Raw genomic sequence first — 45,971 nt, forward strand, 5'->3', positions numbered from 1 at the left:
TGCTGTTGTTTCAATGCAAAATTCACCATCAGGATTAAGACCGGCACTTCGATCAGCGGGCCGATCACCGCAGCGAATGCCGCCCCGGAATCAATCCCAAATACCGCGATGGCGACAGCAATCCCCAGCTCAAAGTTGTTACCGGCGGCAGTGAAGGCCAGTGAAGTTGATTTAGCATAATCCGCGCCTGCACGTTTGGACAAATAGAAAGCAGAGAAAAACATGATCGCAAAATAGATCGTCAGCGGCAGCGCAATCCGCAGCACATCAAAGGGGATACTCACGATCAGCTGCCCTTTCAAACTGAACATGACCACAATCGTAAAGAGCAAGGCAATCAAAGTGATCGGGCTGATGGCCGGAAGGAATTTTGTCTCGTACCATTCTTTACTAAAAAGCTTGCTTAATACAATCCTGGAAATGATTCCAGCCAAGAATGGGATACCCAGATAGATGAAAACGCTTTGGGCGACTTGACCAATCGTAATGTTAACCTCGAAACCTTTCAGTCCGAAAAGCGGCGGTAAAACCGTTACGAATACATAGGCATACACCGAATAAAACAAGACTTGAAAAATACTGTTAAATGCAACGAGCCCTGCCGCATACAGGCGGTCACCATTAGCCAAATCATTCCAAACAATGACCATTGCAATGCAGCGGGCAATGCCGATCATGATCAGTCCGGTCATATATTCTGGCTTATCCGGCAAAAAGATTACGGCCAAGCCAAACATCAGCAACGGGCCGATTATCCAGTTTTGAAGTAGCGATAGCCCCAGGATTTTAGTGTTGTTAAACACTTTTGGAAGTTCAGCATAACGTACCTTGGCCAAGGGCGGGTACATCATCAATACCAAGCCAATTGCCAATGGAACGTTAGTTGACCCAGAATTAAACTGATTGATAAAGTCAGGTGTCCCGGGTAAAAAATAGCCGATTGACACACCGATCAGCATGGCCAGAAAGATCCACAAGGTCAGATAGCGGTCTAAAAAAGAAAGACGTGGGTTATTCATGCGGTTTGATGCTTTAAATTCCTTTTCATGACAACAGCTGATGAAGGGCAAAGGCCGCTAAACTGCCTGGTTCGCTGAATTGCTTCCGGAACCTGCTGACGCTCCACAGCCGTGAAGCCGTACCGGTCGAAGTAATGGTCAGCTGTGGTTGTGATCAGATAAACGGCTTGCAAATCCTGCTCGTCAGCACCAACCAGAAGCTGCTCGACCATCCGGCCGGCGATACCTTGGCCTTGATGAGCAGGATTGACAGCGACTGAGCGCAGCAAGCCAACTGACCCGAACAGTTCCAGACCAGCCACACCAACAAGTTCATTGCCCTCTTTGGCTAAAAGGAAATTAGGCAGGCCTTCTGGTAAATCTTCGGTAAGAAGGTCAACTTCGTTGAGTAAGCTGATCACCAACTCCTTTTCTTCCGGCCTAGCATTTTCAATTTGTAGTGTCATCATGTTTCTTGTTTGATTAGCAGCATCCAGAACCAGGCTGGCAGCTGGCTCCATCCGAGGTAACTAATTCCAGTTCTTGCTTAACAGGGGCAGGCGCGCAGCATGAGGCTTCTGCTGACGATGTACCACAGCTTTGGTTACGTGTGAGCGCCTTGCATTGGGTGAAGTCCGGAACCAGGTTAACCGTGAATGCTTCACCATCGACAATAAACTCACCAGGATACATTTGGCGCGTATCAAACTTCGAATTGCCAAATTCAATCTTCACCGTTGCATTCGGGTTCAAAGGCAGGGTTTTTTCCACCAGGTTCACGATTTTTAGCGCCTTATCTACCTTCATGGAGCGATCTACTTCTTTCACCGAAGGCTCCCAGAGTTGGACAATTACTTCTGTCCAGCTGTTCATTTGCCCGCCGCAGTCCACAGATACAATCGGCGCTTGCTTGATTTCGGTGATGTGGTAAGAGCTATCGACAAACTTGCCTTCTTCGTATTGAAATTGGAGGTATAAATCTGGATTTTGTTCGAGAGTGTTTTTGAAATCACCCCAGGTCATCGGGCCGCGGGCGGCTGGATTCGATTGGCTCATGGTTTCTATTGGTTAAATGTATTATTACGATCAATTTTCTTAAAAAAATACCCTGCTTAGTTACAGCAGGATGTGGTGAGTGCAAATGTATCCAGTAATGCCCCAAATGTTTCTTGTGCTTCTGACCAGACGATTGGATTAATGCAATAGCAAACCCGCGGTGGATTGATTTCACCGTGAATGATGCCGATCCTTTTCAGCTCTTTCAAGTGTTGAGAAACTGTGGCTTGGGCAAGTTCGAGCTCATCGACCAGGTCTCCACATACACAAGATTTTCTAGCGATTAGCAGTTGCAAAATCGCAACCCTGGCCGGGTGTGAGAATGCTTTGGCCAGATCCGCAATACGGTTTTGCTGCTCAGTAAATATTTCGGTTTTAGTAACTCCCATACTGCAAATATAACGGGCAATTTATTAATTGCAATATTACGATGGAAATTTTTTTGTCTGATAAAATGAATCGTATCTTTACGATCAATCTTTAAATTTTAACTGACTTTAATAAAATATGAACCTGATCAAATTGATAATTATGACCTTTATAACTACTGCTGCAATTGTGCCTACTAACAAGCACGATGATAAGAAAGCGCTTAATCCAGAGCTGACTTCTTACATCAACACGATTAAAGAAGACTTCTCAAAAATACCCCAGGACCGGGTGGAAGAGCTTGACAAGATTGCTGCATTTATTCAAAAGCAAGTTAAAGCTGGGCAGCGTGCAGAGCTCACCTACATCTGTACCCACAATTCCAGGCGCAGTCACTTCGGGCAAATCTGGGGAGCAACTGCTGCTGCTTACTATAACATCCCTAATGTAAAAACATACTCTGGCGGTACTGAGTCCAGCGCGTTCAATGAAAGAGCTGTCGCTGCTTGCAAGAGGGCCGGCTTCGATATCACAAAAACATCAGAAGGCAAAAACCCGGTCTATCAAGTAAGCTACGGAGCCGGTAGCGAACCTTTGAAGGCATTCTCAAAGAAATATGATGATGCCAGCAATCCCCAAAGCAATTTCTGCGCAATTATGACCTGTTCCCAGGCTGATGAAGCTTGTCCTGTTGTTAAGGGCGCGGCAGCAAGGGTTGCTGTTCCGTATGATGACCCGAAAGCGTTTGATGGTACCGCGCAGGAGACACCGAAATATGACGAGCGTTGCAAACAAATTGCAACCGAAACGCTGTATGTTTTTTCGAAAGTGACAGTAAAGGTTCAATAATGTATATGATTATCATGTAGTATTTCGGACAACCAAAGATTATATCAACTGTGTCTTTGATTTGTCATGGGCAAGCCCCGCTCAGAATTGAATGTACTATACTGCGGTGCGATAAAAACCGTACGCGAAAGTCGTGACGGTTTTTATCCTTTTCTTTAGTTTACCCCAAGATTAAGGGGTATTGTATAATTCCAGTTCATGCAAACCAGCAACCATAGGATATCAAATTCATTATAAACATTGAATAACATCACAAAACAGATGTTGCCCAAGTAAAACAAGGGAATATGAGGCTTGATGAACGGCTTCGAGGGATTGCTAAGTACATTTATTTATTCTCAACTAACGGAGAAGTTTAGGCTGATTCTGATGATATCACAGTACTGTCAGCAAGTGAGTTATTCAATTGTTGTCTGCACGCATAGAAATATTACCGTCCAGAATTAGTTATTGACTTGGTTTTTGACTTAATACTTGTCGTGGAACACCTGTTTACTAAGACTCAAAATGACTGACATAAAGGCACGCTAAAATAAAAAACAATATAACTAAAAACTTAGTTCTCACCTCCCTTTTTTTTTAGGAGATTATTATTTCAAGTCATTTCGCAATTTTTGTTTTCCCTAAAAAAACAAAAGGACTGTAACCAATACAACACCCCAAAAGACCTTTTTAGCGTGCGCGTAGCGACGCAGGCCGCATTTGCGTGTTTGCTAATAAAATATGTGATGAGTGACGTAGGAACGAATACCGATTTCTAAATTTTCCCATTTATAAGTTTTTATAATAAACCTATATATATGGTGGCAAAGTTCGACAGCAATCAACATTTGATGATTATAGACGCTGTTTTTACCGTGGCGAAGCTCGACAGTGAGGAGACATACGTGGCAATATCCGACAGCAATGAGGCAAAGAACGACAGCAATGCTTATTTGTGAGGCAATACTCGACAGCGATGCGGCGATACTCGACAGCAATGTAACAACACTCGACAGATTTGTGGCAATACTCGACAGATTTGTGGCAATACTCGACAGCGATGTGACTTGTCAAGGCGTCATATCTACTTCATCCAAGCTCCTGAGCCAATACTCGACAGCATTAACGATATTCAACCATTTTTTAGCTCTCAACCCCCATTGTATATAATTTAAGGACTACAAGGATCAAACTAAAACAGCTTATAGGATGATATGAGGCAATACTCGACAGAAAGCTTTATTGAATTTTGGAACAATAGTGATATCAATCCACTTGAATGAGGCAATACTCGACAGCACTACCTACTAAGAAAACCATCCCTTATATATTGTTTAGCCTGTACTTTGGTAAGTTGCTGATTATAAGCTTTATAATATGCAGAGATCAGTACGTCTATTTTAATGTCTGTATCCGCATCAGCGTTAGTTAACCAGCGCTGAAAGACATCCGTTTCATCCTTTATTGCTACTTTTGAATGCTTAGAATTGAAAATATTCCTTAGTTCTATGATCAAGGAATTGAAGAATAGATGATCCCCTCGCCGTTCAGTCAAAGATGGAATGTTTACTGAACTTGAAAAGTCTAGTTCAACCCAGTATTCTTCTTGGTAAGGTTTAGATGGATCACCTTTTACGAACCTGTAGGAAAAAGGGAAGTCTCCCTTTTCTTGAAAGAAATCTAGTATTCTCTTTAATGACTTTTTCCTAAATCTGTTTTGCTCTACCTCTAACTCTGCCAAATCAGCCAGATAATCCACTGAAAATCGAGCTGTGGTCTCTTTTTGGCTTAGTAGTTGATGCCTAGTCCTTTGAAGGATTAGATACAAGCTTTTCCGGCCATCTCCTCCCCTACCCTTACCAATTTTGGGATAACCATTTGTTTCAATGGTATAGTATCGGCTAATAAAGCCATCTAGCCATTCATCAGAGATTCTGATCTCATAAATTTTTATGGTATTTGATTGCCGGTTCAGATTCAGCTTGATATCCTTAAGGATTGGAAAATTCTTAAGCTGGATTACCTCATTTTTTGTATTGACCGCGTATGACTTCGCAAAAATTATATTCTTTTGAAGCATGTTAAAAAGCGCATAGTCAAAGACAGAAACAAATTCATGCCCAAAGTACTCTGGAATAACTGCCTTGGGATTGGCAATAAAGTACGGATGTTTCCTAGCTAAGTCCTGTCTGTTTCGGCCAGACTCTTTACAAAAATCTTTCAGCGTAAATTTAGTATACCCAAAAAGATCCTTCTTCAAGTTTTTGCTAATGAATACAATAAAATCCTTTACTATTCCAGCGTCCTCACCAAACGATTTCCTTATGTCATGAAGATTATCAGCAACACTTCTGTCGATTCGACTTAGAAAGAAGTCGTTTTTTGAACTAATATCACTGCTGACATTAGCTTGGGTTTCTTTTTCCTCCATATACAAATTTTAAGGCACTACTTACAGCACTATTTAAAATACTAAAAATAGCACTGTTTCTAGTGCTATTTTTCACTATTCAGCTTTTCTAAAACGGCCTCAACAATCCAATCGTGGATACTGATCCCTGGCTTAGGCGACCCAGGCCTTCGGGGACGCTTCAATCGGCGACTATCTATCTCACTAATGATTTGGCCAGTAAGGCGCACATTGATGTGCTTTGCCTTTTCTGGATCAGCAGGAGCAGTTTCTTTAATAGTACTTCCTCCTTTGTTAATAACTGCCTCAATGTCGGCTTCGGTCACTTTTGGTTTACGCGGTGGCGGTAACGTGGTTGCCATTTAATACACGGTTAAATAAGTCCTCTATTTCTTTGGTTGCTTTGGGGTCGATGTTTTCACCCTCAAACGGTGTAAGCCCCAATCCAGCAGCGTTGCTGATAGCTTTACGGTTGCTGATCGGATAAGGCAAATAAGTGAGCTGAGAAATCTGAGAGAGCGCTTCTGCAACATCTCGGTTATCAGCACTACGAATATCAGCACGGCTCAGGAACGTGTAAGCGATCAATGGCTCAGCCCGAATCGATTGAATTTCGTCTATAAGATCCGTTACCTTAGTAATTGTCCATAGATCAAAACTGCGCGGCACAAACGGTATCATTGATACGTCAGCCACAGATAGCGCTGCCCTTTGACTAGTGGTGTCTCTTCCACCCGTGTCAATTATGATATGATCATATTTTGGCTTCATGGCTTCAACTTGTTTCCGGAGATTTGCACCAGTCATATTGACAAGCGTGTATCCCGTATTGCCAAGTGTCTGCTCCCGCCATGCAGTAAAATCTGAAGACGTTTCCTGATCGTCACCATCTACAAGCAGCACATCCTTTCCTTGGCTAGCCAGCCATCCAGCCATCGTCGTAGCCAGGGTACTCTTGCCTACCCCACCCTTAATTGAGTTGAATGATATTACCACTAGTTCATGTGTTAAAAATGATGCTGCAATTAATACAAACTCTTACACAAAAACAAATACTATATTCAGTGTTATTTTTAGTGCTGTTTCCAACACTGAAAATTTGCCAATAGCTTTCATGCTATGAGACTTTGTTGATAGTATCTGAACGAGCTGAATCACATTATTATGTTATTTCAAGTTCCTATCACAGCCTGGTCCTAAGCAATGATATTGATCACCTAATCTTTGGTTAGATTTTGTTGGCAAGAATATCCCACTTTTCTAATTGAAAGATATCGCAGAGTGGAAAAAGAGGAGCAACAGCTGCGAGTAGGCCATAATTATCAAAGAGTCACAACTCATGAATGGGCATATTTTGAGCATCAAGGATTAACACTTGAATTACCACGCTTGGAAATAGTACAATATGCAGCACTGTTACTAATGCCTTTTTGGTGCTGTTTTAAGCACTGAAAATAGCACTTATTGCACATATTTTTATCTTAACTTCGGAGAAGATAGGGGAGGGGAGCAGGTACTTCTGAATCTCCTACCACAGCCTGGTCCTAAGCAATGATATTGATCGCCTAATCTTTGATTAGATTTTGTTGGCAAGAATATCCCAGTTTTCTAATTGAAAGATATTGCGGAGTAGAAAGAGAGGAGCAATACCTGTCAGTAGGTGATAGTTATCAAAGAGGGCCACAACTCATGACAATTTTTAAGCATCAAGGATAACACTTGTATTTACAACACTCAGAAAAAAGTACAACATCTAGCACTATTACTAATGCCTTTTCCAGTGCTGTTTTAAACACTTAACATAGCACTTTAATACATATTATTTAGATTAATTTCTGACAAAATAGGGGACGGGACAGGTACTTTTTTGATCTATAAATCCTTTTGAAAGCTGCCAAAATATCTTACCTGAATTGATTGGCTTTTGTTAAATTTAGACTTAAGTGAATCGCCTCCACGGTAGCCTTCCTTTCATTATCCCAGCAACACGATGCTTATAACTTACTAATAACATGGCAAAATCACTTTATCCTTCCGTTCCAAAGGTGATACTTGGAATGGATATCTCCAAATCAACCGTTGATATCGCTGTGCTCAAACCTGGTATCCAAGTAGTTTCACATCAGATTACTCACAATGCAGATGCACTTAGGCTTTTTCTTCGTCAGCTCACAACAGACCTGGGATGCCGTGCTAAGAATATGCTTATTTGTGCAGAAGATATGGGGGTATTTGCCAATTTGTTATTGCCGAAGCATTGCGAAAAAAAATTCCGCTATGTTTGGAATCACCTCTCAGGATTAAAAGGTCGCTCGGAATTGCCAGGGGCAAGAATGACCGGATAGATGCCATACGCATTGCCGAGTATGCACACAAAAATATTTCCGTATTAAAAATGTACGAGGCCCCACGAGATTGCATCCACTATTTACAAAAATTGACCGCCATTCGAAACCGGCTAATTAAGACCCGGACAATTCTTACAAATGAGGTTAAAGTAAATAATTACTTTCTAAGCAAGCAACAATGTTGGGACATAGGACTTACTTTCAGTCGAAGTGTTTCCGCAATAAAAGAAGATATCATAAGCGTTGATTTACAGATTGATACCTTAATTTCATCAGACACCACTTTGAAAAGAATGTTTGAACTGATCACATCTGTGCCTTGTATTGGAAAGGTGATTGCAGTACAAATTATTATCCACACCAATGAGTTTAAAAAGATAACAACAGCTAGACAATTTGCCTGCTATTGCGGTGTGGCCCCCTTTGAAAAGTCCTCCGGAGGGGTGACATTTGGGAGATCAAGAATATCATTTCTTGCCAATAAGGAATTAAAAGCGAACCTGCATTTAGCTGCAATGGGCTGGCTTCGCCGTCCCAAAAGTTTCCTTAGAGAATATTATTTAAAAAAGCAATCAGAGGGCAAAAACAACATGGTGATCCTGAACGCTGTTCGAAATAAGCTTATTCATCGAATATACTCGTGTGTTAACCATGATGTCTTGTACTCTGAAAATCTGTGAGTGGTCATACCGGGGTAATTACTAGGCCATGTACCAGGGAAAACCTAAGCGGTTTTAAAGTTTACTAGGTTGGCGGCGTTGACGTATTTTACTATTATCATAAATAGGTAAAACCTACAGATATTAACAGTAATACCGAGTCGCTGCCACTCACATAAGGCCACCTAGGTCCCGTGAAGTGGAAATCAAGTCTTGAAATTAAAATTGTCTCCAATCGGATAAATCTTCCGGTCTCTCAACTTCTGTATCACTATCCCAGTCGAAACAACCTGTTACCCCAACATATACATCATCGGCCGCAGCCTGTGGAGAGTGGTATGAGCCCAATGAATCATTATCTAATGCCAAAATCCAGCGGCTATCATGCGCCTGGTGAATTGTGAATGTACCGTGTTCCGATTTATATTTCCATCTACCCACTGCCAACAATGTATAGTTTGATTCTTAGGCCTAAAGTAATAAAAAGAGTGAGCGAAACCACGAGACCAAAGAGCAGAGCAAAACTTTTGAGCAGAACAAAAGGGAAAAGAAGGAGCTGGCGCAGCAGCCCAAAATTATACCCAAGCAGAGCAACAGAAAAAAGAAGCCTTAGATTTGGGATGTGAATTATTGAGCTAACAACGAGCACTAAAAATCAAAGAATGGGATTTTTTGATAAAGTTTTCAATAAAGGAAGTTCCAATGTTAAGTGGGAAGAGATTAAAAAGACAAAGGAGGTTTAAACCAAGAACTGGCTCTTTGAGTTTGTATAACCCTTTTTTATGTTAAACAACAAAACACAGAACAAGAGGGGAAAGGCCGATTGGTGAAGGTTCTTGGTTTTGTACAAGCACAGCTCACTTCTCCCAGCTTGTTCCGGATCCGCAGCTGCTACATAAACAGACCGTTGTTAACAAGAAGGAATGATTTTTTTGCAAGGTCCGCATTCAAAAATTAAGGGCTCACAATACATTGTTATGAAGGAAAGTATACGAACAGACTCTATAAAATTCCTTAATCCAAAATTGCAAAATTTTCAGCAACTAGTTGAATACGAGCAGAAAGTTGTTCGAAGAAGGCATAAATGGGAGCAGGAGCTTAATAGTTTAATCAAGCAACTTTATCGCTTAAAAATGATGGGGCTATTAGATTAGTGTACTTTGTTGGCTGTATCTCCTTGATAGTGGCTATATAACTGCTTGACCAGCTCAACATATTCATTAAAATGGGTTGGTTTAGTAATAAACTTTGTAGCGCCTTTTTCCCGAGCGGCAAGCGCCAAATCCTCGCTGCTTGAACTGGAAACCAGATAAATAGGCAGGGAAGACCAGTGAGAAGATTTCCTTAGGGCTTCTAGCGTTTCCAGGCCATTCATTACAGGCATATTAACGTCCAGCACTAAAATGGCGTCGGCGACTTCGTCTTGCAGTATCTTAAACAATTCCCGGCCATTATCTGCTTCGATTACGTATATGGGTACGCCGACTTCACTTATCGCTTCCTTTACTAGGAAACGCCAGTCTTCGTCATCATCAACAATGTAGATCGTTTTGATAGCCGCCATCAAGCAGAAAGTCTGGCTGCCGAATCTAGATTTCTCTTGGATGCTCGCATAAGCAGCGATTTTGTATAGTCCAGCCGGACCATTCCCTTCATTTGTTCAATTTCTGATATCTGGTTTAGGAATTGAAGCTTGTCTTGGGCTGACAAAAGCAAATATGCCTCTAAGGCCCTTAAAGTGTTATTTGTCATGTTTGTTAAAGGTTAGTGATAACGCTGGATGGCATTTCAAGCTTTCAATCCGATCCGTGATGCAGCTGTTTCCAAATCGCAAAACAGCCAACTTTTCGAGAAGCTGTTTGTTTCTAAGTGCTAATGCAACCAGCCGATTCTGGATCGAAAGACAATCTTTAAAGAATTGCTCACGGACTTCGATGTTGTTAAATGTCAAAAGTGATAGCTTCATTAGGCTGCTGGATTAGAGCGGCTTGACCAGCAGTAAAATAGGGCGGAGAAGAGACTCCGATTAAACTGGTTAGATGTAAGGTAAAGATTGTTCCGGTCTGAAACAATCTTTAAGAACCTTTCAGCGGCATGATTCCGTCGAGCAGGCATTGTTTAGCAACATGGAAGAACTATCTCCCAAAACGTCCATAGCTGTTGCACAACTCGGGGTAAGTTTAGTGTTGAACTGATTATGGTCAACTCAAGAATTGAATAAAGGGAACCCTTGGAACTAGGGGTGTCTTTTCTCGTCCGAAATTTGATTCATTGCAAGCGCCGACACGGGCAAAGCACTCACCGCATCAAGAATAGAGGATTTTCTGAGATTTAAAACTCAAACAACTATTCATTGCCAGACAAAACATAAGAAAACTAGTATTTTTCAATACGATTACAACTTTTTTTAACGAATGTTAGTCCTGAAATAAACAAACTACTTGGCAATGAGGCATCTAAATTTACCTTTTTACTGCAGTGTTCTTCTTTTGAGTATTATTGGCTGCTCGGATGGCAAAGAGGACATACCACCTGAGAATGCCGAAAGTCAAACCTGTTTTAGTGGTAAAAGTCTTAAAAAGGTTAAAAGCCAAAAAGGGACTATTTACTATGACGCATATGAAAAGCGCTTTGCAGTATACGTTACAATTCCTGGAACATTTGATTCACAAGATGTAGGGTTTCTCTGCGACAACTTAGATATACTGAAAAAGGACAATTTATCAATCACCTTCACAGGCAAATACCATTCATATTTAGAAGGCCGCAAGCCTCCGGTAGGAGGACAGAAATATTATTTTCTAGATATACAGAAATTCAAAATTCTTACCGGCCAATAATAACTCGTTCCCCTTCCAATGCAGTAGCATGCGCAAATAACGTCCGATCGCAGCGACAGATCTAAACCATAATGGGGTAGGGGAGACTTATCTTGTAAGATCATTTTTCGCTCTGAAAATTTAAAACTTCTCAAATTGTCATCTCACAAATCAACGTATGCTTGTGGACAAATCTGCGAGAGAGGTACAGGTTTAGCGCCCTGCATCATTGTTTGCCTGAAAATTATTAGATTGAGAATATGCTGTACTATGATTAGTTCATAGTTACATCGAATAACTACGCAATAGTTATAGATTAAAATCTATATAAGACACAACACACATAAATGTTATATATGCACATAAAGAATAGGGCATTAATGTATACAAGAAAAACTATGTAATAAATATTATATAAGAAATGAAACAAGGATACATTTACGTAAGGTATTATATATGATATCTATGATGAAAGATTGATAAATGAATGAGTCAATATAAGAGTTAAAAAATATTTTGCAAAAAACTTGCAAAATATTTATATTTTTCGTAAATTTGAATAAATTGAAAATACTATGAAGCTTAAAATTCTTGATATAGATTCAAACGCCGCAAAACCAAAGGCAACCATACATATAACCGGGAAGTTAGGTTTTAATATGGAAGCCTCTAAGATGATGGATTTGAGTGACGAAACGTATTATCAAGTAGCGATTGATGAAGAGACAGAAGCGGCTGATACAATTTATTTTATACCAGCAACAGCGGACATTAAAGGATCTGTTAAAGTCGCAAAAGCGGGTAGTTACTTTTATATGAACTTAGGCGCGACATTTAATAAGCTAGAACTGAATTACGAAAAACACATTATCTCATTCGATATAAGTAAAACTAAATATGAAGGGGAGGATTTGTTTGTACTGAAGAAGAGAAAAAGACAAAAGCTCCGTGATGGGGCAAATGATAAGGATGATGATTAACATCAAAAATATAAAAATTGATCCATGCTTAAAACGCAAAAAGCTTCATAGGTTAGCATCCTATGAAGCCTTTACGCTTTAAAACTGGTTGGTATCAGGATGGAATTGAGCCTCCAACTGACACTCTGATGAATGCGATTGCAATAAACAAAGGTAAGAACAGGATTTTCTACTGCAAATTTCAAACCATTGTTTTTCAACTTCGTCACTGCCTAAATCAATTTACGCTGAGCAGAGCACTGGTTTTAACTATATAACAAAAACGCATTTCGAGGCTTTTTAATTCATTGTTACACATATCAGTTACGCACTGATCCAACTAGTCAGATCAATCATACTCGATCGATCCTGACCGTGAATTAAATTTTGTTTTATTTTTAAACACCAAGTCATGCGACTACAACAATCGCGTATACACGACGTGAATATCTTTCTTCACGCGCTTCCTGATGGAAGTAAATTCCAGATTTCTCTGACCAACATAGAACTCCACCACAAGGTGCTTTCAGCAATTGGGTTCAGTTCACAGTTAAATCCGGGCGAAAGATTGCTACCCAGACCCAGAGGTCCCGTTTCATTTTTTAACTCCGAGGGCCGACAAGATCCTCAAAAGGATCAAAATATGATACGATGTTACAGAGATGGTATGATTAAGGATTGGCATGGGCGTTGGCATCATGTTGAAATCCCATACAAACGCTATCCTCGTATTACGGTTCCTGCTCCTGGCGAAGAATTGACCATAGATGTTAAGGATGGCAAGAAAGTCGTCATTTCGCGAACACTGGAATATCATCCAAATGATGCCAGGCAAAATGCATCAATCAAGCATACGATCAACTTGTTTTTAGAACTGTTTGGAGAGTGTGATATTCTTTCAGACGAGTTACTACAAATTCACAAGTTAAAGATTGAGCGCAGGAACTGGCGTGTATTGCCTACCGGTGAATATCCATGGGAGAGAGCGAAAGATATTCTTAGGGATATCACCAAATCGCTATCAAATGCACAACGTAGGCTGGTTGATTATCGCTTAAAACACATTTCGAGTTTTAATCCGAGTAAGCTTATCATCGGCGAAGCAGGTTTCGATGGATACGTCATATTCTGCTTTGAGGATATCAACCTGTATTTATTAGAGTGCCGATTTACAGACAACGCAACATATGTATTCGGTGAAGATTGGGAGTCTTTATGCCTCCTAACAAAGGCCGAAATCTTAGATGAAAATCTTCATAAGCACCGACTGGTACATAGGGGCGGCTGGCCGCAAAAGGTTGCTCGACTGGTAAATCGTCATCAGGAAGCAGCATAAATTTAAGCCGTTACGGCTTAAAATCGTAACGGCTTAAAAATCAATTAATTTAAAATCTTACAATTATGACAAAGAAAACAATATACCGGAGATCGGACAACGGGCAGTTAACTACAAAGGACTATGCAGAAAAGCACCCGAAGACCACAGAAAAGGAACGTGTAAACGTGCCCAATAAGAACAATAAGTAGATTAAATTGATACAAGCATGGTGAGCGGTGGAATACTTAATCGCTTACCATGCTTGTCCTTTATATTAGGTGTCCGATTTCCTACGATTGCAATCACGGCAAAGCATTCGACCATTATCTATTCTGTCTTCCCAATTTTGTGATCATGGCGTAAGGTCGTATGTATGTGAACACTATGAATACAAAAATGCGACTCTTGACTCGTAAAAAATAATAGAATTACACGGGTGCTGGCTTAAGTAGGGGAGGGAGTTCATCATAAACCACATTAATGTGAGCCCAGCGAAGGAGCTAATAGAAAATTTTCTACCAATATGTATATTTAATAGAAAAATTTCCTACAAACACTTTACATTGCGCGACTTAATGGAAAGAATTCCAATGATAAGATTACAAGAAGTGCTTTTTGGGTCTTCAAACAAGACAGAATCTGCCAAAATTAGTTCTTTGGAGAAAAAAGGGATCATCCGAAAGATAGCCCCTCGCATTTATACATCAAACCTAGAAGAACGTCCCGAAGTTGTTATAAAGAGAAATTGGTTCAGAATACTATCCAATCAATTTCCGGGTGTAATTCTAAGTCATCGTAGCGCACTGGAATTTGTTCCGGCTGACGGTGAGCATATATTTGTTACATACACCTACACACGTAAGAACCGATTACCTGGTCTTACAATTCATTTTCAGCAAGGCCCTCCCCGGCAAGAAAACGACAACGTATTTTTTGAAAATTTATATGCTTCCCAGGAAGCAAGGGCATTTTTAGAAAATATGCAGGAAACCCGTACTAGAAATGATCTTTCAAAAACCCTTTCAATTTCGGAAATTGAAGAAAGACTTGATCTGATTATTAGATCTAGGGGGGAAGATGCTATCAATGTTATTCGAGATAAGGCTAGGAGCTTGGCCTCAGCCTTGGGGATGGAAAAAGAATTTAATAAACTTAACAATCTAATAGGGACGCTCTTGACAACGGGTGATTCTAAAAGTCTTCATTCTCCTGTCGCCATAGCACGGTCGTTAGGAGATCCTTTTGACCCTGCAAGAATTACATTATTCGAAATACTGTACGCAGCTTTGAGTGGCCGGACCTTCCCGGCTTATTCCGATAAAAACGTTTCATTAAAAGCTTATGGAAATTTTGGATTTTTTGAAAGCTATTTCTCAAACTATATCGAAGGGACAGAATTTGCTGTTAATGAAGCTCAACAGATTATCCAGACTGAAACACCATTGCCTGAACGCGATGAAGACTCTCATGATATCCTGGGTACTTATCAAATTGTTTCAGATCGGCACGAAATGGCGATAACTCCCAGTTCACCCAGTGAACTTTTGCAACTGTTGCGAAGCAGGCACGCCACATTGTTACGAGCGCGCCTTTCTAAAAAGCCCGGACAGTTTAAGGACAAAAATAATCGGGCTGGTAATACGGAGTTCGTAGACTGGCAATTGGTGGCCGGTACTTTAAAAAAAGGGTTCGATTGGTATTCGCTACTGGACGAGCCTTTTGCCAAAGCAGCTTACATGATGTTTATGATTAGCGAAGTTCATCCATTTCTTGACGGAAATGGCAGAATTGCTAGGGTAATGATGAATGCTGAACTTTCTTCGAAAGGGCTTTCGAAGATAATTATTCCTACCGTCTATCGTGAAGACTATATGGGCGCGCTGCGAAAACTTACCAGACAACACGATCCGACTGCCTATATTCGCATGCTTTTGAGAACCTTCGAATTCAGCTCAAACATCTATGGTGAAGACCAAACAATCATAGAAAATCATTTGATCAGATCTAATGCTTTTGAGGAACCAGAAGTCGCAAAATTAATAATCATACCACGCTAAGACTTTAATTTCTAGGAAAACATTTTACAGTTTAACGTGCTATGTCATAATATTCTGTAACTAGTTTTCATGAACCGCTAATCTGTAATCTGAAAAGCCCGAATTAGCGAAAAATAACCTACAAGGGAATGAAAACCGGACTAGCAGAAAAACCCACCGGTTTATTTTGGAGAATAATCTCATAGATAATATCAATGACGGATATTCGGATAAATAAAATGTACTGGATGTCGGACTATACTGATTAGTCTGTGAAACTTCAAACCAAATGGGACAGACGAGTGGCTGCCTCACCTTGAAGGATGTTGCTCTGCTCGCCGAAAATTGCATGCGTCATCTGTCAAAGGCCGGAAGGAATCTCTGCTAACTCGCTCGCTGATTTTGCCCCTTGCCTGTGTAACCACTCAACGAGGTCGTCTGCTCCTTCCCGATGTGCAGCATCCAAGGGTGATAGATTTTCCCAGTCCGGAATCCAGTTTATATTGGCTCCCTGTTCAAGTAAGAAAGCAGCTGCCACTTTTTGTCCGCCATGGCAACAGCCCCAAAAAGCGCGGTCAATCTCTCTCTTCTCAGGTCTTGAATTTTCAGTGAAATAACCCTCTAATCTCTCCATCAGGCCAAGCGTAGCAGCATCCGTTAAATTGGTCCGTGCGCCGAGCTGCACAAGCCTATGTGCAGCTTTCCATTGTCCAAAAGCTCTTGCATCAGTAAGCGGGGTTCCCCCGGCAATGACTGCGCCTTCGGCTTCTATATTTGCGCCTGCATCAATTAAAGCATCAAGCGCTTCGATGTCATTACTACTTGCAGCCCAATGCAAGGAGTTTCAAAATGTGGACCGGTGAATTGTACATTCACGTCGCTTCCGGCTTCAACAAGCGTTTTGATTGTCTGAGCTACATTTGGGAAGTGGCCAGGCCAGTCTGTGGCAACATGTAGTAACGTACGCGACATGCCACAAGGGTCATTATCACCAAGCCTCGCTTTTGATAACCCAGGATTATCGGCCAGTAATTGTGTAAGCGCCTGGATATCCCCTGTTTGAATAGCCTTGACAACTGCAACCGCAAGGGGGGCGTCTGTATCAATATAGTTCATTAATATGGGCTTAATGACAACAGCTTCTTTGCTCCTGGATAGGCGGGCACTTCTGAGATCCATATGAACAGAAAACACAGCAATCGCCGGTCAAAGGCTTCAACACGAGCTTACAAGAGCTGCACTCATAAAAATACATGCATGCGTCTGTTGGCATAATTTCTGTTTGCAGATGCCCACAATTCGGGCATGTAATAACAGATTCAAGTATTGCGACCATTTTAAAGTGTTTTTGTGGCTGTTACTTTGTACCCAGTCGCATCGACCGCTTTTTTAATATCAGCAATTGAGGTTTTCTTACTATCAAATTTGACGGTGGCCGCCCCTTTCTGGTAAGAAACGTCAACTGTCGATACACCCTTTAATTTAGCAACCTCCTTTTTGATATGATGCTCGCAGCTTTCGCAAGACATCCCTTTGATAGTTACATAGGCAACCTTTTGCGTCCCCTGTTGTGCAGGTTGTAAAACTTGCAGGCCATTCTCTTGGTATAGCAGTTTTGAATAAGATGGGAAGGTTAACAATAGTAACGCCATTCCTGTTACTATTCCTAAAAACCCTTTTGTTTGCCAAAAGAAGGTTCTGTTTGTGTCGCAAGCGCAGTCTTTCATTTTATTGGATTTAAATTGTTCATACCAGGCCCAACCTAATGCCCCAATCGTCAGAGCAATGCTATAAGGACGAAAGGATTCAAGCCACGCGAATCCACTCGCCGAGCCAGAAGTACCTAGAATTACAGCTAACAGCGGAATTGTGCAGCAGAGCGAAGAAGCAAATGCGGTGAAAAGCCCAATCAATCCTGTCGTTTTCATAGTTTAATTTTTAATTCAGGCTAACCGCTAGCTCTGACGACTTTTGTAAAGTGGTGAGATGTGCTAAAATCGAATTCAAAATATCCAAGGATTCTTCCCGAAGGGAATAAAACACGGTTTGCCCGACCTTTCTGGCCTGAATCAGTTGTGCATCTTTAAGCTTACGTAAGTGCTGGGAAACGGCCGGAATACTCATGCCTAAAATATCGGATAGATCACAGACACATAGATTGTTCTCTTCCCGCAAGAGATAAATGATCTTCAAACGGTTTTCATTTCCTGCCAAGTCCATCACCTGGGCCAATCGCGAAAAGAATGGCTGAAATTCATTTATGGTTTCTGTGTACTGCTGGATTTTTTCTTGATCTTCAAAAATCCGGACACAACTTTGCTGATTGCTCATTTACATCATTTAGACTGCTAAGATACGGAGTAATTAAGTATTTAAGCAAATAATTAAATACGGTTTTAATTCTTAACCTTCCTTGTATGATGCAACTGCTATAAAGCCTTGTCACCGCTTTTCTAAATCATAGGCAACTGTTTTAACCCTATCGGGTTTTACTTTTCACACTGTATAACATTATAATATGTAACCTATTTCCGTGAACCACATTATTATGCAACAACTATGAAATACGGGCAATACGTAAAAATGCTCCGCTGTATAACCATAATCAGGTGTACAACGGAGCATTCATTTATCGAAATGAACAGGCATTTACCTGGTTCCTGATTTTTTTGACTTGTGTTTTTTCATGTCCATATCCATCTTACCCATTTTTCCATCCATATCGACCATTTCTCCTTCTTTAAGCGGCTTATTGGTACCGTCCTTCATCATTACGGTGCCATCTTTCATAATCATTGTTCCGTTTTTCAACGTCATATCCTCGGTCATTGCAGTCATCTCACCGCCTTTCATAACCATCATCTTTCCATCGTGCATCATTACACAATCTTTCATAGATGCATGCATCTTGTTCATTTTCTTTTCTTTATCCTGTGCATATACACTAAAAGAAAAAAGAATTGCTACCATTAAGGCAAGTAATTTTTTCATTGTTCTCGGTGGTTAAATTTATAATGGAATGGTGCTCAATAAGTATGCCAATGTATTCTCTTCAATCAGAATTTACAATACAATGGGTTTTACCAAAATCTGTCCATCACGTTCAAAAACACAAAGTGAGGTTTTTTTATCAGCCATCATGGCAAGTTTGGGATATTGACCTTTGCCTATCGAAACGGTTTTTTGCCCATTGGTGGAGCGAAATTGAATAGCCCCATCCTGTTGCCAGGCAATCGCAGGCCCTTTGCCAGTTTGCAAAATTACAGGGGTACGGCCAACTCCCAGTTTTACTTCTGGCTTTTCAGGCTCGGCTACATAGACTTCCAGTTGGCGCCTCCAGACCGTGGTAACTCTCCCATTCTCATCAGCAGCCAAGTCGCCGCCATCCATAGGACAGCCATCAATCATAAAGTCCCCTGTTCCAAGTTTTTGGGCTTTGCCAAAATGCTTGCCGTTGTCCTTAGAGCTGATCAGGTACATGTTTCGGGCCCCATCAAGCTTATTTCGGAACATAACGTACATACTGCCGTTTTGATCAAAAGAAACGGATGGCTTACAGCAGTCACAAATGCCTTTCTGCTCTCCCCGATAGATTAATTGATTTTTCTCCCAGGTTAATCCGCCATCTTTGGAAAGTGACCCATATAGATTATTGTTGCCTAGCCGCGTATCCAGCCAAACAGTATATACATCGTTGCCCTTACCAGCACTTAGCCCAGAAAGAGCTTCTTTGGCGGTTGTATCCGCATCATTGATTTTCACCGGGGCAGACCATTGATTATCTGAATTGGAAAGTCGCATTGCAAATAAATCACCATGATGGTCACCAACTGTAACAACTGTATAGTCATTTGTTGTTGTAATCTGTGGTCCCCTGCCCATCCCAAGGCCCATTTTGGAAAAGCAACCTAACTTGGTAGGCTTGGAAAAGGATTTTCCCCCATCATTTGATGATACAAAATACAGGTCCCGCTGATCCCCATTTTTGACTCCATATACAATCCGGACCGTTCCATTTTGATCAATAGCTATTTCGGGCTGACTTCCTGTCCCAAGATTATACTCCTTTCCAACTTCCGCAGCCCGGGTAACAGCCTTTTGAAAGAACAGAAACATCTGAAGAGCGATCAAGAGCCCTAATTTGCCTAAAAACACGTTCATCGTACCTAATTTTTAATATTTTGATAATCAGCCTTGCGAAAAAGCTCGTTTGAGTTTTGTTTTACTAACTTAGTTAAGATTTAAGGTAAAAGTTGTAAAAGACGGGATATCCAAAAATTATGTAAGGCAAACCAATAATTGTGTAATAAAATACAATATTGTTTTTGGATTTTTGTACTTTATGCCATACATGAAAAAGCTTATTATACTTTTCCTGGCCTTTCTTTACCTTGGTACTGCAACGGGTGTCACACTGACGCTGCATTACTGTATGGGCGAAGTAGTCAATTGGAAGACTACAAAAGCAGACGCAGATCATTGTGAAAATTGTGGCATGGACAAGGGCCAATCCACAAAGAAGGGGTGCTGTAAAGATGAGTTTAAGAAGATAAAGACAGATGATTCGGGGAAACTGGTAGAAGCAGCTTTTAGCACTACTATCGTTTCTGCAGCATTACCGGTCTCGGGCTTTTCCTATCAATTTACAGCAGGCTCATACCCTTCTATTTCAGAAAAACATCCAAGAAGTAATGCCCCTCCCCGAAGTAAACCAGTCCCGGTTTATGTTCTAAACTGCACTTACCTGATTTAAGATTTCCTTTCCCTTCCGTGCCAGGCAACCATACTTGCCCGGTTTTTTGTGCTGTACTCCTGTCAGCGCCTGCTCAATCTTTGTTTCAATTCTTTAAAACACAAATTATGCTACGCATAACCAATGGAGCAATGCTACTGCTTGCTATCACCTCATTTTCTGCCTGCCGTAAACATGTAATGGACGATATGACGATGGAAAAAAACATCGATTACCCTGCTGCCTATGTAGTAAATGGGGAAGATGCTACCGTATCGGTGATCCGTCTATCGGATAACAATGTATCTGAGACGCTTGAACTGATGGACGCATCAGGAAATATGGTAATGTGGCCGCACCATGTTTACCATCTTCAAAGTTTAGGTGAGCACCGACTAACTATTGCTGTACCTGGAATGGATTTGAGCGGTGGGCACGCAGGTGGAATGGCCGGCATGAAAGGGAAAGTAATTGTGATGGATGCAGTAAAGGGAACTGTTGTTAAAAATCTGGAAGTGCCCGTTATGAACCACAATGCGGTATATTCTGCTGATGGAAAAGAAATCTGGACTTCCCAAATGGACATGGAGGGAAAAGTGCTTGTCTACGACGCAGCTACCTACACCTTGAAAAATACAATATCAGTGGGTATGGAGCCAGCAGAAGTGACATTTTCTCCAGACGGTTCCAAGGTCTACGTAGCTAATAGCGGTGATGATAATGTATCGGTTATCAATCCTTCCAGCAAAGCAATAATAGCAACGATCGCGGTTGGCGACAATCCGGTCGCCGCATGGATCGGTTACGACGGAAAAATGTATGTGGACAATGAAGAAGGCCAGAGCATCAGTGTCATTGATGTTGCAACAGATAAGGTTATTCAGACGATCACGCTTGGTTTTATGCCAGGCAGTGCCGCACATCTCGCTAAAAAAGAAGAGCTATGGGTCACCGATCCTGACAATGGAAAGGTGCATTACTGGAAATGGGACGGCGCTATGAAAGAATGGATGCATGGCGGGGTCTTTGGTACCGCGGCTGGCGCACATGCTGTTGGCTTCACTGCTGATGGCAATACGGCTTACGTAACCAATCAAATGGCGCAAAGTGTTTCAGTTATCAATACGCTCAGCCATACTAAGATTAAGGATATCGCTGTCGGCAAAAAACCGAACGGAATCGTATTGAAGCAATAATCAAATATATTTTAACCATAACTAAATAAAACAATGAAACCATTTAAGAAAATACCCGCACTGCTCTTTGTAGCAATCTTTACCTTCCCAGTTATGCTGTTTGCCCAATCCAATTATAAGCAGCCGATGAGCATTGCCAAAGACGGTATGATCACTGATGCAAGCGGGACTACTATCGGCTCGGTTACAAAAGGCAAGATTGTAAAGGACCATCAGGGCCATAAATTAGCATTCGTGGATGGAGAAGGTAATTTGGTTGATGCCCATACGAATAAAAAAATGGGGCGTATGGGTAAAGATGGGAAAACCTATTACAATGCAAACGGTGAGATATACCTAACCGTAAAAGACAAGGATGAAACCTGTGATATTTTTGATGCATCCGGCAAAAAAATCGGAAATGTCCATTCCAGTTATAAAGGTATGGCCTGTGTTTTACATTGCTTTGAGAATGGGCTGGATGCCAGTCATAAAAAGCCAGCTGCTCCATCTACCGTATACGCCTGCCCGATGCACCCGGAAATTACTGGTAAAGAAGGTGATACTTGTTCAAAATGCCATATGAAGCTGGTTAAAAAGTAAGATCTGCGGGACATTCATTTTAACAGATTATTTCTTATGAAGTCAATTACAAAAGTAGCCCTTCTGTTGACATGCTTGTTGCTGGTGAGTGGTACATTATTATTTGCCCACAATGGGAAAAAGCACGGTAAAGCTAAGGTGGACCCAGTTCAGACGGCTACGCCTGCATTGCAACATGAGCATGGTGAACATGATAGCACAGCCATGCAAACGGCTATGAGCACGGCTGATCATCAGCACGGGCTCGGCGAGTTTCCAACATTGCACCCTTTGGTCGTACACTTTCCAATCGTTCTTTTGATTGTTGCAGCACTGTTACAATGGGTAGGCTTGTTTTTTTATAAAAAGGAGATTACAACAGTGGCCTGGGCACTTTTACTGTTTGGCTTTATTGGCGCTTACGCGTCATCGACTTGGTTTCATGCGCATACCGCGCAGCTGGCACCAGCTATTCAAGCTATACTCGAAGAGCATGAGAAGTATGCATCTTACACACAGTGGCTGTCAGGGATAGCCCTGCTGGTACAGTCTGTCAACATATTTTTCCTGAAAAGAAATCTGTGGGTTAACGTTTCCATGGCCATCGTCATGAGTGCAGCCGCATTCTTTGTGGCCTATACCGGTCATCATGGTGCGGAACTGGTCCATAAGCACGGTATTGGGGCAAAAGGCTATTTACTCGAACAACATAATCATTAAATCAGGGCCTGTTAAGGGTAAAATACAGAAATTGTATGGTACATCGCATTATAGAATGGTCGCTACATAACCGGTTCATTGTACTGGTCTTATCGGCAGCACTGCTCATATGGGGCGCGTTTGCCGTTAAGAAGAACCCGATTGATGCCATTCCCGATTTATCGGAGAACCAGGTAATTGTTTTTACCGAGTGGATGGGGCGGGGGCCGCAATTAATTGAAGATCAAATTACGTACCCATTAGTTACCAATCTTCAAGGGCTTCCCAAGATTAAATATGTACGCGGGACTTCCATGTTTGGGATGAGTTTTATCTATGTCATCTTCAATGATGATGTAGACGTATACTGGGGACGTGAGCGCGTTCTGGAGCGGCTGAGTACGGTATCCAGATCGCTGCCAACGGGTGTCAGCCCACAGCTTGGTCCTGATGGAACAGGCGTAGGGCATATCCTTTGGTACACGCTGGATGCCCCTGAAATGGATTTAGGCGAACAGAGGGCTTTGCAGGACTGGTATATCAAATTCGCTTTGCAAAATGTGGAAGGGGTAAGCGAAATTGCTTCCTTTGGTGGTTTCCAGAAACAATACCAAATCACGATAGATCCTAATAAGCTCCTTTACTACCGCTTATCTATACTACAGGTAATGGGCGCGGTCCGCTCGAATAACAATGAATCCGGAGGAAGGAAATTTGAGTTAAGTGATATCGGCTATATCATCAAGACGTCTGGGTACCTCCAATCCATCGAGGAAATTGAGAATATACCAATCAAAAACCAAGGCAGTATACCCATCAGGGTTTCTGATATAGCTTCTGTGCAGATGACGGGTGAAACCCGGCTGGGTATTTTTGACCAGGATGGGGAAGGCGAACGGGTAGGCGGCATTGTAGTGATGCGTTACGGTGAAAATGCAGCAGCTGTCATTGAGAAAGTGAAAGCAAAAATGAGCGAAGCTGCCAAAGGGTTTCCGAAAGGTGTAAAATTTGATATTGTTTATGACCGTGGAGAGCTGATCCAGGAATCGGTTGATTCTATCAAGCACACCTTAATAGAGGAAATGATCGTAGTATCACTGGTGGTAATTATTTTTCTTTTTCACTGGCGCAGTGCACTGAGCATCATCATCCAGATTCCCATTACCCTTGCTGCCAGTTTCATTTTACTGAATGCCTTTGGGATCTCATCCAACATCATGTCCTTAACAGGAATTGCCCTGGCCATCGGCGTGATCGTCGACAACGGCATCATTATGAGCGAAAATGCCTATAAGCATCTTTCTCAGCGGTATGAGCAGTGGCAGCAGGAGCAGAAAACGACATCATTATGAAATGGTTTAAGAAAAGAAAAGATAAACAGCCTCAGTGGATCTCTGAACAGGAGCGTCTGGCCATTATTGAAAAATCAAGTAAGCAGGTATCCCGGGGGGTGTTCTTTGCAACGGTCATTATTATTACCTCGTTTCTTCCCGTATTTATGCTGACAGGGCAGGAAGGTAAGCTATTTCACCCCTTAGCTTATACGAAAACGTTTATTTTGATCGTGGACGCTCTGCTGGTCATTACGCTGGCGCCGGTGTTGATATCTTTTATCATGAAAGGCAAGTTCCGGCCCGATCACGCCAATCCCGTCAACAGGATCCTTGAACGTGTTTATGAGCCAGTAATAAGGGGTGTATTGAAATGGCGTAAAACAACCCTGGCTATCAACATCATGGCACTTTTAATTACCATACCGCTGCTGGCCAGTCTGGGGTCGGAGTTTATGCCGCCGCTGGATGAACAAAGTATCCTTTTTATGCCTATAACGCTACCAGATATATCAAATTCGGAAGCGAAGCGAATCCTGCAAGTTCAGGATAAAATCATTAAATCAGTTCCTGAGGTTGATAAGGTATTGGGTAAGGCGGGAAGGGCAAGTACTGCCACTGACAATTCCCCGATCAGCATGATTGAGACGATCATCAAATTAAAACCAAAGCCACAGTGGCGCGCCGGGATCACAAAAAAAGATATTATCACCGAGCTTGATGCCAAGCTTCAGATACCGGGTGTGATCAATGGCTGGACACAGCCTATTGTCAACCGGATCAATATGCTTTCGACTGGTATCCGTACGGACGTAGGAATAAAAGTCTATGGCCAGAATCTGGACACCATCGCTAATGTATCTGAAAGGGTCAAAAGAACGCTGGAAGGCACAGCAGGTATCAGTGATCTTTACGTAGAGCCGGTAACAGGCGGTAAATATTTGGCTATCAACCCAAGAAGAGAAGATTTAAGCCGCTACGGGCTCAGCGTCGATGATGTAAACCAGGCTGTTGAATTCGCATTAGGAGGCTCTCCGATCGGAAACACGATCGAGGGTAGAAAGCGGTTTTCTATCAGCGTCAGGCTCGCCCAGAATTACCGTAACAGTGTAGAAACCATCAAAAGGCTTCCGTTGATGTCTGCATCCATGGGCGAAGTACCCTTGTCAGCCGTAGCTGATGTCGTCTTCGAGAACGGCCCTCCAATGATCGCTTCGGAGAACGCGATGCTTCGTGGCGCGGTATTGTTCAATGTTCGCGGCCGTGACCTTGGGGGGACTGTCCAGGAAGCTATAGAAAAGATCAGTAAAACAAATGGTGTACTTCCACCGGGTTACTATTTAGAATGGAGCGGGCAGTATGAAAACCTGATCCGTGGACAGCAGACGCTTCTATGGATTGCACCAATCGTGCTGATGATCATTTTCTTTTCCCTGTATTTTGCTTTTCATTCCCTGCGGGAAGCATTTTTAAGCCTGATCACAGTTCCTTTTGCTTTGATTGGCGGGGCTTATATGATTTATTTCTGGGGAGTTAACCTATCGGTAGCAGTAGCAGTGGGCTTCATTGCCCTGTTTGGCATCGCCGTAGAAACCGGTATTGTTATGGTCATCTATCTGAATGATGCCATGCAACAGCTGGTCGCTAAAAAAGGGAATTCTGCTGAATCAATTACCAAAGAGGACCTGCGGGAGTACGTAATCCATGGGGCCGTAAAACGTCTGCGCCCCAAGCTGATGACCGTGTGTGTATCGCTTTTTGGATTGGTGCCCGTACTTTGGGCGAATGGAGTTGGAACGGATGTGATGCAGCCTATTGTGCTGCCGATGATCGGAGGAGTGCTCACATCATCTACGCACATCCTACTGGTAACACCACTGATATTTTTAATGACAAAGGAGTATGAGCTACGTAAATACGGAAAACTGCAAATCCATGATACACAGCACTAGTTACGTAAAATGGTTAATCGTGTTTCTGCTGCCGCTAACTACCTGGGCACAGCAGCTACCGGTACTTAGGCTGGATACGATTTTACAACGCATTGATAACAACAACCTGATGCTTCAGTCTTATGGACTCAAAGCGGACAGTTACAAATATAGCGGTGATGCAGCTACGGCTTGGATGCCACCCATGATAGGATTGGGAACTTTCATGACCCCCTATCCGGGCCAAATGATCATGGAATCCCGAGATAGAGGCAACCTGATGCTGCAGATCGAGCAGGACATCCCTAACCTGGCCAAGCTGAATGCAAAGAGAAGATATATCGCTTCCCAGGGCAATGTGGAAAGGGCCAACCGTGGTATTACCCTTAATAATTATAAAGCCCAGGCAAAACGCCTTTATTTCAACTGGCTTATTGCCCGGCAGCGTGTAGGTGTACTTGAAGAGAATGAGAAAATCATGGTCATGATGAAGAAGATTGAAGAAGTCAGGTATCCCTATAACCAGTCACAACTCGGAGGGGTTTACCGGGCAGAATCGAAAATCCTGGAAAACCAAAATATGATCCGTATGCAGGAAGGTACTATTGGGAAGGCAAAAGGATGGCTGAATAGCCTGATGAATGTAGCTGGCAACCAAGACTTTGAGATTGACACTACGTACACCCCCTCCTTTCGGGCAGCCATGCACTACGATACCACCTCACTTGCTGACGTGCGGATGGATGTCTTTAAAATGAATGAAAGTATACGTTCCATGCAGTTGAATATTGAAAGCATGAAACAACAGAAAAAGCCGGACTTTAAAATCCGCTTTGACCATATGTACCCGCTCGACGCAATGATGCCTAATGCTTACAGCGTGATGGGAATGCTTAGTATCCCTATTGCCCCCTGGTCATCTAAAATGTACAAATCCGATATCAAAGGCATGCAGCTCAGCATCCAAGGAATGCAAAAGGAGCGTTCAGCGATGCTGGTGGAAACCCAGGGCATGCTTTATGGCATGCAATCAGAGATCGAGTCTATGCAGACCAGGGTCAGCACGATGCAAGAAAAAATAATCCCGGCCCTTCAAAAGGCGATGGACGCGTACTTTGCCAATTATCAGGAAAATAAAGCGCAGCTGCCTGTTGTGATAGACGCCTGGGAAGCCTTGACAATGATGCAAATGAATGTGCTTGACGAGAAATTGAAATTGTACGAAATGATCGTGGACTATGAGAAAGAACTATATCGGTAGCCTTTTAACAGTACTGTTATTAGCCAGTGTGCTTTTGATGGGCTGTGAAAATAAATCCGAAAAAAGTGGGCATGTGGCCCACGGGGATACAGAGCTGTATACCTGCCCGATGCACCCACAGGTAATCCAGGAAAAACCAGGGAAGTGCCCGATTTGTGGCATGGACCTGGTGGTAAAAGAAGCAAATAATGAGTTGGTTGTTGACAGTAGCTTCAATGCTTTGTTAAAGCCAGTAAACGCGCAGGTGATTGCCAGCATCCCTGTAATTAATGCGGAAAATGGCATGCGTATTTTTTCTGTACAGGCGCAAGGAGTGGTAACTTATGATAGCCGCAGCCAGGTTTCGCTATCATCACGGGTGGGTGGCCGCATTGAAAGGTTACTGATTAAATATAACTATCAGCCTGTCAGGAAAGGGCAATTGGTAATGGAGGTCTATTCTCCGGACCTGGCATCTGCCCAAAGAGAGCTTTTGATGCTCAGTAGTGACGGGGGCAGCCCGGATTTACTAGAAAAAGCCAAACAGCGCCTGATGCTGCTGGGAATAAGCCTTAGGCAAATCGAAGATATTATCAGGTCAGGAAATGTGTTATATAAGGTACCAGTTTACAGCCCGGCCAACGGATATATCCTGGAACAATCAGCCAGTTTGACACAAGCTAGCGCACCTATGGCTGCACCTTCTGGCAATGGTAGTGCAGCAATGGATGAAATGGGTGGCAGCACAGCTGCTTCATTGACCCCTACTTCACCATCAGCAGTGTCTTCACCAGTGCTACTGCGCCCTGGGCAATATATTACTGCCGGGCAGTCCTTATTTACGATTTATACATCCCAAGGGCTGATTGCAGAATTCGCACTACCGCCAGCAATTTCTTCCCGCATCAAACCAGGGCAAAAGTTGCTCTTTTATACTGGCAATGAGAAGGAAAATATGGTCAGTGGCAAGATTGGGTTGATCCAGCCGGTGCTTCGAAGTGGTGAGAATTTCACCCTGGCTAGGGTCTATCTCACAGGCAAAGACCTGACTCCCGGGCAACTTCTGACCGCAAGTATTCCTATCGTTTTTCAAAATGGGTTATGGCTCGACAAAAAAGCGGTCTGGCAAACCGGTAACAAGGCTATTGTATTCAGGCAACAAGGTAAAGTGCTGCTACCCATGCACGTTAAATCCGGCGCAGTTATAGATGGTATGGTACAGATTCTCTCTGATATCCAGGATTGGAAAGTCGCTTCAAACGTATCCTATCTGATCGACAGTGAGAGCTTTATTAAGGATAACAGTATTGTTGAAAATTAAGGATATGAAAAGAAAAGAATTTTTGAGGCTTGCTACTGTCGCCTCTTTTGCTCCGGGGATGTTTTTGACTGCATGCCAAGATGATAAAAAGAAGCAAGCCGCCACAGCTGGGCAGAAGACTTATACCTGTCCTATGCATCCGCAAATAATCCAGGACAAACCGGGCAGCTGCCCCATATGTGGCATGGACCTGGTCATTTTTGATAAAAGCATTAAGGATGCCGCTATTATATTGGGTGAGAGCCAAATAGCATTGGCCAATATAACGACGATGACAGTTGGCAGCGGCCTTTTGTCGAATTCCAAAAGACTTAATGGCCGCCTTGCTGTGAACCCTGATCAAACCGCTGTTGTATCCAGCCGTGCAGCTGGCCGTATCCAGGTGTTGTATGTCAAAGAAACCGGTGTAGCTGTATTGAAAGGACAGCCGCTTTACAAAATATACTCCGAGCAACTTTCTGCACTTCAGCAGGAATATCTGTTGGCACATGCCCAAGTGCAGCAGTTTCCTGCTGATGCTCGCTTCATAGCTATTGAAAAAGCGGCCCGGCAGAAGCTCCGGTTGTATGACCAAAGTGAAGAAGATATCCAGGGCCTAGCGGCAATGCAGAAGCAAGACCCTTTTATCACCTACAGGGCACCGATGAATGGCACGGTTTCAGAGTTATCAGTAACGGAAGGGCAATATGTGTCTGAGGGCAGCGCGGTGCTGCGCCTTGAAGACTACTCTTCTTTATGGGTCGAAGCCGATATCTATCCAGCAGAAGCGGCAGGCATCCGTACAGGTCAAAAGGTTCAGGTACAGGTTGCAGGCTGGGAAGACAAACCCCAGCAAATAAGGATCGATTTCATCACACCTGCCATTCAGAGTGGAAGCCAGCTGATGCAGGTCCGGGGAACTATTGCTAACCCGGGGAACCGGTGGCAGCCAGGACTGCAAGCTAACATAATCCTGCCAACCAGTGATACAATCAATACAATGACCTTGCCTGTCGATGCGGTGATCCGTGATGCAAAAGGAACGCATGTATGGATCGAAACAAAGCCTGGTACTTTCCAGGCACGCGTGGTTTTAATCGGCATGCAGAATGCCGACCTAGTTGAAATCAAGGAAGGCATTGCTAAAAATGAAAAGGTGGTTGTTACAGGTGCTTATCTTTTATACAGTGAATATGTATTAAAAAAAGGCTCTGACCCAATGGCCCTGCATCAACATGAGTAACCAATTTTTATTAACCATAAATTCTATTTGAGATGAAAAACGTAACCAAATGGGCATTGCCGGTAGTCATAGTAATTATCCTCTCAGCATGCGGCAGTAAAAATGAAGGAAGTAATACCGGTTCCCATCAGGATTCAACGGCCCATGCGCATCATGAAGGCATGGATATGGGTGGACAGCAGCCAGATAAAGTAGTGTTGAAAGATGATAAGCTCAATGCCGTCTACCAGCATTATATACACCTGACAACGGCCCTAATCAATTCAGATACAGCAGAAGCAAAAATTGCTTCAAGTGCCATCGAAGCGGGTATGAACCAGGTCTCACAAGGATCTGCTACCGCTAAAACAGCTTCCCAAATTACAGAAGCCAAAGATATCGACGCCCAAAGGGTTTTGTATTCCACCCTGAGTGACGAATTTATTCCCTTAGTTAAAAAATCTGGATTGAGCAGTGGAGAGCTGTATGTTGATTTTTGCCCGATGGCTAACAAGGATAAGGGCGCTTATTGGCTTTCTGCTCAGAAAGAAATTAAAAATCCATACATGGGAGATAAGATGATTTCTTGTGGAGAAGTAAAAGAGACGGTGAATTAGCCGGGAGATCTAAAGCTGCCATACCAGGTTCAGGGCAATGCCCTGAACCAATTTTAACGAACCTAACAACACTTGCGATGAAACTAATCACTATACTACTATCAATAATGCCCTTGGTGGGTGTTTTCGCACAACACCAGCATGGTGGTGCTGAATCATCCAGGCCAGCGTTGGCTAAAAAACCCTTTTTGGCAAGCTCAAAAGGGGGAAGGATCGAATACCATTTATATGTAAATGACACAACTGCCAATATTAGCGGCAAACGCAAGGTTTCTGCGCTCGCTATGAATGGGCAGATCCCTGCACCAACCTTAAATTTCACCGAAGGGGACACCGCCGTAATCCATGTTCATAATCTGATGCGCCATGAAACATCGATCCATTGGCATGGGCTGCTATTGCCCAATAAGGAGGATGGTGTTCCCTATCTGACAACCGCCCCGATCGAGCCGGGCGGGGAGTACACTTTTACCTTCCCGCTTATCCAAAGTGGCACATTCTGGTACCATTCCCATACTATGTTACAGGAGCAGAGTGGCTTGTATGGTTCAATCGTGATTCAACCTAAAAAGAAGGTTTATGAAGTAGACAAAGAATTTGTGCTTTTGTTGTCGGACTGGACAGACGAGAATCCCATGCGTGTACTGAATGCGTTGAAAAGGAATGACCCTGCAAGCGAATGGTATTCTATTAAAAAAGGGTATGCCCAGAGCCTTGATAAATTAATACAGCACAAAGGACTGGGAAATAGGCTCAAAAATGGTTGGAAACGTATGCCCCCAATGGATCTTTCTGATGTTTATTATGCTGCATTTCTGGCAAATGGAAAACGTAAGGAAAGTATTCCGAATTTAAAGCCGGGAGATAAAGTCCGGTTGCGGGTCATAAACGGTTCAGCTTCGACCTATTTTTATCTGCATGGCGGGGCAGGAAAACTCGAACTGATCTCCGCGGACGGCATTGACATAAAGCCGATTAAAGTTGACCGGCTGCTAATGGGGATTGCAGAGACCTACGATTTTCTGCTGACTGTACCAAAAGATAAAACGATGGAGTTCAGGGCAACTGCGCAAGATGTCTCTGGATTTGCTTCCTTGTATTTAGGGAAAGGTGACACCCTGTCTGCGGCACCGATCCCCAGGCCAAACGTTTGGAATATGGATGAAATGATGATGAGCATGGCTGTTAATTTTCCTAATAGAATGAACCATTCAGCAATGGGTGAAACGGATCACAGCAAGATGAACATGGAGCCTTCAAAAAAGAAGGAACCTACTGGGAAACCAGAAAAAGGGCATGAAGGCATGGACATGAATAAAATGGACCATAGCAAAATGAACATGGAGCCTTCCCAAAAGAAGGAACCTGCTACCAAACCAGAGAAAGGTCATGAAGGTATGGACATGAGCAAAATGGACCATAGCAAAATGAACATGGAGCCTTCCCAAAAGAAGGAGCCTGCGGCAAAACCAGAAAAAAAGGATGAAGGCATGGACATGAACAAAATGGACCACAGCAAAATGAACATGCAGCCTTCCCAGAAGAAGGAGCCTGCGGCAAAACCAGAAAAAGGGCAGGAGGGCATGGACATGAGCAAAATGGATCACAGCAACATGAAAGGCATGGACATGGGTAAAGCCGACTCGCTGACCATATTCAATTATGATTTATTGAGCGCCCAACATAAAACAACCTTTGACAGCTCCAAGCCTGTTAGGACTGTCCATTTAAAACTGACTGGCAGTATGTACCGTTATGTGTGGTCTATAAATAACAAGGTACTCTCCCAGGCAGATAAGATTGGTATCAAAAAGGGCGAAGTTGTCAGGTTTGAGCTCGAAAATACCACAATGATGAACCACCCTATGCACTTGCATGGCCATTATTTCAGGGTGCTTAATAAAAACGGCGATTTTTCTCCTTTAAAACATACACTGGATGTTCCTCCAATGACAAGCATTACGATAGAGTTCGATGCAACTGAAGAGAAGGATTGGTTTTTTCACTGCCACATACTTTATCACATGATGAGTGGCATGGCGCGTATCGTAGAATATCAGGGAAGTACCCGTGATACTTCACTGGCCAGATACCCTCTCAACAAATTACTGAAAGAGGACAAGATGTGGTTTTTTTACGGAAGCATTGCCGCCAAATCACACATGGCCGAAGCCCGTGCCAATTTTATTAATAAAAGCAATGCCATCCGCTTTGAAGGAAATTATAACTACGGGTCGCAATATGAGGCCAATATCAGTTATGAACGGTACATTGGAGACTGGCTGCGGCCTTATATTGGCTTTGGTGCTGTAAAACAGCGGTATTACAATATATTCAACGGGGAGCAAACATTTGCGCAGGATTTTGACTTGCCTGTGATTGGAGTCCGGTATACCCTGCCATTTTTCATCGATGCTGATCTGCGTGTAAATTCAAAAGGACGTGTAAGGTTTGCACTTGAAGGGGAAGAATGGCTGCTGCCCAAACTTTTTTTTAACTGGCGTATCAATACAGATAGAGAATACCATTTGGATCTGGAATATATGCTTGGTAAATACATTTCCCTATCCGGAGGCTATGATTCCAGGTACAAACTGGGTGGGGGCTTGCTACTAAGGTTCTAATCAAATGGAATACGTAATATTTCATTGTGTCATGGTTTTTTTCAAAATCTACACTACGATGCCAAGATTTTAAGGAGCTGACCATAAGATGTTTGCTGTTGGCTCAAAGTGCGTTTTTATGCCAGTTTTAAAACAAAATTAAACCGATGGAAAATCACCATAACCACGAGCATCATCCGAAGAAGCCGGCGGAAAGCATGCATTCTATACCGGAATCTGCTGATCAGCAGCATGCCCCTACACCGCAAAATGATGAGCATGCAGGCCATGACAAACATGCAGGGCATCACACAGAAGATTTTTTAAAACGCTTCTGGATCTGTATGGCCATCACTGTGCCTATTTTGTTGTTATCGCATATGATCCAGCAGATGGCCGGAATCGACTGGACCTTTCCCGGTGACCAGTATGTGCTTTTGGCACTTAGCACTGTCATCTACTTTTATGGAGGTTGGCCGTTTCTGACAGGCCTTATCAGGGAGCTTAAAAGTAAAAATTTGGGCATGATGACCCTGGTTGCAGTAGCTATAACAACTGCTTATGTGTACAGTGTGGCCGTGGTTTTCGGACTGGAAGGGATGGACTTCTTTTGGGAGCTTGCCACCCTGATTGATATCATGCTGATTGGTCATTGGCTGGAAATGAAATCCCAGATGGCTGCTTCGCAAGCCCTGGAATCGCTGGTCGCTTTGCTGCCTTCAATGGTGCATCTCGAAAAAGACAACCAGGTAACAGACATCCCTTTAAAAGACCTTCGCAGTGGTGATGTATTGCTTGTTAAACCCGGAGAAAAGATACCAGCCGATGGTGTGATTTTGGAAGGCAGTTCCTATGTGAATGAGAGTATGCTGACCGGGGAAAGCGTTCCGGTGCAGAAAAAGAAAGATGATAAAGCAATTGGAGGCGCGATTAATAGCGATGGAGTCCTAAAAATCCATGTTACCGGTGCAGGGGATGACACCTACCTGCAAAAGGTAATCAGCATGGTCAAGACGGCGCAAAGTACCAAATCCAATACGCAGAACCTGGCTGATAAGGTTGCCAAATGGTTAACGTTGGTTTCCATTACTGTTGGGGTGGTCACTTTTATTGTCTGGTATACAAACGGCCAGGATCTGGCATTTGCTTTGGAACGAATGGTTACGGTTATGGTGACTTCCTGCCCGCATGCACTAGGGGTTGCGATCCCATTGGTTATTGCTATTTCAACAACGCTTTCAGCAACGCATGGCCTTTTAATCCGGAACCGTACCGCTTTTGAGAATGCCCGCAAGCTTACAACTATTATTTTTGATAAAACCGGCACACTTACCAAAGGCTCCCATGAAATTCAGCAGATCATACCCATTGGAGATCAGTTTTCATCCGATCAGATATTGCAATATGCGGCGGCAATTCAGCAAAACTCCGAACACCATATTGCACATGGGGTCATGCGCAAGCTAAAAGAGAAAGGATTAGAGCTGTGGGCTTCTACCGATTTCAACTACATGCAGGGTATTGGCGTAACAGGTACAGTAAACGGAAAAAAAGTAGTGGCTGCCGGCCCCAATTATTTTGAACAGGAAAACAACCCTGTGCCTGCTATTCCGGATCAGGTAGACCAGGCGACCGACACAGTAAACTTTATTCTTATCGACGGTAAACCGGTAGGCCTGATCACATTTGCGGATAGTATCAGGGAAAGCGCAGCACAGGCCGTTGCTGAGTTGAAAAAGATGAATATTAAAACCTTTCTTTTGACCGGTGATAATGAGAAAATAGCGGAAGCGGTCAGTAGAAAGCTGAACATGGATGGGTATCTGGCTAATGTGTTGCCCCATCAAAAGCAGGATAAGGTTAAGGAATTTCAAGATAAGGGAGAGATTGTTGCCATGACTGGTGATGGTGTAAATGATGCGCCCGCACTCGCACAGGCCGATGTTGGCATTGCCGTTGGTTCGGGGACCGATGTGGCAGCTGAAACCGCCGATATTATCCTGGTAAACAGCGACCCTATGGATGTAGTACAAATGATCACCTTCGGTAGGGCTACTTACAGAAAAATGGTACAAAACCTGGCTTGGGCAATCGGTTATAACGTCATAGCAATCCCGTTGGCTGCCGGTGTGCTATATCCCTCTTTTATGTTAAGCCCTGCGATGGGAGCAGTCCTGATGAGTGCATCCACGATCGTGGTTGCCATTAATGCAAAGCTACTTAGGGTAAATTAAATGCTATGGTTATGACAAATCAACAATTTGATGAGTTTGTTAAGAACAGGCTGGAATCTTTCCGGCCTGTTTACCTGTGTAGGGACTGGCTTGATTTAAATGAGCGGCTGGAAAGAAGGAACAAAATACCAAAGTCTTTTTATACAGCCGGTCGAAATAAACGCAATCGGTCAAGATAAGATCAGCCACCACTTTCTCAGTAAGTTGGCTGCACTAAACGTCTTCTGATGAAGTTGAATTCACAAAACTATGCACACCTAATAGCTAATTGTGTAATAAAATCTTATGTGCTTCAGCTTAGTTTTGTATAAATAAATCAAGACAATGGAAGCACTTATTTCAGATAATTCAAGCATTAAAAAAGCTTCGGATAAATATATAAAGAAAACCTTTCCGGTCCTTGGAATGACCTGCGCGGCCTGCGCGGTAAGTGTGGAAAGCATGCTTAAATCCGCCAAGGGAGTCCACGATGCTGGCGTTAATTATGCCAATCAGACAGCTTGGGCTGAATATGACCAGACCGTTAAGCCTGTTGACTTACAGAATCTAATCCGCTCTGTTGGTTACGATCTGATTGTTGATTCGCAAGACCCACAGCAAGAGCAGCAAGATGCTCAGCTCAGTCACTATAAGCAGTTAAAAAGACGTACGCTCTGGGCTGCCCTTCTTTCTTTTCCGATTGTCGTAATTGGGATGTTCTTTATGGACGCGCTGCCTTACGGCAACTGGATTATGATGGCCCTTTCAGCGCCAGTGGTATTTTATCTTGGACGAAGCTTTTTTATGAATGCCTTTAAGCAGGCCACGCATGGAAAAGCCAATATGGATACCCTGGTGGCGCTAAGTACTGGGATTGCTTTTGTGTTTAGTGCCTTTAACACCATCTATCCTGAATTCTGGCATAACAGGGGCTTGCATGCTCACGTATATTATGAAGCAGCAGCTGTTGTCATTGCATTTATTTCCCTTGGAAAACTATTGGAAGAAAAGGCAAAGTCCAATACTTCGTCTGCGATAAAGAAATTGATAGGCTTGCAACCTAAAACGGTCAGGGCTATTGTCAATGGTGTAGAGCAGGAAATATCAATCGCGGCAGTAAAGGTTGGTGATATCCTGCTGGTCAGGCCTGGCGAAAAAATCCCGGTTGATGGAGTTGTGACAGATGGAAGCTCATTTGTGGATGAAAGCATGATCAGCGGGGAGCCCGTGGCAGTGGAAAAAAGCCAGGGAGAACAAGTATTTGCAGGGACAATTAATCAGAAGGGTAGCTTTCAATTTAAAGCCCAGAAAGTAGGGGGTGATACAATCCTTGCCCAGATTATCAGGATGGTCCAGGACGCTCAGGGAAGTAAAGCTCCGGTTCAAAAGCTTGTGGACAAGATAGCCGGTATATTCGTGCCAGTCGTGATCGGTGTTGCTGCGCTGACTTTTCTGACCTGGATGCTGGTTGGATCAGAAAACGCTTTTACACATGCATTACTTACTTCTGTGACAGTGCTGGTAATTGCGTGCCCGTGCGCACTTGGGCTTGCAACACCTACCGCAATCATGGTAGGTATTGGAAAAGGCGCAGAAAATAACATCCTAATTAAAGATGCCGAAAGTCTTGAGCTAGGCCATAAGGTAAATGCGGTTATTCTGGATAAAACAGGCACAATTACTGAGGGCAAGCCCATTGTCACAGACATTTCCTGGAATGTAATAAACGGTGATCAAAGGTTATACAAACAAATCTTGCATGCTATGGAGGCTCAATCTGAGCATCCATTAGCAGAAGCGGTAGTTGTTAGCCTCAAAGAAGATAGTTTCGAAGCCCTGCGTTTGGAGAAATTTGAAAGTATAACCGGTTTGGGAGTAAGCTCATTTTATCAGGGGACCCGGTATTTTATCGGCAATCGCAAACTAATGGAGCTAAATACAATCAGCATAAACAATCAACTTTCCCTTGAAGCAGAACAATGGCAGCACCAGGCCAAAACGGTAATTTTCTTTGCAGACTCCAAGCAGGTACTAGCCATCATAGCCATTGCCGATAAAATCAAACTTACTTCACGTCAGGCCATTGAAACGCTGCAAAACCGCGGCATTCAGGTTTATATGCTTACTGGTGACAATAAACAAACGGCAGCTGCGGTAGCAGAGCAGGTAGGTTTGAAACACTACAGAGCAGACGTAATGCCTTCACAAAAAGCAGAGTTCGTAAAACAGCTGCAAGCAGAAGGAAAAATTGTAGCCATGGTTGGCGACGGGATCAATGACAGTCATGCCCTGGCGCAGGCAGATGTTAGCATTGCCATGGGCAAAGGATCAGACATTGCTATGGACGTAGCAAAGATGACACTAATTACATCTGATTTGAACATGGTGCCCAAAGCATTACGGCTTTCAGCTAAAACAGTTAAAACTATAAAACAGAATCTTTTCTGGGCCTTTATCTACAACCTGATCGGTATACCTCTTGCAGCAGGTCTGTTGTATCCTGTCAACGGCTTCTTACTGGATCCAATGATTGCAGGAGCAGCAATGGCGCTTAGTTCAGTTTCTGTTGTAAGCAATAGTTTGAGATTGAAAGCAGCAAAACTTTAGTATTTATAAGCAAGTTTAGTAGTGTGATTATATAATTCAAATAACAACCAATGGAATCTTTAAAATTTAAAACTAATATCAAATGTGGTGGATGTGTAGCAAAAGTCACACCAGGCTTAAATGAAACCGCCGGGGTCGATCAATGGGAAGTGGATATCAACAATCCGGAAAAAATCCTGACTGTAAATAGTGACGGTAACGGAGATCAAATCATCTCAGCTGTGAAGGATGCGGGTTTTGTGATTGAGAAGATCGACTAACCCTATTATCAATATCCAGGCGCTGTTGGCATAGTTGTTTTAAAGTTATGGGGCTGATCGGAAACTATATTAACTCTTAATTTAAAATGACAAACCCATGAAACCAGCGTACAAAATTCTAGGGCTTGCGGCCATGATGGCCTTTTCAACTGCATGCTCCGATGACGATGATGACAACAAAATTGCCATCCAGGCTCATGACGATAATCAAATGATGACCGTTATGCACGACATGATGGATGAGATGCAAACCATGAAGCCCACCCAGGATCCTGATATTGATTTTGCTGCCATGATGAAAATGCATCATATGGGTGCCATTGATATGGCCAAACTGGAATTAGCATCTGGAAGCAACAGCGAAATGAAAGCCAAAGCACAAGCGATCATCGATGCACAACAAAAAGAAATAGCTCAGCTAGATTCGTTTTTGACCAAGGCTACACCTACAACCATGAACATGGACTTCCATATGAAAATGATGGAGGGAATGGACCGGATGGGAAAACAATCTGATCTGCAAATCATCAACGGCAACATAGATCAGGACTTTGCCACATTGATGATAGAACATCACAAAAGCGCCACTGAGATGGCACAGATGCACTTATCGATGGGCAAGAACGCAGATCTTAAAGAAATGTCTTCTATGATCATCCAGGAGCAGAACAAAGAAATAGCCGATTTCCAGACCTGGCTATTGGCTAACAGAAATAACTAATCACCAATCTAACCTTAAATTTTATGGCACATCAACAATTTAAAGAATGTATCGATGTCTGCGTGGCATGCGCCATTGCTTGCAGCCACTGCGCGACTGAATGTTTAAAAGAAGAGCAGGTAGAACATATGGCAAGGTGCATCCAGCTTGATTTAGAGTGCGCTGCTATCTGCCGAAGTGCAGCTGAAGTGATGAGCCTTGGTAGCAGTTTTAGTGCGCATCTATGCCGGGTTTGTGCAGACGCTTGTAATGCGTGTGCCGATGAATGTGAAAAACACGCAGAGATGGGTATGGATCATTGCCGTGAGTGTGCAGAAGCTTGCCGGAACTGCGCCCAGGCTTGTGAAAAAATGGCTACGTCAGTTTAAAGTACTGGAAAATAGTAAATACAGCGACTATGTAATTTGACTAAATTGACCAGAGTACACAGTTGCTGTAATTATTGGGCTGGCGTTATTTTCATACCAATAAATGACAAAACGAAAGCATAATGCTGTCATAAAATCTTAGTTAACTGCTACCAACAATGCAAGGTGCAGTTTACAATCTTTGACCAGATCAAAAAACTTGCAACAAGTTTATCGAAATACAGAATGAGGTAAAAAAAATGAGAGTGTCTACAAGACACACCCCCATTTTTCTGAAATTAAAAAATCATGAAATTGGATCACTATGACCTTGCTCATGACTTTGAATATGATGTTCGGCTGCAGCGTTTGCATGGTGGTCTGCCAAAGTATGGTGACCAAAAGCCAAATAAGCTTCATGTGCTTCTTGCTCGTGCTCCCCCGATTCATGCAGCTGTTGAGCCTTTTGATGGTGCTTGGCAGCCTCACCAAAATGGTAAGCTGCTTCTTTATGATGATTATGTTCCATGAGATATAAGTTTTAAGGCTGTAGCTAAAAAACTATGCCCAAACAAAGAATCTCTATTGCCGTAACTTAGCTTGAAGTGGTAGCAAAATAACATTTGGCAGTAAACGCAATTTCACGGGTATGACTGTTCAAAAGTTTAAAAATAATATTCGGTGGAAGCTGCCTCCAAGGAACTTTGGTAGTGAGAGAAACCCGCAATAAAAACTATTGGGTGAGTGAGCAAACAGAACTCCTGCCATCAGGGTGAACTCTTCACAGATGATAGCTCAGTATGGCCTGACTCTCGTCAAGATTAATAATTTGGGAAGAGCAGCAATAGCCGGAAAACAGGATGATCAATATAAATTCAACCTTCGCAACCTTGGCTTAACAGTCCATATATGCATGATGGGCATACGCTGCATTTTAAGAAATACACAGACAGGGTTCGAAATCTAAAAAATCAGCCCCTAAAACTGATCACAAAATGGCAAAAAAGCATTTCCATATTAAAAGAACAAAGGCTTTAAGCGGACTCCGGTTTTATCCATTTGAAGAGATGGGGAAGGAATTTTAACCGAATTGGCCATAAAACAAAGTGTCCTTAAAATTTTGCTGCGTGTTTTAATTTTGGTCAGGTCAATATCCATAGATACATAGTATTGCCGATAGGGATCAAAGCCCAGCTGCTGACTACGGTTTTTTTGCGCAGATACCATATTATTAATACCATAACCGACTGAAAAACAAAGCCAGGCAGGCCATGATGTATTTGCTCCAAAAGATCGGGGGCTAAATGAAAGCCAGTATGTTTGACCATTATAATCCTTAAGCCATCGTTGGGAGTAAGTAGAACCTAAAAGTTCCGGTCGCATGGCTGCCAGTGAAGTATATTGAAATGAGAATTTGGGTTGAATACGGATTTCATCCCACAGCGCTATCTGGCCCAGATATACAACTGAGCCAAAAACATTGGCAACCATATCCCCGGGCGAAAAGCCGTATTCGGGCGAAAATCCGTCCAGGATTTCTATTGGTGTCTGAAAAAGCACCCCGGATATTGCCCCATAAATCAAAATCTGCTTTTTACTCAATCCAGCCTTTTGGTAAAGTGCAGCTGTGTGGCGTGCAATCTGATAGGACGTATAAAAGTGACCAACTTTGTCAATCTGCAGCCAGTCACGGCTATCATCCTGGATTCTAAATTTGGTAAGCGGGTCTTTATACCATGATTTACTAAGTCCATAAATACTGCCGGCATAGACAGCCGATTGACCTGCAAATATTGCACGCAATAAAACATAATTTGGCCTTTTTGTGCTATCACCTTCATCATGAACCTTTTCGGCCTGGGCATTCACGATTGGTAAGACCAGGATAAAAAGCATCACAGACATCACCAAGCCACAACGTATAATTTTTGAACAGTTAGTAAAACTCATTTTTCAACTATATCCAATAAAATTCTTAAAATTTCAGGTGAACCTTTTAATCTTCACCGTTTTCGTGCTTGACACTTACAGGCTTATCCCCGAAGGATCTCGCCTGTAATTTTATTACTTTATACGCAACTCTTTACCATAAATACTCGTAGAAAGCTAAAATGAATGGTATGCGCGAGTTTAATCTGCCGACTCTGCGGTTGCCCGCAGGGCCCAAAGAGGCCGTAAGATTTAAAATCTGTTGTTCAAACAGTTTGTAACTAATCTATGGACATATGCCTTTGGTGTGAAACCACACATCAGGCAAGGTTAAGAGCTATCTATCTCTGATTTAAACAACCCAAAGTCGAACAGTCTTTATCAATCGATAACAGGTACAGGTCAAAATACGGGTGAGCTTGATAAATTCAATATTAACTGATAAGTGATTGATGGGTGTTTGCACACTGAGCTTGCTGAAAAACCGGCATCATGACAGGCTCCGGAACAGTGGTTGGATCAAGCAAGAAAAACTCTGAGGACCTTTCGAAAATATCCACACAATATGACAGAGTTACCAGATGACGAATTGGATAAGCTCTTCAGGAAGTCAATGAACGAGCTAAATCCTAATTTTGAGCAAGACAACTGGAACGCTTTAAGCAAGCGCTTGGATGATGCAAACCGAAAAACCGATCTCCATCGCATTTTTAAATGGCCGCTGCTTAGAATTTTTACAGTGCTGGTTATTATAGGGGCACTGTATTACTCGTATAGCGATGAAAAACGTGACCCTCAGAAGCCCGCCAAAGTTTCTGCAAATAGCTTAGCGTCATCCAAAGCAGATAAAAAAGATCCAAAAACCAATAAGGGTTTTCAGAAGTCTAATAATGCCATAAGTCGCAACTCAAAGTTGGTAACAAAAGACACGTTAGTATCCAGATCAGTAAGAAGAAGTGATATTGATGCGGCAGATATATTAGCCGCTGAATCCAAAGTTATTGACTCAAACGTCCCTGGTGAAAATTTTACAGTACCAATCCCCAGTGTTGCCAAAAAAAGATTATTGCATAATTTACAACCAAAACCGCCAATCAAGCTGGCATACAACCAAAAGCATATTGTCCAGCAAGTGGAAGCGGTTACTATTTATACGGCCAACCAAGACTTGCCTAAAACTGATCAACCAAAGATGGGCATCAGCGTAAATGATACCGTATTCACTATACAAAATCAAGAAAGGCCCAAACCTTCAATACCTATAAGTATCATAGATAACCACCTCTCTATTAGCAATGTTAGATTAAATTTTCCATCAATAGAACATCCAAAAAGCGAGGAATTCGAGCAGGAAGCTGGCCCGGCACCAACTAGCCAATTCGTAAATAGGCTGGCTTTTTATTTTGGCTACTCTCCGGATCTTAGTGCGGTGAAGATCAAAAACCTTGCAAAGCCTGGCTTCGCCGTTTTTTTGATGGCCGAGTATTCTATCTCAAATCGAATGTATTTTCAGCTAGGATTGGCAAGAAGTAAAAAAATATACAATGCCCAGGCTGGTGAATATACCTGGCCTTCCAATTGGAAGCAAAAAATCTTGCCTACCAGTGTAGATGGAACATGCAAAATGCTGGAAATCCCTTTTAACCTGAGATTTGACATTACCCAAAAAAAACTTTCACGATGGTTTGTTACAGCGGGCGTTTCATCTTATTATATGGCTAACGAAAAATATGTATACAACTACCCTCCTTACAGTACAAATATTAAATGGTATGATTATCAAGTAAAGACCGGATGGTATTTGCTGAGCCATGCTAATGTATCAGTCGGTTATCAATATAGGCTTTCCAAAAAACTTTTCTTAATTGCAGAACCTTATGCGAGAATCCCTGTAAAAAAAGTTGGTTACGGAAAAATCAATTTAACGACAACCGGGGTTTGGCTATCGGTGAGATACATTCCGGTATTCAACTAGCTCGGTATACAGACTTTTTTGTTAACCTTTAAATCAGGTACAAAAACGGCTTGGCAGCGTCCGCACCATAGGTATAAACCATAAAAACGACGATTGTTCTAAAAATGCTTCTAAATAAAAAAATATCGGTTTTCTCCTTTATTAAACAAATTAGCTTTGATATTTCCGTAATACTTTTCTATGCTATACTGGTTGCAACTGCTGACCAATACGGAGTACTTGCCCAAATATCTGTACCCTTGGGAGTTTCAGCCATCATTGGTACAGCACTATCGCTGCTGCTTGCATTCAGAACAGCCCAGGCATATGAAAGATGGTGGGAGGCCAGAATAGTCTGGGGAGCAATTGTAAATGATTCAAGAACATTGATCAGACAAGTAAAGCAGTTTGTTACAGATAACCCGGATGGGAAAAAGTCTGTGGAATCATTTGCGTACCGCCAGATCATTTGGTGTTATGCGCTAGGTGAGTCGCTACGCCGATTGCCTTTCTCCCAAAAGGTGCAGCAATACTTAACCGAGCAGAACATTGTAGAAATTAATATCCCAAATGGTATTCTAAACCAGCACAGTATCGAACTTTCACAGCTACAGATCGGGGAGTACAAACAAGTACAACTTGATTCGACTTTAAGCCGCCTGTGCGATGCCATGGGAAAATGTGAGCGAATTAAAAATACAATATTTCCGAAATCATATAGTTTGCTGGTCCATTTTTTAATCTATGTTTTTGCAACACTATTACCATTTGGCCTGGATGACAAATATTATCTTGTTGAGATTTTTGTAACTGCATTGATTCCCATCATATTTATAGCAATTGAGCGTACAGCTATTATACTCCAGGACCCTTTTGAAAATGTACCAACCGACACGCCGGTAACAACTATTGCCACAACCATTGAAATCAATATCAAAGAGCTGATAGGCGATAAAAACTTACCGACCCAAGAGGCTCCTACATCTTTTTTTGTCATGTAAAGCACTAACTATCTGCATAAAATTACAGATCAAGTTATAACCCAGGCCAGATGATCATTTAGGGTATAAGGCCGTTTGGGTTGTCTGATCTTCCCTTTTATAATTCAAAACAGTGATGAAGGCATTTCAGATAATAATAATATGATCATGCAATTCAAATTAACCATAGCACAAAACTATTTCCTATTTTTGTCAGACATTAAAGCAGGTCAATTATAAACCTTAAAATTTTAAGTCCTTTGACCGGCTTATCTGCTTTTTTTGACAGCAGGTAAGCTGGCAAAGGCGCCAATGCCCCATTGACCCATTTAGCTCACTATCGTAGTAAGTCTATCAATGGTAGTTTTTTTACTGTTCAGACACTAAATCGATAGTTGAAATGGACCTAATTATAAGCTGATAATTAAATTATTTGCTAAACTAGCTATAATCAATATTTTCACTTAACTATTCTCAACGTTTCAAGTACTTACCCTGTCTGGTCCTAAATAGGTTGACAGTTTTAAGTTAATTCTTGATGGCCTCGGAGATTGTCTTTGAGGCCTTTTTTGTGTATTATCTCGGGCGTCGTCATATTCAGGTTTAAATGTGGTAGATTAATGTTGTAGATATCAATCGACTCTTTGATTAATACCTCTATTCTGCTTTGAATCACATTTATACATAAGGAACTCTTGTGTATCGTCTGGCAAATACCAGACAATACCTAAACAAAAGATTACATATAGGGGAAAACTGGCAGGTGCGGGCTTATGCCCTGCAATGATTTAATAAACTTGCTTGGTTTTCAACTGATCGTTTTTTAAGCTTTTATTATTGCGCCAGAACGGCACCAATATTAACAGTAAAGCGAGCAGGATCTGGGCAGACATGGTTTCAAGGGTAGGATAAATGCCCAACAAATCTAACCGTATGTTAAAAGGAGCAGCATTTACAGAGATAAATCCAGCCTCTTGCAATGAATGAACCCCTTTGCCGATCAGCACAACTGAAAGCAGAGCTACGATCCAGGCTGAAAAATTGAAAAGCTGCGGAATGGGAAGGCGCTTTGAAAACCTTAAAATGAATATGACAGTAATGGCAATGGCAAAACCGGAAGTCAGTGTACCCCATCCAATAGCATTTTGTGCATCAGGGACAGTTTGAAGTTTAATCGCCTGAAGGAATAAAATGGACTCAAATGCTTCCCGGAAAACAACCATAAATACAAATATGCTCAATCCCCACATGCTTTCACTGCTCACCAGCTTTTTCAAGCGGACTTCAACAAACTCTTTCCATTTCTGTGCATTGGAATGAGAATGGAGCCATAAACCTACATAGGCAAGAATAACGACGGCCAGTAATGAAACAAAGCCTTCCATAACTTCCCGGCTCGCACCACTGATTTTTAGGATCCAATCTGAAACCAGCCAGCCAGCCAAGCCAGTTGCCACTGCTGCAAGCCATCCGCCATGTATCCAGGCTTGGGCTTTAAATGAGCTGGTTTTGCCAACAATAGCCAATAGTAAAGCAACAATCAGGAACGCTTCAATACCTTCCCGTAAAAGGATCGACATGGTAAGGAAAAATGAAACCCAAAATTGAGGTTTTCATTACAAATGGACGGAAAATAGCGGTTTGCTAATTAACGCTTATCGACAGGCGGCCGCAAAGCTCGTAGCCCGTTCTCTTGTAACCTGATTTCATCGTTGAAATCATATT

45 protein-coding genes and 1 pseudogene are annotated in these 45,971 nt (G+C 42.5%); 27 read left to right on the top strand and 19 right to left on the bottom strand.

Going from position 1 to position 45,971, the window contains the following annotated elements; translation table 11 throughout:
* The 4 genes from arsB to FBF61_RS33340 all read right to left on the bottom strand — a co-directional run.
* A partial coding sequence (gene arsB, locus FBF61_RS33325; RefSeq protein WP_138485324.1) for an ACR3 family arsenite efflux transporter occupies positions 1-1,019 on the bottom strand: 1,019 nt, incomplete at its 3' end.
* Entirely contained in the window at positions 1,016-1,468 is a 453-nt protein-coding gene (gene arsN2, locus FBF61_RS33330) for an arsenic resistance N-acetyltransferase ArsN2 (protein WP_229215343.1), read from the bottom strand. The genes arsB and arsN2, both read right to left, overlap by 4 nt.
* A 13-nt stretch (positions 1,469-1,481) precedes the next feature.
* Positions 1,482-2,054, bottom strand: a complete 573-nt coding sequence (locus tag FBF61_RS33335) for a DUF6428 family protein (protein WP_229215344.1) — start codon at positions 2,052-2,054, stop codon at positions 1,482-1,484.
* A gap of 56 nt (positions 2,055-2,110) precedes the next feature.
* Positions 2,111-2,443, bottom strand: coding sequence for an ArsR/SmtB family transcription factor (locus tag FBF61_RS33340; protein ID WP_138485325.1), 333 nt, complete (start codon positions 2,441-2,443; stop codon positions 2,111-2,113).
* Positions 2,444-2,561: 118 nt separating this feature from the next.
* Here FBF61_RS33340 and FBF61_RS33345 point away from each other — a divergent pair, with 118 nt between their 5' ends.
* A complete protein-coding gene (locus FBF61_RS33345) occupies positions 2,562-3,272 on the top strand; it encodes a low molecular weight phosphatase family protein (RefSeq protein WP_138485326.1) in 711 nt (236 codons plus the stop codon).
* Between the two features lie 800 nt (positions 3,273-4,072).
* Positions 4,073-4,213 (top strand): hypothetical protein, encoded by a 141-nt coding sequence (locus FBF61_RS34840; protein WP_166444691.1) that lies wholly within the window; start codon positions 4,073-4,075, stop codon positions 4,211-4,213.
* 341 nt (positions 4,214-4,554) lie between these two features.
* Here the strand turns inward: FBF61_RS34840 and FBF61_RS33350 are convergent, their stop codons facing one another.
* The 3 genes from FBF61_RS33350 to FBF61_RS33360 all read right to left on the bottom strand — a co-directional run bounded on the left by FBF61_RS33350 (position 4,555) and on the right by FBF61_RS33360 (position 6,660).
* On the bottom strand, positions 4,555-5,685 hold the full coding sequence (locus FBF61_RS33350) for a hypothetical protein (protein WP_138485327.1): 1,131 nt from the start codon (positions 5,683-5,685) through the stop codon (positions 4,555-4,557).
* A gap of 65 nt (positions 5,686-5,750) precedes the next feature.
* Positions 5,751-6,026 (bottom strand): hypothetical protein, encoded by a 276-nt coding sequence (locus FBF61_RS33355; protein WP_138485328.1) that lies wholly within the window; start codon positions 6,024-6,026, stop codon positions 5,751-5,753.
* Positions 5,998-6,660, bottom strand: coding sequence for an AAA family ATPase (locus FBF61_RS33360; RefSeq protein ID WP_131962144.1), 663 nt, complete (start codon positions 6,658-6,660; stop codon positions 5,998-6,000). The genes FBF61_RS33355 and FBF61_RS33360 overlap by 29 nt, the downstream gene beginning before the upstream one ends.
* A 1,016-nt stretch (positions 6,661-7,676) precedes the next feature.
* Here FBF61_RS33360 and FBF61_RS34845 point away from each other — a divergent pair.
* Together FBF61_RS34845 and FBF61_RS33365 are read left to right on the top strand one after the other, a co-directional pair.
* On the top strand, positions 7,677-8,009 hold the full coding sequence (locus tag FBF61_RS34845; RefSeq protein ID WP_166444692.1) for an IS110 family transposase: 333 nt from the start codon (positions 7,677-7,679) through the stop codon (positions 8,007-8,009).
* Positions 7,946-8,692 carry a transposase gene (locus FBF61_RS33365; RefSeq protein ID WP_166444693.1) on the top strand — a complete coding sequence of 249 codons (747 nt, stop codon included), beginning with the start codon at positions 7,946-7,948 and terminating at the stop codon, positions 8,690-8,692. The genes FBF61_RS34845 and FBF61_RS33365 overlap by 64 nt, the downstream gene beginning before the upstream one ends.
* Positions 8,693-9,821: 1,129 nt before the next feature.
* Here the strand turns inward: FBF61_RS33365 and FBF61_RS33375 are convergent.
* Entirely contained in the window at positions 9,822-10,235 is a 414-nt protein-coding gene (locus tag FBF61_RS33375) for a response regulator (protein ID WP_138485330.1), read from the bottom strand.
* A gap of 883 nt (positions 10,236-11,118) precedes the next feature.
* On the opposite strand from FBF61_RS33375, the gene FBF61_RS33380 reads away from it, so the two are divergent.
* The 4 genes from FBF61_RS33380 to FBF61_RS35360 all read left to right on the top strand — a co-directional run bounded on the left by FBF61_RS33380 (position 11,119) and on the right by FBF61_RS35360 (position 13,976).
* Positions 11,119-11,511, top strand: coding sequence for a hypothetical protein (locus FBF61_RS33380; RefSeq protein WP_138485331.1), 393 nt, complete (start codon positions 11,119-11,121; stop codon positions 11,509-11,511).
* A 554-nt stretch (positions 11,512-12,065) separates the two neighbouring features.
* Positions 12,066-12,470 (top strand): hypothetical protein, encoded by a 405-nt coding sequence (locus FBF61_RS33385; protein WP_138485332.1) that lies wholly within the window; start codon positions 12,066-12,068, stop codon positions 12,468-12,470.
* Positions 12,471-12,861: 391 nt separating this feature from the next.
* Positions 12,862-13,785 (top strand): hypothetical protein, encoded by a 924-nt coding sequence (locus FBF61_RS33390; protein WP_138485333.1) that lies wholly within the window; start codon positions 12,862-12,864, stop codon positions 13,783-13,785.
* 65 nt (positions 13,786-13,850) lie between these two features.
* Positions 13,851-13,976 carry a multidrug transporter gene (locus FBF61_RS35360; RefSeq protein WP_138485334.1) on the top strand — a complete coding sequence of 42 codons (126 nt, stop codon included), beginning with the start codon at positions 13,851-13,853 and terminating at the stop codon, positions 13,974-13,976.
* Positions 13,977-14,041: 65 nt separating this feature from the next.
* Here the strand turns inward: FBF61_RS35360 and FBF61_RS35720 are convergent.
* Positions 14,042-14,110: pseudogene (locus tag FBF61_RS35720) on the bottom strand (HNH endonuclease); the annotation flags it as partial.
* Between the two features lie 232 nt (positions 14,111-14,342).
* On the opposite strand from FBF61_RS35720, the gene FBF61_RS33405 reads away from it, so the two are divergent.
* The gene (locus FBF61_RS33405) at positions 14,343-15,824 is read left to right on the top strand and encodes a Fic family protein (protein ID WP_138485335.1); all 1,482 of its coding nucleotides are present in this window, start codon (positions 14,343-14,345) and stop codon (positions 15,822-15,824) included.
* 340 nt (positions 15,825-16,164) lie between these two features.
* On the opposite strand, the gene FBF61_RS34945 is transcribed toward FBF61_RS33405, so the two are convergent.
* From FBF61_RS34945 to FBF61_RS33435, 7 genes are all read right to left on the bottom strand, one after another.
* A complete protein-coding gene (locus FBF61_RS34945; RefSeq protein WP_205748354.1) occupies positions 16,165-16,641 on the bottom strand; it encodes an ankyrin repeat domain-containing protein in 477 nt (158 codons plus the stop codon).
* Complete coding sequence (locus FBF61_RS34950; RefSeq protein WP_205748355.1) at positions 16,593-16,919, bottom strand: hypothetical protein; 327 nt, start codon at positions 16,917-16,919, stop codon at positions 16,593-16,595. Before FBF61_RS34950 ends, FBF61_RS34945 begins: the two co-directional genes overlap by 49 nt.
* A 10-nt stretch (positions 16,920-16,929) precedes the next feature.
* The gene (locus FBF61_RS35225) at positions 16,930-17,139 is read right to left on the bottom strand and encodes a GDCCVxC domain-containing (seleno)protein (RefSeq protein WP_138485336.1); all 210 of its coding nucleotides are present in this window, start codon (positions 17,137-17,139) and stop codon (positions 16,930-16,932) included.
* 1 nt (position 17,140) lies between these two features.
* Positions 17,141-17,731 carry a mercuric transport protein MerTP gene (gene merTP, locus FBF61_RS33420; protein ID WP_138485337.1) on the bottom strand — a complete coding sequence of 197 codons (591 nt, stop codon included), beginning with the start codon at positions 17,729-17,731 and terminating at the stop codon, positions 17,141-17,143.
* 10 nt (positions 17,732-17,741) lie between these two features.
* Positions 17,742-18,134, bottom strand: coding sequence for an ArsR/SmtB family transcription factor (locus tag FBF61_RS33425; RefSeq protein WP_138485338.1), 393 nt, complete (start codon positions 18,132-18,134; stop codon positions 17,742-17,744).
* A gap of 318 nt (positions 18,135-18,452) precedes the next feature.
* Entirely contained in the window at positions 18,453-18,794 is a 342-nt protein-coding gene (locus FBF61_RS33430) for a DUF6799 domain-containing protein (protein ID WP_138485339.1), read from the bottom strand.
* Positions 18,795-18,866: 72 nt separating this feature from the next.
* Positions 18,867-19,685 (bottom strand): sialidase family protein, encoded by an 819-nt coding sequence (locus tag FBF61_RS33435; protein WP_166444694.1) that lies wholly within the window; start codon positions 19,683-19,685, stop codon positions 18,867-18,869.
* Positions 19,686-20,154: 469 nt separating this feature from the next.
* Here FBF61_RS33435 and FBF61_RS33440 point away from each other — a divergent pair, with 469 nt between their 5' ends.
* From FBF61_RS33440 to FBF61_RS35820, 16 genes are all read left to right on the top strand, one after another.
* On the top strand, positions 20,155-20,556 hold the full coding sequence (locus FBF61_RS33440; RefSeq protein ID WP_138485341.1) for an HYC_CC_PP family protein: 402 nt from the start codon (positions 20,155-20,157) through the stop codon (positions 20,554-20,556).
* Between the two features lie 107 nt (positions 20,557-20,663).
* A complete protein-coding gene (locus FBF61_RS33445) occupies positions 20,664-21,731 on the top strand; it encodes a YncE family protein (RefSeq protein ID WP_138485342.1) in 1,068 nt (355 codons plus the stop codon).
* A 33-nt stretch (positions 21,732-21,764) separates the two neighbouring features.
* A complete protein-coding gene (locus FBF61_RS33450) occupies positions 21,765-22,313 on the top strand; it encodes a heavy metal-binding domain-containing protein (RefSeq protein ID WP_138485343.1) in 549 nt (182 codons plus the stop codon).
* 36 nt (positions 22,314-22,349) lie between these two features.
* Positions 22,350-23,012 (top strand): DUF2231 domain-containing protein, encoded by a 663-nt coding sequence (locus tag FBF61_RS33455; RefSeq protein WP_138485344.1) that lies wholly within the window; start codon positions 22,350-22,352, stop codon positions 23,010-23,012.
* Between the two features lie 35 nt (positions 23,013-23,047).
* On the top strand, positions 23,048-24,343 hold the full coding sequence (locus FBF61_RS35370; RefSeq protein ID WP_138485345.1) for an efflux RND transporter permease subunit: 1,296 nt from the start codon (positions 23,048-23,050) through the stop codon (positions 24,341-24,343).
* Positions 24,340-26,274 (top strand): efflux RND transporter permease subunit, encoded by a 1,935-nt coding sequence (locus FBF61_RS35375; protein WP_138485346.1) that lies wholly within the window; start codon positions 24,340-24,342, stop codon positions 26,272-26,274. The genes FBF61_RS35370 and FBF61_RS35375 overlap by 4 nt, the downstream gene beginning before the upstream one ends.
* Positions 26,258-27,514, top strand: coding sequence for a TolC family protein (locus FBF61_RS33470; RefSeq protein ID WP_205748356.1), 1,257 nt, complete (start codon positions 26,258-26,260; stop codon positions 27,512-27,514). Before FBF61_RS35375 ends, FBF61_RS33470 begins: the two co-directional genes overlap by 17 nt.
* Positions 27,492-28,814 (top strand): heavy metal-binding domain-containing protein, encoded by a 1,323-nt coding sequence (locus FBF61_RS33475; RefSeq protein WP_138485348.1) that lies wholly within the window; start codon positions 27,492-27,494, stop codon positions 28,812-28,814. The genes FBF61_RS33470 and FBF61_RS33475 overlap by 23 nt, the downstream gene beginning before the upstream one ends.
* Before the next feature lie 4 nt (positions 28,815-28,818).
* Complete coding sequence (locus tag FBF61_RS33480) at positions 28,819-30,036, top strand: efflux RND transporter periplasmic adaptor subunit (RefSeq protein ID WP_138485349.1); 1,218 nt, start codon at positions 28,819-28,821, stop codon at positions 30,034-30,036.
* Between the two features lie 32 nt (positions 30,037-30,068).
* Positions 30,069-30,632, top strand: a complete 564-nt coding sequence (locus FBF61_RS33485) for a DUF3347 domain-containing protein (RefSeq protein WP_138485350.1) — start codon at positions 30,069-30,071, stop codon at positions 30,630-30,632.
* 77 nt (positions 30,633-30,709) lie between these two features.
* Positions 30,710-33,256: a multicopper oxidase domain-containing protein gene (locus tag FBF61_RS33490; protein WP_138485351.1), complete on the top strand. Its 2,547-nt coding sequence runs from the start codon at positions 30,710-30,712 to the stop codon at positions 33,254-33,256.
* Positions 33,257-33,402: 146 nt separating this feature from the next.
* Positions 33,403-35,469: a heavy metal translocating P-type ATPase gene (locus tag FBF61_RS33495; RefSeq protein ID WP_138368458.1), complete on the top strand. Its 2,067-nt coding sequence runs from the start codon at positions 33,403-33,405 to the stop codon at positions 35,467-35,469.
* Between the two features lie 324 nt (positions 35,470-35,793).
* Positions 35,794-38,055, top strand: coding sequence for a heavy metal translocating P-type ATPase (locus tag FBF61_RS33500; protein ID WP_138368459.1), 2,262 nt, complete (start codon positions 35,794-35,796; stop codon positions 38,053-38,055).
* A 50-nt stretch (positions 38,056-38,105) separates the two neighbouring features.
* Positions 38,106-38,315 carry a heavy-metal-associated domain-containing protein gene (locus FBF61_RS33505; RefSeq protein ID WP_138368460.1) on the top strand — a complete coding sequence of 70 codons (210 nt, stop codon included), beginning with the start codon at positions 38,106-38,108 and terminating at the stop codon, positions 38,313-38,315.
* A gap of 97 nt (positions 38,316-38,412) precedes the next feature.
* Positions 38,413-39,036: a DUF305 domain-containing protein gene (locus FBF61_RS33510; protein ID WP_138368461.1), complete on the top strand. Its 624-nt coding sequence runs from the start codon at positions 38,413-38,415 to the stop codon at positions 39,034-39,036.
* A gap of 23 nt (positions 39,037-39,059) precedes the next feature.
* Positions 39,060-39,404, top strand: a complete 345-nt coding sequence (locus FBF61_RS35820) for a four-helix bundle copper-binding protein (protein ID WP_138485352.1) — start codon at positions 39,060-39,062, stop codon at positions 39,402-39,404.
* A gap of 286 nt (positions 39,405-39,690) precedes the next feature.
* Here the strand turns inward: FBF61_RS35820 and FBF61_RS33520 are convergent, their stop codons facing one another.
* Entirely contained in the window at positions 39,691-39,912 is a 222-nt protein-coding gene (locus FBF61_RS33520; protein ID WP_138368463.1) for a hypothetical protein, read from the bottom strand.
* 488 nt (positions 39,913-40,400) lie between these two features.
* Entirely contained in the window at positions 40,401-41,333 is a 933-nt protein-coding gene (locus FBF61_RS33525) for a DUF2279 domain-containing protein (protein ID WP_229209009.1), read from the bottom strand.
* Between the two features lie 544 nt (positions 41,334-41,877).
* On the opposite strand from FBF61_RS33525, the gene FBF61_RS33530 reads away from it, so the two are divergent.
* Entirely contained in the window at positions 41,878-43,287 is a 1,410-nt protein-coding gene (locus FBF61_RS33530; RefSeq protein WP_138485353.1) for a porin family protein, read from the top strand.
* Between the two features lie 104 nt (positions 43,288-43,391).
* Complete coding sequence (locus FBF61_RS33535) at positions 43,392-44,267, top strand: bestrophin family protein (protein ID WP_138485354.1); 876 nt, start codon at positions 43,392-43,394, stop codon at positions 44,265-44,267.
* A gap of 767 nt (positions 44,268-45,034) precedes the next feature.
* Here the strand turns inward: FBF61_RS33535 and FBF61_RS35730 are convergent.
* A complete protein-coding gene (locus FBF61_RS35730) occupies positions 45,035-45,826 on the bottom strand; it encodes an FTR1 family iron permease (RefSeq protein ID WP_229215345.1) in 792 nt (263 codons plus the stop codon).
* Positions 45,827-45,971 lie beyond the last annotated feature (145 nt).

Origin of the sequence: Dyadobacter bucti (genome assembly GCF_005869225.1) — a bacterium.
GTDB classification, from domain to species: Bacteria; Bacteroidota; Bacteroidia; order Cytophagales; family Spirosomataceae; genus Dyadobacter; species Dyadobacter bucti.

Bases quoted from the DNA above. Each gene is read 5' to 3' on its own strand.
- FBF61_RS33525 (WP_229209009.1), bottom strand. From the start codon at position 41,333: ATGAGTTTTACTAACTGTTCAAAAATTATACGTTGTGGCTTGGTGATG.
- FBF61_RS33480 (WP_138485349.1), top strand. From the start codon at position 28,819: ATGAAAAGAAAAGAATTTTTGAGGCTTGCTACTGTCGCCTCTTTTGCT.
- FBF61_RS33500 (WP_138368459.1), top strand. From the start codon at position 35,794: ATGGAAGCACTTATTTCAGATAATTCAAGCATTAAAAAAGCTTCGGAT.
- FBF61_RS33510 (WP_138368461.1), top strand. From the start codon at position 38,413: ATGAAACCAGCGTACAAAATTCTAGGGCTTGCGGCCATGATGGCCTTT.
- FBF61_RS34840 (WP_166444691.1), top strand. From the start codon at position 4,073: ATGGTGGCAAAGTTCGACAGCAATCAACATTTGATGATTATAGACGCT.
- FBF61_RS33445 (WP_138485342.1), top strand. From the start codon at position 20,664: ATGCTACGCATAACCAATGGAGCAATGCTACTGCTTGCTATCACCTCA.
- FBF61_RS33535 (WP_138485354.1), top strand. From the start codon at position 43,392: ATGCTTCTAAATAAAAAAATATCGGTTTTCTCCTTTATTAAACAAATT.
- FBF61_RS33355 (WP_138485328.1), bottom strand. From the start codon at position 6,026: ATGGCAACCACGTTACCGCCACCGCGTAAACCAAAAGTGACCGAAGCC.
- arsN2 (WP_229215343.1), bottom strand. From the start codon at position 1,468: ATGATGACACTACAAATTGAAAATGCTAGGCCGGAAGAAAAGGAGTTG.
- FBF61_RS33345 (WP_138485326.1), top strand. From the start codon at position 2,562: ATGAACCTGATCAAATTGATAATTATGACCTTTATAACTACTGCTGCA.
- FBF61_RS33490 (WP_138485351.1), top strand. From the start codon at position 30,710: ATGAAACTAATCACTATACTACTATCAATAATGCCCTTGGTGGGTGTT.
- FBF61_RS33440 (WP_138485341.1), top strand. From the start codon at position 20,155: ATGAAAAAGCTTATTATACTTTTCCTGGCCTTTCTTTACCTTGGTACT.
- FBF61_RS33385 (WP_138485332.1), top strand. From the start codon at position 12,066: ATGAAGCTTAAAATTCTTGATATAGATTCAAACGCCGCAAAACCAAAG.
- FBF61_RS33435 (WP_166444694.1), bottom strand. From the start codon at position 19,685: ATGGGCAGGGGACCACAGATTACAACAACAAATGACTATACAGTTGTT.
- FBF61_RS33350 (WP_138485327.1), bottom strand. From the start codon at position 5,685: ATGGAGGAAAAAGAAACCCAAGCTAATGTCAGCAGTGATATTAGTTCA.
- FBF61_RS33335 (WP_229215344.1), bottom strand. From the start codon at position 2,054: ATGAGCCAATCGAATCCAGCCGCCCGCGGCCCGATGACCTGGGGTGAT.
- FBF61_RS33505 (WP_138368460.1), top strand. From the start codon at position 38,106: ATGGAATCTTTAAAATTTAAAACTAATATCAAATGTGGTGGATGTGTA.
- FBF61_RS33390 (WP_138485333.1), top strand. From the start codon at position 12,862: ATGCGACTACAACAATCGCGTATACACGACGTGAATATCTTTCTTCAC.
- FBF61_RS33405 (WP_138485335.1), top strand. From the start codon at position 14,343: ATGGAAAGAATTCCAATGATAAGATTACAAGAAGTGCTTTTTGGGTCT.
- FBF61_RS35820 (WP_138485352.1), top strand. From the start codon at position 39,060: ATGGCACATCAACAATTTAAAGAATGTATCGATGTCTGCGTGGCATGC.
- FBF61_RS33455 (WP_138485344.1), top strand. From the start codon at position 22,350: ATGAAGTCAATTACAAAAGTAGCCCTTCTGTTGACATGCTTGTTGCTG.
- FBF61_RS33475 (WP_138485348.1), top strand. From the start codon at position 27,492: ATGAGAAAGAACTATATCGGTAGCCTTTTAACAGTACTGTTATTAGCC.
- FBF61_RS34950 (WP_205748355.1), bottom strand. From the start codon at position 16,919: ATGAACTATATTGATACAGACGCCCCCCTTGCGGTTGCAGTTGTCAAG.
- FBF61_RS33425 (WP_138485338.1), bottom strand. From the start codon at position 18,134: ATGAGCAATCAGCAAAGTTGTGTCCGGATTTTTGAAGATCAAGAAAAA.
- FBF61_RS33470 (WP_205748356.1), top strand. From the start codon at position 26,258: ATGATACACAGCACTAGTTACGTAAAATGGTTAATCGTGTTTCTGCTG.
- FBF61_RS34845 (WP_166444692.1), top strand. From the start codon at position 7,677: ATGGCAAAATCACTTTATCCTTCCGTTCCAAAGGTGATACTTGGAATG.
- FBF61_RS33530 (WP_138485353.1), top strand. From the start codon at position 41,878: ATGACAGAGTTACCAGATGACGAATTGGATAAGCTCTTCAGGAAGTCA.
- FBF61_RS33520 (WP_138368463.1), bottom strand. From the start codon at position 39,912: ATGGAACATAATCATCATAAAGAAGCAGCTTACCATTTTGGTGAGGCT.
- FBF61_RS33450 (WP_138485343.1), top strand. From the start codon at position 21,765: ATGAAACCATTTAAGAAAATACCCGCACTGCTCTTTGTAGCAATCTTT.
- FBF61_RS35360 (WP_138485334.1), top strand. From the start codon at position 13,851: ATGACAAAGAAAACAATATACCGGAGATCGGACAACGGGCAGTTAACT.
- FBF61_RS35225 (WP_138485336.1), bottom strand. From the start codon at position 17,139: ATGGTCGCAATACTTGAATCTGTTATTACATGCCCGAATTGTGGGCAT.
- FBF61_RS35370 (WP_138485345.1), top strand. From the start codon at position 23,048: ATGGTACATCGCATTATAGAATGGTCGCTACATAACCGGTTCATTGTA.
- FBF61_RS33485 (WP_138485350.1), top strand. From the start codon at position 30,069: ATGAAAAACGTAACCAAATGGGCATTGCCGGTAGTCATAGTAATTATC.
- FBF61_RS33430 (WP_138485339.1), bottom strand. From the start codon at position 18,794: ATGAAAAAATTACTTGCCTTAATGGTAGCAATTCTTTTTTCTTTTAGT.
- FBF61_RS33375 (WP_138485330.1), bottom strand. From the start codon at position 10,235: ATGGCGGCTATCAAAACGATCTACATTGTTGATGATGACGAAGACTGG.
- FBF61_RS35375 (WP_138485346.1), top strand. From the start codon at position 24,340: ATGAAATGGTTTAAGAAAAGAAAAGATAAACAGCCTCAGTGGATCTCT.
- FBF61_RS35730 (WP_229215345.1), bottom strand. From the start codon at position 45,826: ATGTCGATCCTTTTACGGGAAGGTATTGAAGCGTTCCTGATTGTTGCT.
- FBF61_RS33380 (WP_138485331.1), top strand. From the start codon at position 11,119: ATGAGGCATCTAAATTTACCTTTTTACTGCAGTGTTCTTCTTTTGAGT.
- FBF61_RS33340 (WP_138485325.1), bottom strand. From the start codon at position 2,443: ATGGGAGTTACTAAAACCGAAATATTTACTGAGCAGCAAAACCGTATT.
- FBF61_RS33495 (WP_138368458.1), top strand. From the start codon at position 33,403: ATGGAAAATCACCATAACCACGAGCATCATCCGAAGAAGCCGGCGGAA.
- merTP (WP_138485337.1), bottom strand. From the start codon at position 17,731: ATGAAAACGACAGGATTGATTGGGCTTTTCACCGCATTTGCTTCTTCG.